The 44,125-nt window shown below is 43.9% G+C and carries 41 protein-coding genes and 1 riboswitch; of the genes, 24 read left to right on the top strand and 17 right to left on the bottom strand.

The window, feature by feature from the left end; translation table 11 throughout:
• Positions 1 to 125: 125 nt before the first annotated feature.
• Positions 126 to 1,226, bottom strand: coding sequence for a permease (locus AB6E08_RS13430; protein WP_029225575.1), 1,101 nt, complete (start codon positions 1,224 to 1,226; stop codon positions 126 to 128).
• A 233-nt stretch (positions 1,227 to 1,459) separates the two neighbouring features.
• On the opposite strand from AB6E08_RS13430, the gene AB6E08_RS13435 reads away from it, so the two are divergent.
• Both AB6E08_RS13435 and sigZ read left to right on the top strand, forming a co-directional pair.
• Positions 1,460 to 1,756 carry a helix-turn-helix transcriptional regulator gene (locus AB6E08_RS13435; protein ID WP_004733042.1) on the top strand — a complete coding sequence of 99 codons (297 nt, stop codon included), beginning with the start codon at positions 1,460 to 1,462 and terminating at the stop codon, positions 1,754 to 1,756.
• Positions 1,740 to 2,354 (top strand): RNA polymerase sigma factor SigZ, encoded by a 615-nt coding sequence (gene sigZ / locus AB6E08_RS13440; RefSeq protein ID WP_017101656.1) that lies wholly within the window; start codon positions 1,740 to 1,742, stop codon positions 2,352 to 2,354. The genes AB6E08_RS13435 and sigZ overlap by 17 nt, the downstream gene beginning before the upstream one ends.
• Positions 2,355 to 2,480: 126 nt before the next feature.
• Here sigZ and AB6E08_RS13445 read toward each other — a convergent pair whose 3' ends face one another.
• Positions 2,481 to 3,095 (bottom strand): YitT family protein, encoded by a 615-nt coding sequence (locus AB6E08_RS13445; protein ID WP_017065874.1) that lies wholly within the window; start codon positions 3,093 to 3,095, stop codon positions 2,481 to 2,483.
• Positions 3,096 to 3,491: 396 nt separating this feature from the next.
• Here AB6E08_RS13445 and AB6E08_RS13450 point away from each other — a divergent pair, with 396 nt between their 5' ends.
• The 6 genes from AB6E08_RS13450 to AB6E08_RS13475 all read left to right on the top strand — a co-directional run bounded on the left by AB6E08_RS13450 (position 3,492) and on the right by AB6E08_RS13475 (position 8,194).
• On the top strand, positions 3,492 to 3,719 hold the full coding sequence (locus AB6E08_RS13450) for a hypothetical protein (protein ID WP_080518039.1): 228 nt from the start codon (positions 3,492 to 3,494) through the stop codon (positions 3,717 to 3,719).
• Positions 3,720 to 3,734: 15 nt separating this feature from the next.
• Positions 3,735 to 4,940 carry an MFS transporter gene (locus tag AB6E08_RS13455; protein ID WP_102250156.1) on the top strand — a complete coding sequence of 402 codons (1,206 nt, stop codon included), beginning with the start codon at positions 3,735 to 3,737 and terminating at the stop codon, positions 4,938 to 4,940.
• 224 nt (positions 4,941 to 5,164) lie between these two features.
• Positions 5,165 to 5,890 carry a sulfite exporter TauE/SafE family protein gene (locus AB6E08_RS13460; protein ID WP_009846277.1) on the top strand — a complete coding sequence of 242 codons (726 nt, stop codon included), beginning with the start codon at positions 5,165 to 5,167 and terminating at the stop codon, positions 5,888 to 5,890.
• Between the two features lie 400 nt (positions 5,891 to 6,290).
• Positions 6,291 to 6,689 (top strand): hypothetical protein, encoded by a 399-nt coding sequence (locus tag AB6E08_RS13465; protein ID WP_372064653.1) that lies wholly within the window; start codon positions 6,291 to 6,293, stop codon positions 6,687 to 6,689.
• 72 nt (positions 6,690 to 6,761) lie between these two features.
• Complete coding sequence (locus AB6E08_RS13470) at positions 6,762 to 7,691, top strand: methyl-accepting chemotaxis protein (RefSeq protein ID WP_372064655.1); 930 nt, start codon at positions 6,762 to 6,764, stop codon at positions 7,689 to 7,691.
• Between the two features lie 2 nt (positions 7,692 to 7,693).
• Positions 7,694 to 8,194, top strand: a complete 501-nt coding sequence (locus AB6E08_RS13475; RefSeq protein WP_372064676.1) for a methyl-accepting chemotaxis protein — start codon at positions 7,694 to 7,696, stop codon at positions 8,192 to 8,194.
• A 178-nt stretch (positions 8,195 to 8,372) separates the two neighbouring features.
• On the opposite strand, the gene AB6E08_RS13480 is transcribed toward AB6E08_RS13475, so the two are convergent.
• A complete protein-coding gene (locus tag AB6E08_RS13480) occupies positions 8,373 to 9,119 on the bottom strand; it encodes a phosphatase PAP2 family protein (protein WP_009846275.1) in 747 nt (248 codons plus the stop codon).
• A gap of 383 nt (positions 9,120 to 9,502) precedes the next feature.
• Positions 9,503 to 9,653, top strand: a riboswitch (FMN riboswitch).
• Positions 9,654 to 10,001: 348 nt separating this feature from the next.
• Here AB6E08_RS13480 and ribB point away from each other — a divergent pair.
• The 6 genes from ribB to AB6E08_RS13510 all read left to right on the top strand — a co-directional run bounded on the left by ribB (position 10,002) and on the right by AB6E08_RS13510 (position 17,153).
• On the top strand, positions 10,002 to 10,658 hold the full coding sequence (ribB, locus tag AB6E08_RS13485; protein ID WP_017097981.1) for a 3,4-dihydroxy-2-butanone-4-phosphate synthase: 657 nt from the start codon (positions 10,002 to 10,004) through the stop codon (positions 10,656 to 10,658).
• A 355-nt stretch (positions 10,659 to 11,013) separates the two neighbouring features.
• Positions 11,014 to 12,549, top strand: a complete 1,536-nt coding sequence (locus AB6E08_RS13490) for an ABC transporter substrate-binding protein (RefSeq protein ID WP_017101657.1) — start codon at positions 11,014 to 11,016, stop codon at positions 12,547 to 12,549.
• A complete protein-coding gene (locus AB6E08_RS13495; protein WP_017101658.1) occupies positions 12,542 to 13,555 on the top strand; it encodes an ABC transporter permease in 1,014 nt (337 codons plus the stop codon). The genes AB6E08_RS13490 and AB6E08_RS13495 overlap by 8 nt, the downstream gene beginning before the upstream one ends.
• Positions 13,552 to 14,430: an ABC transporter permease gene (locus AB6E08_RS13500; RefSeq protein WP_017101659.1), complete on the top strand. Its 879-nt coding sequence runs from the start codon at positions 13,552 to 13,554 to the stop codon at positions 14,428 to 14,430. The genes AB6E08_RS13495 and AB6E08_RS13500 overlap by 4 nt, the downstream gene beginning before the upstream one ends.
• Complete coding sequence (locus AB6E08_RS13505; protein ID WP_017101660.1) at positions 14,427 to 15,887, top strand: ABC transporter ATP-binding protein; 1,461 nt, start codon at positions 14,427 to 14,429, stop codon at positions 15,885 to 15,887. Before AB6E08_RS13500 ends, AB6E08_RS13505 begins: the two co-directional genes overlap by 4 nt.
• A 402-nt stretch (positions 15,888 to 16,289) precedes the next feature.
• Positions 16,290 to 17,153 carry a hypothetical protein gene (locus AB6E08_RS13510; protein ID WP_017101661.1) on the top strand — a complete coding sequence of 288 codons (864 nt, stop codon included), beginning with the start codon at positions 16,290 to 16,292 and terminating at the stop codon, positions 17,151 to 17,153.
• A gap of 146 nt (positions 17,154 to 17,299) precedes the next feature.
• On the opposite strand, the gene AB6E08_RS13515 is transcribed toward AB6E08_RS13510, so the two are convergent.
• Positions 17,300 to 18,196 (bottom strand): LysR family transcriptional regulator, encoded by an 897-nt coding sequence (locus AB6E08_RS13515; protein ID WP_029225576.1) that lies wholly within the window; start codon positions 18,194 to 18,196, stop codon positions 17,300 to 17,302.
• A gap of 154 nt (positions 18,197 to 18,350) precedes the next feature.
• Here AB6E08_RS13515 and AB6E08_RS13520 point away from each other — a divergent pair, with 154 nt between their 5' ends.
• Complete coding sequence (locus AB6E08_RS13520; protein ID WP_017101663.1) at positions 18,351 to 18,989, top strand: NAD(P)-dependent oxidoreductase; 639 nt, start codon at positions 18,351 to 18,353, stop codon at positions 18,987 to 18,989.
• 77 nt (positions 18,990 to 19,066) lie between these two features.
• On the opposite strand, the gene AB6E08_RS13525 is transcribed toward AB6E08_RS13520, so the two are convergent.
• Positions 19,067 to 19,720: a cupin domain-containing protein gene (locus AB6E08_RS13525; protein ID WP_372064659.1), complete on the bottom strand. Its 654-nt coding sequence runs from the start codon at positions 19,718 to 19,720 to the stop codon at positions 19,067 to 19,069.
• Between the two features lie 132 nt (positions 19,721 to 19,852).
• Positions 19,853 to 20,620 carry an SDR family NAD(P)-dependent oxidoreductase gene (locus AB6E08_RS13530; protein WP_102579760.1) on the bottom strand — a complete coding sequence of 256 codons (768 nt, stop codon included), beginning with the start codon at positions 20,618 to 20,620 and terminating at the stop codon, positions 19,853 to 19,855.
• 105 nt (positions 20,621 to 20,725) lie between these two features.
• On the opposite strand from AB6E08_RS13530, the gene AB6E08_RS13535 reads away from it, so the two are divergent.
• Positions 20,726 to 21,064 carry a helix-turn-helix domain-containing protein gene (locus AB6E08_RS13535; protein WP_017100832.1) on the top strand — a complete coding sequence of 113 codons (339 nt, stop codon included), beginning with the start codon at positions 20,726 to 20,728 and terminating at the stop codon, positions 21,062 to 21,064.
• Positions 21,065 to 21,111: 47 nt separating this feature from the next.
• Here AB6E08_RS13535 and AB6E08_RS13540 read toward each other — a convergent pair whose 3' ends face one another.
• Positions 21,112 to 22,017, bottom strand: a complete 906-nt coding sequence (locus tag AB6E08_RS13540) for a LysR family transcriptional regulator (RefSeq protein WP_029225470.1) — start codon at positions 22,015 to 22,017, stop codon at positions 21,112 to 21,114.
• A gap of 210 nt (positions 22,018 to 22,227) precedes the next feature.
• Here AB6E08_RS13540 and AB6E08_RS13545 point away from each other — a divergent pair, with 210 nt between their 5' ends.
• Positions 22,228 to 22,947 (top strand): SDR family oxidoreductase, encoded by a 720-nt coding sequence (locus AB6E08_RS13545; RefSeq protein WP_017100834.1) that lies wholly within the window; start codon positions 22,228 to 22,230, stop codon positions 22,945 to 22,947.
• A gap of 111 nt (positions 22,948 to 23,058) precedes the next feature.
• Here the strand turns inward: AB6E08_RS13545 and AB6E08_RS13550 are convergent, their stop codons facing one another.
• From AB6E08_RS13550 to ompW, 3 genes are all read right to left on the bottom strand, one after another.
• Positions 23,059 to 24,972 (bottom strand): TRAP transporter fused permease subunit, encoded by a 1,914-nt coding sequence (locus AB6E08_RS13550; RefSeq protein ID WP_102250162.1) that lies wholly within the window; start codon positions 24,970 to 24,972, stop codon positions 23,059 to 23,061.
• A gap of 73 nt (positions 24,973 to 25,045) precedes the next feature.
• The gene (locus tag AB6E08_RS13555) at positions 25,046 to 25,978 is read right to left on the bottom strand and encodes a TAXI family TRAP transporter solute-binding subunit (protein ID WP_017102057.1); all 933 of its coding nucleotides are present in this window, start codon (positions 25,976 to 25,978) and stop codon (positions 25,046 to 25,048) included.
• Positions 25,979 to 26,190: 212 nt separating this feature from the next.
• Entirely contained in the window at positions 26,191 to 26,838 is a 648-nt protein-coding gene (ompW, locus tag AB6E08_RS13560; protein ID WP_012601085.1) for an outer membrane protein OmpW, read from the bottom strand.
• Positions 26,839 to 27,238: 400 nt separating this feature from the next.
• Between ompW and glgC the strand changes: the two genes are divergently transcribed.
• From glgC to AB6E08_RS13580, 4 genes are all read left to right on the top strand, one after another.
• A complete protein-coding gene (gene glgC, locus AB6E08_RS13565; protein WP_032555176.1) occupies positions 27,239 to 28,459 on the top strand; it encodes a glucose-1-phosphate adenylyltransferase in 1,221 nt (406 codons plus the stop codon).
• 442 nt (positions 28,460 to 28,901) lie between these two features.
• Positions 28,902 to 29,258 carry a ribosome hibernation-promoting factor, HPF/YfiA family gene (gene hpf / locus AB6E08_RS13570; protein WP_004733000.1) on the top strand — a complete coding sequence of 119 codons (357 nt, stop codon included), beginning with the start codon at positions 28,902 to 28,904 and terminating at the stop codon, positions 29,256 to 29,258.
• Positions 29,259 to 29,535: 277 nt separating this feature from the next.
• The gene (locus AB6E08_RS13575; protein ID WP_004732998.1) at positions 29,536 to 29,691 is read left to right on the top strand and encodes a DUF3012 domain-containing protein; all 156 of its coding nucleotides are present in this window, start codon (positions 29,536 to 29,538) and stop codon (positions 29,689 to 29,691) included.
• A gap of 109 nt (positions 29,692 to 29,800) precedes the next feature.
• Positions 29,801 to 30,580, top strand: a complete 780-nt coding sequence (locus tag AB6E08_RS13580; protein ID WP_372064664.1) for an HAD-IIB family hydrolase — start codon at positions 29,801 to 29,803, stop codon at positions 30,578 to 30,580.
• Between the two features lie 176 nt (positions 30,581 to 30,756).
• Here the strand turns inward: AB6E08_RS13580 and phnE (AB6E08_RS13585) are convergent, their stop codons facing one another.
• From phnE (AB6E08_RS13585) to AB6E08_RS13615, 7 genes are all read right to left on the bottom strand, one after another.
• The gene (gene phnE, locus AB6E08_RS13585) at positions 30,757 to 31,560 is read right to left on the bottom strand and encodes a phosphonate ABC transporter, permease protein PhnE (RefSeq protein WP_060981093.1); all 804 of its coding nucleotides are present in this window, start codon (positions 31,558 to 31,560) and stop codon (positions 30,757 to 30,759) included.
• Complete coding sequence (gene phnE / locus AB6E08_RS13590) at positions 31,560 to 32,384, bottom strand: phosphonate ABC transporter, permease protein PhnE (RefSeq protein WP_372064666.1); 825 nt, start codon at positions 32,382 to 32,384, stop codon at positions 31,560 to 31,562. The genes phnE (AB6E08_RS13585) and phnE (AB6E08_RS13590) overlap by 1 nt, the downstream gene beginning before the upstream one ends.
• On the bottom strand, positions 32,372 to 33,142 hold the full coding sequence (gene phnC / locus AB6E08_RS13595; RefSeq protein WP_004732991.1) for a phosphonate ABC transporter ATP-binding protein: 771 nt from the start codon (positions 33,140 to 33,142) through the stop codon (positions 32,372 to 32,374). Before phnC ends, phnE (AB6E08_RS13590) begins: the two co-directional genes overlap by 13 nt.
• A gap of 127 nt (positions 33,143 to 33,269) precedes the next feature.
• A complete protein-coding gene (gene phnD / locus AB6E08_RS13600; protein WP_004732989.1) occupies positions 33,270 to 34,310 on the bottom strand; it encodes a phosphate/phosphite/phosphonate ABC transporter substrate-binding protein in 1,041 nt (346 codons plus the stop codon).
• A 300-nt stretch (positions 34,311 to 34,610) separates the two neighbouring features.
• A complete protein-coding gene (locus AB6E08_RS13605) occupies positions 34,611 to 35,831 on the bottom strand; it encodes a glycerophosphodiester phosphodiesterase family protein (protein ID WP_009846256.1) in 1,221 nt (406 codons plus the stop codon).
• Positions 35,832 to 36,106: 275 nt separating this feature from the next.
• A complete protein-coding gene (locus tag AB6E08_RS13610) occupies positions 36,107 to 37,459 on the bottom strand; it encodes a sigma-54-dependent transcriptional regulator (RefSeq protein ID WP_372064668.1) in 1,353 nt (450 codons plus the stop codon).
• Positions 37,456 to 39,429, bottom strand: coding sequence for an ATP-binding protein (locus AB6E08_RS13615; RefSeq protein ID WP_372064670.1), 1,974 nt, complete (start codon positions 39,427 to 39,429; stop codon positions 37,456 to 37,458). Before AB6E08_RS13615 ends, AB6E08_RS13610 begins: the two co-directional genes overlap by 4 nt.
• A gap of 419 nt (positions 39,430 to 39,848) precedes the next feature.
• Between AB6E08_RS13615 and AB6E08_RS13620 the strand changes: the two genes are divergently transcribed.
• From AB6E08_RS13620 to AB6E08_RS13630, 3 genes are all read left to right on the top strand, one after another.
• Positions 39,849 to 40,691 carry a GyrI-like domain-containing protein gene (locus AB6E08_RS13620; protein WP_372064672.1) on the top strand — a complete coding sequence of 281 codons (843 nt, stop codon included), beginning with the start codon at positions 39,849 to 39,851 and terminating at the stop codon, positions 40,689 to 40,691.
• 314 nt (positions 40,692 to 41,005) lie between these two features.
• Positions 41,006 to 42,868: an ATP-dependent endonuclease gene (locus AB6E08_RS13625; protein ID WP_371696217.1), complete on the top strand. Its 1,863-nt coding sequence runs from the start codon at positions 41,006 to 41,008 to the stop codon at positions 42,866 to 42,868.
• Between the two features lie 197 nt (positions 42,869 to 43,065).
• Positions 43,066 to 43,854 carry a hypothetical protein gene (locus AB6E08_RS13630; protein ID WP_372064674.1) on the top strand — a complete coding sequence of 263 codons (789 nt, stop codon included), beginning with the start codon at positions 43,066 to 43,068 and terminating at the stop codon, positions 43,852 to 43,854.
• Positions 43,855 to 44,125: the final 271 nt, after the last annotated feature.

The following is a 44,125-nucleotide window of genomic DNA, read 5'->3' on the forward strand; positions in this document are numbered from 1 at the left end:
GACAGCTCGGAAGGATCCTTCAACCGATCACTTTGGCTTTAACTGATCGGCATTACAACTAAGTGAGCTCTTTTTTTATTATCTATATCTTGCTATCAATGGAGTTATCTAGGAATCAGACCCGATTAACCAAAGATGAAGCTGTATAGGAAGCCTGCACCCATCGCCATGCTTAGGATAACGAATAGGAATGCCGCAATCATTTGGTTCTTGAAGATTGATTTAAGCAGGATAACTTCCGTCAAACTTGCACCCGCACTACCAATGATCAATGCCATAACCGAACCTAGCGCCATACCTTTTTGTACTAGAGCAGCACTTAGTGGGATTACTGCTTCAGCACGAATGTACAGTGGAATACCAATTACAGCTGCTACAGGAATTGCATACCACATACCTTCACCAGCGTACTGTGCAATTAGGTCTGTAGGAATGAAGCCGTAGATGAATGAACCAATCGCGATACCCATCATTAGGTAAGGGAAAACTTGTTTGAAGTCTTTCCAAGTTGAGAACCAAATTCTCATCCAACGGCTAGGTTCTTTCTTCTCTACGATTTCAGCTGTTGCGCTTCCATCCGCTGAACAGCATGAAACGGTCACTTGTGGCTCTTCTTTTTTCGAATCACAGCAAGACGTTTCTTTTGCCATTACTGGTGCAGGTTCACCACATGCACTTGTACCACATGAAGACTCTACCTTCGCTGGCGCTGCTTTCTTAGGAGCAGAATCACCACAGCTAGTGCCACAGTTTGAAGCAGAACCTGTCGATTCATACGCTTCAGGTTTTACGTAACGCTCAAAGCCAAGCTTCTCAAGTGCGTAACCTGCCACTACCGATACCGTCATTGCTACAAGGAAGTAGAACACCGCGACTTGCCAACCGAAGGTAATCACAAACAAACCAATGATCACTGGGTTCAATAGCGGGCTACCAAATAGGAACACCATCATTGGACCGAAACCCGCTCTTGCACGCAGCAATCCTTTAAGGAAAGGAATGGTAGAACATGAACAGAAAGGTGTAATTGCACCCAATAGTGCAGCAACCACATACCCCTTACCATTACGTGAGCTCAGGATAGATTGAATCTTTTCTGGTGTAAGGAACTCTTGCAGAATCCCAACAATGTAGCTGATCGCTAAGAAAAGGATAATTAGCTCTACTGCTAAGAAAGCGAACATATCAAGTGCGTCTTTTAGCATTGTTAACATTTCATTGCTCATAATTAACTCCAAACTGGATTGAAGGCCGGGCTCTATGAGAAAAGTAACCAACCCTTAATTTCGAATATTCTCGAATTATAGAAATAAACAGCTCCAGATCAAGCTTTATTTCGATAAGAATCGAAATGATTTTCGAAAACACATTTTTTCAATGACTTACACAGCCACCGTTTTTAAATTTGAATTCGACATACATTTCGACTAACATCGAAATTAAATCTTGAGGAGTTAATATGAACTTAGAAGTCGTTGCGAAAGCACTTAAAGAGTTGGGGCACCCTATTCGTCTAACTATTTATAAGAGTGTCGTTAAAGCTGGCTACCAAGGCATTGCAGTTGGCGGCCTACAAGAAGAGCTAGGCATTCCCGGTTCTACCTTGTCTCACCACATATCCAGCTTGGCGTCTGCGGGCCTAATCAGCCAAAGACGAGAAGGAAGAACTCTATTCTGCGTGGCGGAGTATGAATGCCTAGAAGGTGTGATTGATTTCTTACAAGACGAGTGTTGCGTAAATGAACAGTGCAACTAATGCACCTTTGAACAAGGCAACTTTGAATAAGGCACCTTTGAAGCTCGAGCAAGTCTGGGCCGAGTATCAGCAAGCATTAAAGTCATTCCTGCATTCAAAGGTCAACAATACCGCCGATGTAGACGACTTGCTCCAAGATATCTTGATTAAGACCTATCAGAACTTAGATAAGGTACAAGATGCGAGCAGTGTTAAGGCTTGGCTGTTCCAGTTAGCCAACAACACCATTATCGACTTCTACCGAAAGCATGCACGCCAACAACGCGATAGCCAAATTGATGCTGAAGATCTGTGGTTTACCGATTTAGACCACGACTCTGAATTTAAGCAGAAGCTTTCATTGTGTATCGAACCTTTTATTCAAGCACTGCCAGAAAAAAGTTCATCGCTACTGCTTGCCGTCGACATCAAAGGCCAAAGCCAGAAAGAGATCGCAGAGGCGCAAAATATCAGCTACTCAACCGTTAAGTCTCGTGTTCAGAAAAGCCGCGGGGATCTTAAGAACTTGTTTGAAGAGTGCTGTAACCTGTCACTCGATCAACAAGGCAATGTGATTGATTGCGAGCTTAAGCCAGACAACGATTGCAGTAAGTGCTAATAGCCATCCCTAAAATAGAACAAAGCCAGCAATTGATGCTAGCTTTGTTGTTTTCATAATCTGCAAATCACGCTTTGCTTAAGCGAATCTAATGCTTAAGCGAACCTAGTGCTTGATCGTACCGAACTACGCCGCTTCCGCTTTAACAACTGGTTGATAGCGCCCCGGTTTATGGTTCATCGCCAAAATCAAGTTGGTGACGATTGCGCCCAGTACAGACAACAGAACCAGCGACACATCAACGATAAACAGTGAAAGCACAACAATCGTACAATCTAGTGCCATCTGAACCTTACCCGCTCGAATACCAAAACGTTCTTGTAAGAACAGCGCCAGAATGTTGAAGCCACCTAAGCTCATTTTATGACGGAAGATCACCAACATGCCGGTACCAATCAAGCCACCACCAAGTAAAGCTGCATACAATGCATGAATTTCGGCAATTTGAATCACGTGATACAAGTGATCCACGGCGAACGAAACAATCGAAACCGCGATAAACGTATTGATGGTGAAGCGCCAGCCCATACGAGCAACCGACAAAATATAGAAAGGTAAGTTAAGTGCGAAGAACACTTGGCCAAAGCTCAAATCTGTCACTTTGGTAATGAAGATCGCTAGACCAGCCGTGCCTCCGGTGAGCAAACCGACTTGATTGAAAAAGATAACGCCGAGTGACACTAGCGCGCTACCTAAGATCAGTGCCAGTAAGTTTTCGCGAAGGTTATGATCTTTATCCATGTGAATGACTCTCCCTGAATCTTTTAACATCGCGTTTCAGTCCCGTTGAAACGATTGAAGTACAAATTTACGATGTTTAACAGATAAGTCGAGTAATTGCGCAGTGTTACTGAGTGATTAATTTGTATACTCGTTTTTACAGGCTTTAAAATACTTCACTAAAGCAAGCAGTTATATCTAAAAAATCAAATATCCATCCTAAATTCTCCGCTTCTACCACATAATCAGCCAGCTTCGTGTTTTCCTATTTATTAGCTACGTTTCATTCCAATTCCAGCGATGCTTAAATCTATGCATAAAACGCATAGACTAAATCACAAAAGGTCATTTGATACATACCCTACTCGTCATTATGATGCGCGACTTCTTACAACATTGAGCGCATGTAAACACCTTATGTTTTCACAATCTCTTTTTGCCCAACTCGCCAGAATGACGCTATTCCTTGTTATTAGTTTGGTAATTGTGCATCACAGTCAGCCATTGATTGATCTCTTGGCTCAGCATGCCGTTAGCAGTGGATGCCACCAGCAGTCAGCGCATGAGCATTCCGGGCACGAACACCATAATAAGATGACTGACCAACACATGTCAGCGCAAGACCACTCACATCACCACCATTAATTTAAGAGTATTAGAATGAGCATTTTCCGTTTTCCTTTACTGGTATGGCTTGGGATCGGCACACTTATTATCAGTCTAGGGATCAGACAATCATTCGGCATTTTCATGATGCCAATTTCAGAGCATTTCGGCACCGGCCGCGAGTTTTTCAGCTTCGCCATTGCTCTACAAAACCTGCTGTTCGGTGTGTTCCAGCCTTTTGTGGGCATGGCCGCTGACAAATGGGGAGCAAGACGCATCATTATTGCTGGCGCATGTGCTTACGGTTTGGGTTTACTTCTTACCTCAATGTCTACCGAATCAAGCATGCTTTACGTTTCACTAGGCGCATTAGTTGGCCTTGGATTGAGTGCGACGAGCTATGTGATCGTGTTGGGCGCGGTAGCAAAAGTAGTACCTGCAGAGCACGCAGCGAAGGCATTTGGTTTAACCACAGCAGCAGGTTCATTTGGTATGTTCGCGGTAATTCCGGGCGCGCAATACATGTTGAACGAATTTGATTGGCAAAGTGCGATGCAAGTCTTTGGCGTGCTTTGTTGTTTGATGATCTCATTTGCACTGTTTATGCGAGCACCGAAGTCAGCAACCAATAAACAAGTAGAAGACACCCAGACACTGAAAGAAGCACTGTCTGAAGCATTTTCGAACAAAAGTTATTGGTTGATTCATGCGGGCTTCTTCGTGTGTGGTTTCCACGTGATGTTCATTGCGACGCACTTACCAAGTTACTTAGCCGACAAAAACCTACCAGCAAGCAGCGCAGCAATGGCACTGGCTTATGTAGGTATCTTCAACATCTTCGGGTCTTACTTCTGGGGTGTGATGGGCGATAAGTTCAGCAAACGTCATGTAATGTCGGCACTGTACTTAGTGCGTACTGTAGTTATTGGTGCGTTTGTGACTTTGCCAGTGACTGAGTCAACCGCAGCTATCTTCGGTGCGGCGATTGGTTTCTGTTGGTTGGGTACGGTTCCGCTAACGTCTGGTTTAGTTCGTCAGATCTTCGGTGCTCGTTACCTGTCGACGTTGTACGGCTTGGTATTCTTTACTCACCAAGTGGGTAGCTTCTTAGGCGCTTGGGTTGGTGGTCGTATTTACGATTACTACGGTTCTTACGAGCCAATCTGGTGGTCAACGGTGGTACTGGCATTTGCAGCAGCACTGATCCATTTGCCTATCAATGACAAGCCGATTGAGCGACTGAAATTGGCAATGGCTTAGCGTTTAACGCTGACTCCCCCAACAGCAAAAATCGATAAGCAATCCAATAAGAGAGTGGATATTGAAAGGAGCACATCCTGAGATATTCGCTCTCTTTTTTATTGGCCGTTGTAATCGAAATTATAACTAGCGAAACTTGCATAAACCTCACTGAATAATAAGACTATTCTTTTCGTTTTAATTTATAGTATTCACTTGCTCCTTTAAAACTAATCCGCAGGCTTATGGAATACCTAGATCAGACCGCCCTTATCGCAATGGCACTCATTTTTGCAGGCTCATTTGTGCAAACCGCAATCGGCTTTGGTTTGGCCATTGTGGCTGCCCCACTGCTGTTTTTGGTTTCACCAGACTATGTACCTGCGCCTATCTGTTTAGTTGGCCTGTTCATCTCTTTATTCAACGCCTTTAAACACCGTGCAAACATTTCTATTGGCGGATTAAAAATCGCATTACTAGGACGCATTCCAGGCTCACTAGCAGGCGGTGCCTTGTTGGTGATGGTTTCAACGAGCGTGTTGTCACTTTGGTTAGGTTTATTAGTGGTATTTGCAGTGATTGTCAGCTTGCTTCCGTTTAGGTTAGAGCCGACGCCTGCCAAAATGGGCATCGCGGGATTTTTCTCAGGATTCTTTGGCACCAGTTCAGGTATTGGTGGCCCGCCGATGGCGCTACTGCTACAGCACCAAGATGCCAATCAACTTCGTGGCAACTTGTCTGCCTTTTTTGTCTTTAGTTCAATCATTTCGTTGATTGTTCAGATCCCAATTGGCTTCTTCACTATGCACCATTTGATCATCACCATACCTTTGCTGCCTGCTGCTTGGTTGGGTTACAAAGTGGCGTTAATGACCACGCAAAGCATTCCTAAAGAGAAGATACGTATTGGTTCTTTACTGTTATGTTCTATCAGTGGCTTTACTGCCATTTGGCAAGGCTTAGCTGGTTAGTATAGAGATAACGTAAGTACTGAAGGTTGCTTACGTTTTGTAACTATTTTGATGACAGCTCACTCATCTCGATAAGCAAGCTCATATGACTGACTAGTGACGTTATCCATTATGCTCAAATACCCTAATGCGGCGCCTTATTTAAGCTTTAAAGTCAGTACCACACTGTCGTAAACATCTCTATCTGGCGGTAACGATTCCCTCTCATTCACCATCAATGAACCATCAATGAACCATTACTGCATAAACCATTTTTTCATGAGCTTTTTGTATACAGAGCTGAGACTGTTCAAATCAGGCTGAATGTTCAATTGGTAGCGTAGTCCTATTCATAATACGTCTATATACTGCATATTCATTAAGCAGGAAAATGAACACATTCAGTATTAAGGACTTTCAAATGAAACAACTTGGGTTTAAGCAAGTTCTTTTAGTCGCCGTATCAGCAATAATTGCAATAAGTGTAGGCTCAGCCAACTATTTTTCATATCAGAGCAATAAGGAAGCACTGACTGAGAATATTTATCAGAGCACACAAGACCGTATTCGCATTGAAGGGAATAAGGTTGAGACTTACCTAGAAGCAAAAACACAAGCAGTAGCAAAAGTAGCTGCTGATTATCGTCAACATAATTATCAAGATAGACACGCCGAGCGAATGCGCGTGGGCTCATTAGGTGCTGATGTCGCGAACTTAATGATAGGTTTTGACAATGGCGATGCTTATGCCTCATTCGATTACCCGGGCTGGGATAATCACAAAAGCCCATCAAGCTACGACCCTCGCAGTAAAGCTTAGTACAAAGAAGGTAAGCGTTCAGGAAGCCTTGTATATACAGACCCATATACAGACTCCACAACAGGTACCTTAATGGTGAGCATTGGTAAAGATGTTGGTAACGGTGTGGTATTGGCAGACATTCCACTCGATGTTCTAAGTGACACTGTCTCTGAAATCGACCTCAACGGTGCTATTTCGATGATGATGACCAATGACATGACGGTGCTGGCTAGCACATCCAATGTGGTTAAGGTGGGCACTAAATTAACGGATTACGCTTCTTTGAAAGACGTTGCAAAAAAAGCACAAAATTCAGAAAGCACAATCGTTAATTATAGTATCAACGGCGTTGAAAAAGTGATGTTCAGCCATGCGGTTAGCTATGGTGATAAAGAGTGGTACCTACTTGTTGGATTAGACAAAAGCGTCGTATTCGCAGCGCTAGAAGTCGCTCAGCAGCAAGCAATTATGATCACGATTGTCTACCTATTGATCAGCGTAGTTGCCACGTTATTCATTCTCAATATTCTTTACAAACCCATCCTAGCGTTGAAAGAAACCATTACAGGGCTATCAAATGGTGATGGTGATTTAACTCAGAGACTCGAAGTAAAGAAACACGATGATTTAGGGCAAATCGCATCTGGTGTAAACCAATTCATCGAGCATATACAAGACTTGATGCTAAAGATTGACGCAGCATCGTCTGAACTGAAAGAAAATGTGCAGCAACTTGAACATAAATCAGATGAAAATAACCACATTTTGAATCAGCACGTGCAAGAAACTGAACAAATTGTCACTGCCATTGAAGAAATGAGTTCAACAGCTGACGCCGTTGCCCAAAATGCAGGTGAAACGGCGCAATCAACTAAAGTCGCGTCCGATATCGGGGAGCAATCACTCAATGCTGTCGGTGATGCTCAAATGAAGGTTAATGCACTAGTTTCTGAGATAGAGAACACATCATCGAACCTAGAAAGCATGAGCCAGAAACTAAAGGGATCAGTGATATTTTGACAGTGATTGGTGAAATCGCTGAACAGACCAATCTCCTTGCGTTAAATGCAGCGATTGAAGCCGCACGAGCGGGCGAGCAAGGTCGTGGGTTTGCAGTAGTAGCTGATGAAGTGAGAGCCTTAGCGAGTCGAACACAAGCGAGTACACAACAGATTGAACAAGCGCTGACTCGTTTGCTTTCAGTGAACAAGAATGTTGAAGAGTCTATGAATAAGACGAAAGGGACTTGTGACGAAACATTTAATAACACCGAGAAAGTGGGCAGCAGCTTAAATGAGCTAACGTCACAAGTAACGGGTATCAATGACCTAAGCATTCAAATTGCAACGGCCGCAGAAGAGCAAAGCAGCGTCACTCAGGAAATTAGTCGTAACATGGTGGCTCTGAGTGACATTGTAAATGAACTCAACAAAAATGGAGATCAAGCTTTGGTGCAAACCAACAATATCTCCCAAGTAAACGAACGACTGGCATCAATGGTTGGTATGTTTAAACTGCGTTAATTCATACTAAAACAGTTATTTAAAATGAAACTTGTAGTGTGTAGCGGTTATGATTTCAAATATCGTCTATGGTTTTTCAATAGCAGTCATCGTTTAAAATAGCCGCCTTCTCCGAAGGCGGTTTTTTATTCCTCTCTCTCAAAAGCCCCACTATTGCTCTTCTAGGCAAGTTTATTACTCATTTGCTACCTCTTAGAAACATCGGTAACAAAGGTTCTATTCTTTGCGTCGGAATCAGTGGCACCAATAGGTAGATCAAACCGGCAAAGGCGATAGACGCAGCTAAGTCTTCAGGGCGGTGCATACCAAGCCAAACACGACTATAAGCAACGCCACCAGCCCAAACTAGCAAACCGCCAACTAAGTAAAAACGTTTCGCTTCTAGGAACAAGCCGCCAAAGAACGCCAGACACACGCCAACGAAAATCATGTGCCCAGATGGGAAAGAATAGTCAGTCTCACCCAACCAGTGACGCGTTCGCCACTCACTCACCTTATCTTTCACAGATGCAATCGCTGCGTTCTTTTCTACCAATGGCAGTTCGTAAAACAGCTCTGGCATGTCAACGACTTCTTGCGTCACCAAATACTCAGAATAAGGACGCGGGCTTTCTGTAGAGTGCTTTAAGAAAGTTTTTGCTGCAAAGCTGAGAACCAACAACAAGCCGAGCTGCAGACAAAGGCTGACGAGCTTAGCTTTGGAAAATTTCATCGTGAGCAATACCAAAGACAAAACAGCTAGCGTTACCAAGAATCCTTGATTACCCGCCGAGTAAGTCACAAACGTTATGAAGGCGCCTTGGAAAGGCGAAACCGCAGCCCCAAGGTCAAAATTAGATCCAAAGATCAAAAACGGTACGAGAGAAGACAAACTTAAAACGAGCAGTAATAAGCCTTTGGATTTGTTAGAGAACGGAGATGTCATGACTAAGATCTTTTGGATAAAGTGGATGGATGCTAGCGCAGCTTAGCACTGCCAATATCAATTTTATGTCAAAACGGTCATTAAGCCGTCATGGTCTAACAATGTTCGATTGATGAACCTCTTGAGTATTGATTCAGTGAACGGCCAGGCCAGCACCAATAATGTTCGACATACACTGATGTTCATAGAGCAACAAAGACCACTCAAACCAGCTGAGACAAAGGCATTATCCCACTAAAGACTGCCGGACACGTTCTGCTGATAAAGTGAACACTTACCCGATTATAAGGCTGGAATCTGAAAAACTTTGCTGTCAGTCCTTTAAATCCACTATTGAAAGGATTACCATCTGGTCTGCTTTCAAAGCAAAACAGATTATTAATTTTTATTCTCAGGGCGGGGCGAAATTCCCCACCGGCGGTATGTTTTTAGCAAAATCTAAAGATAAGCCCGCGAGCGCTCGATTCGTCGAGGTCAGCAGATCTGGTGAGATGCCAGAGCCGACGGTCATAGTCCGGATGAGAGAGAATGAAAACACACTCGTTTAAGTTGGAAAGGTGTACCTATTTATTAGGTTCATGCCTCCAACTTAGACGGGTGCATTTCGTTTTGGATAAAACCATAATGAGCTAATACCAATCACAGTAAATAAATGATCAGAGATAGCACAGGAAAAACGCTTGAGAACAAGGCAAAATTTTTCGATAAGTAGTTATTCTACAGTCAAAAATTTTAACGCCGTTATCAAGGGTTTTAACCAGCTAGAATGACCAGTTGTTTACTACGATTGGTACAAGTCGACTTGTAATGAGTCTGCTTTGTTGTGCTCGGTTGAGATCCCTCATACAGCCCTGATTCTGGTGATATTTTAGGAGTTTAACCATGAATCAGTCTTCACTACTTGCCGAATTTGGCGAACCAATCACTCGCGTTGAAAACGCACTGCAAGCTCTACGCGAAGGTCGTGGCGTACTTTTACTTGACGATGAAGATCGCGAGAACGAAGGCGACATCATCTACTCAGTAGAACACCTAACTAATGCGCAAATGGCGCTTATGATCCGAGAATGCAGCGGTATTGTGTGCTTATGCTTAACAGACGAGCAAGCGAACCAACTTGAACTTCCACCTATGGTTGTTGATAACAACAGCGCAAACCAAACTGCGTTTACCGTCACTATCGAAGCAAAAGTCGGCGTAACAACAGGTGTTTCTGCCGCTGACCGTGTAACAACGATCAAGACAGCAGCAAACCCAACGGCTAAGCCTAGTGACCTAGCTCGCCCTGGCCACGTATTCCCACTGCGTGCGCGTAAAGGTGGTGTACTAGCTCGCCGCGGTCACACAGAAGGTACTGTGGATCTAATGCAAATGGCAGGTCTTCAATCGGCAGGTGTACTGTGTGAAGTTACCAACCCAGACGGCACGATGGCAAAAGCGCCAGAGATCGTTGCTTTCGGTAAAATGCACAACATGCCTGTACTGACCATTGAAGATATGGTGATGTACCGCACTGAGTTCGACCTAAAACTGGCTTAATGTTTAATATTTAATGCTTAATGCTTAATGCTTAGTGCTTAGTGCTTAGTATCCCGATATTAACTCAAGCGCATTGACCTAAACAGATCTAGGCTCACCAATGGAGCCAAGCTTATTTTAAACAGGGCATAGTGACTGTCACTCAAACAGCTTTTACAGCTGACTGATACCGTCCAATAAAGCCTGTTAGAATCAGAACCGCATACAAAAATTAGAGCCTCACTGATTTAAGTGGGGCTTTTTTCATACTCACTGTCCGATAAAAAACCGAGCCAATTAGCAACTATTATCATTAACAACACACAACTGTTATGTTATAACATCGCAAATAATTACTCATAACTAGGACAAAAGCATGAAAAAGCTTGCCGCACTGGCGTTACTTTCCATCAGTGCACTACTCATATGGATATTTTTACCATCAAAAGAAACACAACCAACAACGCTAAACATTTCTGGCCCCTTTGAATTTACCGACCAAGATTTATCTAAAAACGGCTATTTATTTACACGGTTACAAGTCGTTGAAGCGCTTACTGCTATCGATAAGTCAGGCAACGTCACCCCTTTATTAGCGAAAGAATGGACAACTAACGCAAACAATTTACGCTGGGAATTCACATTGCGCCCAGACGTTGTGTTCCACGATGGCTCCCCGCTTACCGCGCAAGCTGTTCAAACTTCTCTTTCTCACGCTTTAAAAAAACCTGGCGTATTAAAGCGTGTACCTATCAAAGAGGTATCAGCTTCAGACAACCTTCTAGTGATAGAACTATCTCAACCTTATCGACCATTGCTGGCAGTGTTAGCTCATTACACAGCAGCGATTGCAGCACCAAGTTCGTTTGATCAACAAGGAAATGTTGCACAACTGAGTGGTACAGGTCCTTATAAAATCCAAGAGTTACAAGCTCCTCATAAAGCGCATGTTGTCAAAAATGCTGACTACTGGGGCACAAAAGCCTCGATTGAACATGTTCACTACCTTGCAGGTCATCGCTCTGAAAGCCGTGCTTTGTTAGCACAAACCGGTCAAGCCGATCTGGTTTACACACTCGACCCAGCCAGTATCGACCTGCTTGAGTCAGCAAAGAATGTTGAATTGGTGATGGAGTCCATCCCAAGAACGATCCTAATTAAGTTGAATAATGAACACCCACTTTTGAATCATTCAGATGTGCGTCAAGCTATCAGTCTAGCTTTGGACCGAACGGGTATTTCAAAACAAATTGTCCGCGTTCCAGGCTCTGAAGCCTATCAACTGTTTGCCCCTTCTCTTGGCGCATGGCACATCAATAACCTTGAGCAAACTCAGCGCAATATCGACCAAGCGAAAACATTACTTGCAGGGCAAGGTTGGCAGGAAAATGAGGAAGGTCTCCTTTCGCGAGAAGGCAAAGCATTCGATATTACTTTAACTACCTACTCAGACAGACCAGAGCTGCCTATCGTAGCTACCGCGATTCAAGCTCAGCTTAAAGAAGTCGGCATTCAAGTGAATGTTTCTATCGATAACTCAAGTGCAATTCCATCAAAGCACAAAGACGGCACATTAGAAATGGCGCTCGTGGCGCGTAATTTTGGCACTACGGCGGATCCCCTAGCCTTACTGATGCGAGATTTTGCTAGCCATAAAGGCAGTGACTGGGGACCAATGAACTGGTCTTCTGATGAGTTCAGCAGCTTACTTCAACGTCTATCGGTTGAACCAAACCAAGAACAATATAATCTAATGACTCAAGAAGCTTCATCCATATTAGCGGAAGAAATGCCGCTGATTCCTGTGACTTTCTACACTCAATTAGTCGCGGTGAATGAACGTGTTAACCACTTCTCATTTGACCCATTTGAAATCAACTATCGTATCTCAGAGATGACGATTAATGATTAATATCTTAATCCGAAGAGTACTCCAAGCCGGCTTTGTGGCTTGGAGTATCGGAACACTCACTTTCATTTTAATGCGCTTGTTACCCGGCGACTTTGCTTTTCGAATTGCAGCGGGTCGTTATGGGTACGATTATGTGGATGCAGATGCGGCACAAGCGGTTTACCAAGAGCTAGGGCTTGATCGTTCGGGCTTGCAGCTATACCTCGAATGGCTATGGGATCTTCTTCATTTTGATTTGGGAACATCATTGATCAGCGGTGCACCTGTGATTAATGAAATCAGCCACCAGCTCGGTCACTCGCTTTTATTGGCCGTCGTCGCGACTGTCATTTCTCTTTTCATTGCCATCCCAATCGGTATTTATTGTGGAAAACGGACCGACTCTTTTGCAGACAACTTCTCACTATTAGGTTCTATCATCCTAAGAGCTCAGCCAGTCTTTCTTATTGGTTTGGCCTTGGTGATTATCTTTGCGTTACAGCTGAATTGGCTTCCTGTGGCAGGCTTTGGTCGAGTCGAGTTTATCGTTCTGCCCGCCCTCGCCTTAGCACTATCGCTGGCTGCAATGTCTAGTCGCCTTATAAGAAATGCCACTCATGATGCCATCACAGCACCGCACTTTTTATTCGCTCGTTTAAAAGGACTCAGTGAGGCGCAAGCTTTTCAGCATCACGCTCATAAACACATCGCTTTACCTGTTATTACTTTTGTTGGTGTTCAAGCAACCGGGTTAATTGAAGGGATCATTATGATCGAGTCATTATTCTCTTGGCCGGGTATTGGTCACGCGTTAGCGCATGCGATTTTCCGTAGAGATATACCAATGATTCAAGGTTCTGCTTTGCTAATGGGGCTTCTATTTGTGGTCATCAATACCTTAGTCGATCTTGTTAACTACCAATTGGATCCAAGGCAACGCGCGAATAAAACTTCAGGTTTATTTTCAAAATTCGCGCCTAATAGACCACAAGAAGAATCCGAAAAAAAGAAGGTTAAGATCGTATGAATTTAACAAAGCCGCAATGGTTAGGTCTGATTATCTTAGCCGCCTTATTATGCGTAGTCATGCTAGAACGGACTGTCTATCAAGGTGATATTGCCAAGCAAAATTTAGACCTTGCATTCACAACGCCTTCTGTCGAAGAACCTTTAGGCAGAGACCATTTTGGACGCAGTAATCTAGCGAGATTAAGCCACGCCATTAGCACCTCACTTTCCATGGCATTAATCAGTATTACCACGGCTGCGTTGTTAGGGACGTCAATGGGAGTAATAGCCGGCTGGAAACAAGGATGGTGGGATAAAATCTTTTCATTCAACGTGAACATGATACTCGCCATGCCCGGCTTAATTCTTGTTTTACTTTTTGCGGCAATGGTTCCTGGATCATTCCTTATTCTATATATCGCCATATCGCTCATGCTGTGGGTGGATTTTTTCCGCGTGTCACGCAACCGAACGTTGTCACTCATTCAGTCACCTGCAGTAGAAGCGTCTCGGCTTTATGGGTTCAACCACTGGTATATATTCAAGCGTCACTTATGGCCTGATTGCCGAAATGATTTATTCACCCTGTTCTGTTTTGGTACGGGTAATTCAATACTGGCACTCGCGTCTTTAGGCTTTCTGCATGTTGGGCTCAAGCCGCCAGAAGCTGAGCTCGGCTTAATGATGGTTGAACTATTCCGTTACTACCACCAAGCCCCTTGGGTTTTGATTCAACCGGTACTGACCGTTTTTCTTCTGGTATTAAGCTTTCATTTATTAGCTCAAGGAAAACGTCACACGCAATCCTCAAAAAACCATGCGCATAATGAACCAAGATCTAAACAAGAAAAACTGCAACTAGGTAAACAAGCGGATAAGGGAGTAACAGCATGAACGCAATGTTAAAAATTGAAAACCTGTCGATTCATACTGATACTCAAACCTTAGTCCAGAGCTTAAGTTTAGATTTATATCCTCAGCGTCCGCTCACCATTTTGGGAGAAACAGGCGCGGGGAAAAGCCTAATCGCGGCAGCTATCGCCGGCACATTACCTGATGCCTTAAAACCAGAGGGCGACATTACTTTGTTTGATGAGCTTAACCCTTTAAATCGAGAACGGTTTTGGGGCAAAGAAATAGCTTTGCTACCTCAAGAACCTTGGTTAGCACTCAATCCGCTTCGGACTATAGGATCGCAGATAAGCGAAGTTCATAAGCTGGTTTTAAACGAAGGTCGTTCCCAGAGTGACACACTCACCCATCATGCACTTCAACAAATGGATCTGGGCAAAGATGGAGATAAACACCCATTTGAACTCTCGGGCGGAATGGCGCAACGTGCTGCGTACTTATGTGCGACACAAGCTGGAGGCAAACTGTTAATTGCCGATGAACCCACAAAAGGCTTAGACGAAAGCCGACGTGATCACGTTGGGCAACTTCTCCTTTCTCACTGCCAACAACTTGAAAATGGCAAACCCGGTGGCCTGCTCACCATCACTCACGACATTAAGCTGGCTAAAATGTTAGGTGGTGACATCATTGTAATGAAAGAAGGGGCAATTGTTGAAAGGGGAGACGCTAAAGCCATTTTAGATCAGCCACAAGCGGCCTACACAAAAGCGCTAATACAAGCGCAACCTGAGTATTGGTCTCTTGATCAGCCAACTTCCTCGCAACCTTCAAATAAATCAAATAGTCACGCTAGTCCCTCAGAGGTTGGTATACAAAGCGGGCAGAAGCCATTGCTTGAAGTTGAAAGTTTAGCTATTTACCGCGATCAAAGAACACTCTTTTCAGATCTCACGTTCTCATTATCACAAGGTGAAATACTGGGAGTTTATGGTGACAGCGGATGCGGGAAATCTTCTCTCGCCGATACTTTACTAGGGTTGCATCACGACTTTTCCGGCAATATCGACTGGCTTCAAAAAATCGAAAAAGGACAACGCCTTAAGCTTTACCAAGATCCACCCAGTGCGCATTCTCCTCACACAACACTAAAAACGTTACTTAATGACTTATGTGCGCTTCACAAGCTAAATCGCTCCAAGATACCCGTACTTCTAGATAGATTGAGCCTTGATTCTGCATTGCTTGAGCGTCCTTCAAGCCAAGTATCCGGAGGAGAATTACAGAGGTTCGCCATTTTACGAGCGCTAATGATGAGCCCAAAACTGTTAATTGCAGATGAACCCTCATCACGATTAGACCCTATCACTGCAGCACAAACGCTAAGGTTAATTGTTGAAGTATCGAAAGAAGCTAATTGCGGCCTAATTTTGATCAGCCATGATCAACTGGCTCTGAGTAAGCTATGCAATAAAGTGATCGACTTATCGCGCTATTGATTTATCTAGCTATTGATTTCTGGATCGATCGACTTATTGGGCTATCGACCTAAACGAGCTTCGCGGTTATCTGTCTTCTCAGTGGTACATTCGCCGTAAATCTTTAGTCATACCTTCACTATCTACTCACTGAATGTACATCTCTGTGTAACCCAATCTGACTAACCTTGCATAAGAGGTTAGCCAGATTGTAGCTATTTGTGCTTCAGCCATAGCAAAGTCTAGAAACTATAAAAACCTCTAACCTCTTCTATCGCACTCACTCGAATGGTGAGGTGATGCACCAGTATTGGTCATCCACAAGCGGGCTTAAAACATAAGTCGTTGAAATATAATGTTTATCAATTTTGGCACAAATCGTGAACTACCACTAAGTAGGTATTCAGATATTAGGAGTTGAATATGTTGGTCGTTATTTCAGTGGGTTTATCCCTATTAGTACTTGCAGCGCTGTTTCATTTCTCAAAGAAGAGACAAACAGCGCTATCACACCGGTTTGAAACCTTAGTTCTACTCAGACAGTTATTGTTGCTATCACGCAAACATCGCGCGGCAACGCATTATGCTCTGGCGTATCAATTGACGAGCGACTCAATTCGAAAAGTGAATAAGATTTACGACAACATACTTGAGGTGTCTGAATTGCTTCAATCTCATGTGTCGTTTGACAGCCGTCCGATGTATCGCATTTATCATCTCAAACTCATCGCTATGCACAATGACTGGCAAAACCGTAGCTTAGTACGTAATCAATCGATTCATGGAAAAACGATTCGTCACAGCATGTTCTTGATGGATGAAGTGATGATCATTTGGTTGATTCAGTCTGAACGAGAAGACATGAGCCGTGAGTACCACATGAACTGGCAACAGATCTTGGATTGCATGGAGATCCTTACCAAGTTGAGAATGGCCATCCCTGGGATAGAAAAGGCGGATATGGAGAAGCCTGAGGAGTATGCGAGATTCAAATTCTACGCATCTCAGACACACCGCAAACTCAACCAATTATCGATTATCTGCCCTATCAGCAGTGGGTCACCCATTTGTACACGTGCGATGCATGCACTTACCGAGATCGCATCAAGCACTGAAGCGACCCAACCAGCAGATAGCATGTACGAGTTAACCAGTGATATCTCTACTGTGGTATCGCAAGTCTACGACCAAGTATTATCAGACATTACCAAAAGCTTGTATCAGCCTTTACCTAGCATCAACGATAAGGCGATAAACACCCGATTATCCGTACATCATTACATGTAAAGACTTCGTGAGAGGAGAGCGTGCTGGAACTCTGAATTATTGAGTTCAAATCCGATATCACCTTTGATATCGGATTTTTGTATTTATGAGCTTATATATTTATTTGGTTCTATTTTAGGACGAGACAAGTTATGAGCGATGTAAGCTTAAACGTCTCCAGATTTGATATCGCTAGACCAAGCTTCTGCTGCAAAATCAATGAACTGACGAACAACAGGCAGCTGATAACTGCGAGACAAGTACACCGCCCAAAGCACGCTACTCGGTGAAACAAAATCATCCAAAATTCGTTTCAACTTCCCTTCTGCAATCAACGGATTCGCTAAATCACAAGGTAATCGAACAACCCCTTTGCCATGCTGTGCGGCGCGAGCTAACACCCCAACATCATTGGCCTTAATAGTCCCCGACACCTCAACCGAATAATGTTGGTTATCCTTAACAAAATCCCACTTAGAGACACTCAAATGACGAAAACAATTGTGTTGTCTAAGCGCTTCAACCGTTTCAGGTTCACCGTGTTTGTCTAGGTAGTCTTGTGAGGCACACACCACCGAATCAATTTCCATTAGCTTTCGAGCAATCAAACTATCGTCAGGTTGATCGGTATAGCGCAGCGCAATATCGATTCTATCATCCACCAGCTGAGCAAAATGGTCAGAAGCAAATAGCTCTACCGTGATACTGGGATGAAGCTCTGTGAACTGTTCAACCACACTCAACAGCATATGTTGAGTCAAGCCAATTGGGGCTGCTATTCGAATGGTTCCGGAAAGAGCATCGGTTTGATTAAGTGCAGTGACTTCTAGCTCCGCCGTTTCATGGAGTATTTTTTCGCAACGTTGTAGCGCAATCTCCCCTGCTGTCGTCAAACTGACCTTACGAGTCGTTCTGTGCAGAAGCCTTTGTTTTAACCACCCTTCGATCTCTTGAACATGCCGTGAAACCTGTAAACGGCTCATGTCCAAATGCTCTGCTGCTTGAGTAAAACTGGCGCAATTTGCGACTTCAACAAAGCTACGCATCGCCGTCAACCTGTCCATCACACTCTCCCTTACCGACTTAACCAAGCCTATTAGATAACTGTATAGATACAATCTACATCATTTCACGATATTTATCGCAATCTAGTGAGCTATTAGACTGCAATGGCTGTCGAGAAACAGACTCAATAAATTAGATAATTGGAGAGACATTATGAAAATTGCAGTATTAGGCACATCAGGTTGGATTGGTAGTCACATCGCTCAAGAAGCTCAATCTCGTGGTCACGACGTGGTTGCTGTCGTAAGAGATGCAAGCCGTGTAGAAATCAGCGATGTTGAAGTTCGTTCATTTGATTTACAAGATGAAGCAGCAAGCCTTGCAATCGCACTATCCGGCGTTGATGCAGTAATCACTTCGATTGGCGGACGTGCTTTGGGTAATCACGACATCGTAAAAAGCACAGCGACTAAGCTGCTTGAGACACTGCCAAGCATTGGTATCGAGCGCCTGCTTTGGGTTGGCGGTGCAGGTTCATTAGAAGTGGCGCCAAACGTACCGTTAGTGACCGTTCCTGACTTCCCAGCAGATTACAAAAACGAAGCACTAGCACAGGGTGAAGCTCTTGAAGTGTTCAAGCAATCGAACAGCGAGGTTAACTGGACGTTTGTTAGCCCTGCAGCAGAAATTTTCCCGGGCGATAAGCTATCAACCTACCGCACAGGTGGTGATCAGCTGCTCACCGACGAAGATGGCAACAGCAAAATTTCAGTCAGCGACTACGCGATTGCGATGATTGATGAGCTCGAAGCTGGCAAGTTCCCACGTCAACGTATTGGTGTCGCTTACTAGTCAATTCATATATAAAAACTAAAAAAGCCGCTTGTTCACAACAATGCGGCTTTCTCATCTTTATATTGAGCATTCCTTTAATCCAATGGCAAGTGACCCGTTTTCACTAGGATAACCGTCTCTTCTTCCACATAAGGGAAATGCTCGCTCATATGAGGGCTACGCATCCAAGTGTGTTTTAGATACACGCCATGTTCATCTTTAAAAGTGCCTGACAACACAAAGATCTCTTCACCACCAAAATGACGGTGTGGCTGAAAGCGCTCACCAACGGGCCATTTCACCAAGGCCACATTTTCGTGCTCAAAAACATGTAGCGGCATCACTTGTAAGCCACCGATGCCCGGAAGCCATTCCGTTTCTAGGGTATTGATACGAACTTGAGTTAAGTCTCTCGCATCAAACTGATTAAGCTTCACCAAGATCGTGCAGCCATCTTTGCTTGATGGAGAATGCGCACTGCCCGGGGGATTACGGATATAAGTGCCCGCTGGGAAGTCTCCAGTTTCATCTGAGAACACACCCTCTAATACGAATATCTCTTCGCCTTGCGGATGCGGGTGCTCAGAAAACGAAGATTCAGGATCGTACTTCACAACACTGGTCGTGTGACCTGATTCTTTCTCTTCTCTTTCAAGCGGCTTACGCCATACCCCTTTGGCAGGGCTCGCGATCCAATCTAATGTCTCGGTTTCTATAACCAGTCTCTTTGAAAAGTCCATGTTGAACATAATGGCGACCTTACTCTTGTTATCGTTTTAATTATTCTTGTTATCTTTCTAGCTTTTATTCTACGCGAATACTCATCAAGGAGGCCATCTCGCCGCTATTTCCTGCGCGACAGCCACCTAAAAGAATCCTAATTAATTGCGGCCAGCAATCACACCGCCATCAACATCCCAGATTGCACCCGTTACCCAATCAGCACTGTCTGACAGTAAGAAAGAGATGCTATTGGCGATATCTTTCGGCAAACCGACTCGACCAATCGGGTGGAACACATTGAAACCCTCTAGCGCTTGATCCACTTCTTCCGGTTTAATGAAAGATTCGTAAATCGGCGTTTTAACCACAGCCGGAGACACCGCATTTACACGAATGTTATGTTCAGCCAGTTCCATTGCCATGTGCTGTGTTAATGCGTGCAAGCCAGCTTTAGCCATTGAATAGGCAGAAGATGGCGTCGCTTTGATTGCCTGCTTACCCCACATAGAGCCAACGTTAACCACACTGCCACCGCCGTTCTTGATCATCAATTTACTTATCGCTTGAGTGATGAAGAAGGTTGCTTTATTGAGCTGCATGTATTGCTCGTAATCAGATTCTTGATGCTCGATAAACGCTTTAGGGTTGAAGTAGCCCGCCGCATTAACAAGGTAACCAATACCCTCTTCAAGCGACTCTAGATGCGCAATGAGATTAGCTACACTCGCATCATCATAAAGGTTAGCTTGCCAACCTGAAGCGTGACCTAACGATTGCAATTCTGACACCGCTTTATCTAACTTAGTTGGGTTATTGCCGACAACCAACACATGGATGCTCTGAGCGACTAACTGCTTCGCTGTTTCAAAGCCCATACCACTTGTGCCACCGATTACGACTGCAATACCATTTTTAGTGAAGTTCATTTTGTTATCTCCTAAGTCATGTGAACGTGGTAATCTTAGGCTTTGAACTAACACCATGAATAGTAAGTACAAATCGGTTAGGTAGGTACTTATTGGTACATCTTTATGAAAAATCAGGAAAACTTTTTTTCAAGAAAATCAACACCAGAGCGCTCAGCTCGCATGGTCGAAACCATCTACGGCTGTAAATGGTCGCTAACGGTTTACCAATTACTGGCAAATGGTATTAATCGCCCCGGTGAAATGGTGCGGTCAGTAGAAGGATTATCGACCAAGGTATTGAATGAATGTTTGAAGCGAAATGTAGAATTCGGGATTTTAGATAAGCAAATGTTCAACGAACTGCCACCAAGAGTTGAGTACCAAGTGACACCGTTCGGTGAGAAGTTCTTGTTGATTCTAGACCAGCTGGAAAACCTACAAAACGAAATCGACGAGATGTAAGCCCACGCGAATCTGCTCTATTCCAAATAATGGTCAGCACGCACTATTTAGCTGACTGGCATTTGATCAAAACGGCCTTTCACAAAATCAATGAAGGTTCGAATTCGACTTGGTTGATAGCGGTCTCGATGGTAGATCGCTGAAAAGTCCACTTTAGGTACTATCCACTCATCAAACACTTGCAGCAGTTGCCCGTCGTTGAGTTCTTGCAAGCAATAGATGGTTGGAACACGAATAATCCCATTGCCCGACTTGGCGCCCTGTACCAACACTCGTCCATTCTTACATTGCAGCCTGCCCGTCACATGCACATCGACCATTTTCTTGGTGTCATCCAAAGCTTGAAAACTCCACTTGCGCACTGAGCCAGTTAAGCAATCATGATGGATCAGATCTTTAGGGTGATTTGGCTTCCCTTTGCGAGCGAAATACTCAGGGCTTGCGAGCGTTCCCATCTCTATGTCCAAAAGCTTTCTTGCGATAAAGCCCGCGTCTTCTAGGCTCCCCATACGAAAAGCGATATCAAAGGCGTCTTCAATCAAATCGACTCGGTTACTGCTGAAATCAAGGCTGATGCTGATGTCTGGGTAGAGCTGCATAAACTCATTCACCAAATCCGCGATGATCACTTCACCAAGATAACCACCGACACAGTTTACTTTTATGTCGCCACGTACTTCTTCGACATCGTCCACAGCAGCAATCAGAGCTTGGTCTATGTTATCGAGGGCTTGCTCACATCTCGCGTACAGATCTTGCCCTGCGTGCGTCAGCCTCAAGGTTCGAGTGGTGCGGATAAACAGTGTTACACCCATCTGCTTTTCTAGGCTACTCACTTGGCGTGATACGTGGGAACGAGACACATCCAACTCCTCTGCCGCTTTGGTGAAATTACCTAAACGAGCGATAAGCACGAAGGAGCGAATATCAGACAGGTTAATTTGATTGAGCATAGTCACCAGCTTACTAATGAAGTTATGAGATAGACGCCTTTATTGTTGCACCACAGCAACAGTGTTTCAAGTAAAGCGCTATATATCAACAATGCTATTTTCCTTAATATACTTCCATCGCAACGAAGCAAGGCAACAAGCACTTGATTCGAATGCACTTAAACAACACGTCGTAGCCAACCGACGCAATTAAAGTACAGAGGAAATAAAATGAAAAAACTAATCGTAATTACAGGTGCAAGCTCTGGTATTGGTGAAGCAATCGCTCGTCGTCTAAGCGATGAAGGTCACCCTCTGCTACTTTTAGCTCGTCGTGTTGACCGCCTTGAAGCGCTGAACCTACCAAACTCACTGTCAGTAAAAGTAGACGTAACAGACAAAGCGTCTTTTGATGCAGCAATCGCACAAGGTGAAGCGAAATTTGGCCCTGTAGACGCGCTTGTCAACAACGCTGGTGCAATGCTTCTTGGTCAAATCGATACTCAAGACGCTCAAGAGTGGAAGACAATGTTCGACGTGAACGTGATTGGCCTTCTAAACGGCATGCAATCTGTACTTGCTCCTATGATGGAACGCAATACAGGTACTATCATCAACATCAGCTCAATCGCGGGTAAGAAAACATTCCCAAGCCACGCAGCTTACTGTGGTACTAAGTTCGCTGTTCACGCGATTTCTGAGAACGTTCGTGAAGAAGTTGCGGCTTCAAATGTTCGTGTTACCACTATCGCACCGGGTGCTGTAGAAACTGAGCTTCTGTCTCACACAACATCTCAAGAGATCAAAGACGGTTACGATTCTTGGAAAGAAGACATGGGCGGCGTATTGGCTGCTGACGATATTGCTCGCGCGGTATCGTACGCTTACCAACAACCACAGAATGTATGTATCCGTGAGATTGCTCTAGCACCAACTAAGCAACAACCGTAAGTTTCAGTGATTAACTTACGTAACGTCTTTGTTTAATTGATGTATAGAGAAAGGGACTTTTACTATACATAGTAAAGGTCCCTTTTTTCTTTTGTCCGAACTCGATAAACACTAGGTTTGTTTTGCGATCTCTCGACCACGCCATTGAATCACAATCAGTGCGACAATAATTACAATCCCCAAAGGTCCTAGCCCGAATGGATTGAGTAGCAATAGTGGAATGGCAAGTAATGCTGCTAAGCGCTCAACCATGCTCAGTGAACGAATCAAATACCCTTCAATTGCGATCGCTATCGCGACAATAATAGTCAGCGTCTGGACGATTGACAAAAGCAACGCTGGCATTCCGTCGTCAGGATTCACAAGGCTTGTGTATGCCATCATAATTGGGATGATGAACAGACCACCCGCCAACTTGAACGCTTCTACCGAAGATTTCATTGGGTTAGCATTCGCTACACCAGCCCCAGCAAAAGCAGCCAAGGCTATAGGTGGCGTTACGTTCGAGGTTTGAGACAGCCAAAATACGATAAGGTGAGCAGTTAACAATGGTAAGCCAAAATCGCTTAGCATTGGTACAGCCATAACCGCCAACACAATATACGCCGCTGTTACAGGTAAGCCCATACCCAAAATTAAAGCCACTAAACTGATTAAGCCCAATGCAATAAGCATGTAGCCACCAGAGAAGTCCATCACAAACTGAGTAAACTGCAAACCGATTCCTGTTTGCCCTACCACACCAACAATAATGCCCGCCGCACCACACGCTGCAGAAATCGGCAACGCCATCAGTGCACCATTTTTCATCCCTTCAATGAATTTCTTCAATCCGATTCGACTGTGTTTACGCAGCGCCGCGGTTAGTAGAATTGCACTGCAACCCGCAACACCAACTAGCAACGGTGAGTAAGCCATCATTAAGAGTGCCGTTATCAAGATCAACGGAATCAGGTGGTGAGCGCCATCTTTCATCACCGAAACCACGGCTTCTGTTCTGCTTACAGCTTTGAGGTTCAACTTGCACGCCATTAGATGAACGTAAAGCAAAGTACAGAAAAAGTATAAAATAGCAGGAGCAATCGATGCGATCATGATTTCGCTGTAAGGCACACCAGTAAACTGCGCCATCACGAACGCACCAGCCCCCATAATTGGTGGCATAATTTGCCCACCCGTAGAGGCGGCAGCTTCAATACCTGCGGCTTGCTCTGGTTTATAACCGAGCTTCTTCATCATAGGGATCGTAATTGAGCCTGTGGTCACCGTATTCGCTATCGCAGAACCAGAAATAGAACCCAAACCTGCCGATGCCAATACCGCGGCTTTCGCAGGGCCGCCACGGTATTTACCGGCGATTGAGAATGCGAGATCAATAAAGAATTTACCGGCTCCGGTCACCTCTAGAAATGCACCAAACAACACAAAGATGAATACCGTTGTCGCGGCGATCCCTAACGCAGAACCAAATACACCATTAGCGGAGTAAATCTGGAACTGAATCAGCTCTTGTAGCGTGTAAGCCTTAATAGAAAAACCACTTGGCAGCATGTCACCGAACGCGCTATACGCAAGGAACAACACTGCGATTAACACCATCACCCAACCAACAGTACGTCGGCATCCTTCTAGCAGCAGTACCAACAAAGCACTACCAGCAAACATGTCAGCAAATTGAAGGCCATAAAACAGATGATTGATGTCGTTATAATCGAATATCCATAAACGGTAGCCAGCAAACACCACCACGGCACACAAGATCACATCGATCAGCTTGCCCACAATAAAGAGCTTGTTCTTTCGGTTAGAGAGCAATGGAAAGTGAAGGAAGATCAATACCAATACCCAACACAAGTGGATGGGTCTAAAATAGGTTGCCGAGATCGTTGAACTCACGCCTTGCCATATCTGAAAAGCCGACAGTGCTACTGCAACAACTAAAGTCAAATAACCCATTGTTTTCACGAGTTTTTCATAGGGTAATAGTTGGGGTGACGCATTTTGATTATCAGGGGTAATATCCATATTAATGCCTGCTGGATAAGAACGAATTGATAAAAAGGGCAAGTGAGATTTCACTTGCCCTGAGGTAGAGATGTTACTTGCTTACCGAATCTAGGTACTTCTGAGCACCAGCATGAATCGGTACGCCTTGCAGTCGAGAAGCATTCTCTGGTGTGGTCATTTCAGCCATTTTCACGACTTTACGAATATCACCGATGTTCTCAAAAGCGGCTTTAGTCAGATTGTAAGCCATGTCATCACTCATGTTGGCATTAACCACCAATACGTTCCACACACTAAGTGTCGATACTGGATCAACCTTATTGTAAACACCTGCTGGAATGTCGTAAGCACTGTAGGCTGGATATTGTCTCATGAAGTTAGCACTCTCTTCTTCAGAGATAGAAATCACCTTAACGTCGTGAGTTAACGCAATCTGTGTTACCGCGCCAACACCTTGACCACCAACAATGAAACCCACATCGATTTGACCATTCGCCAAAGCATTAGTGGTTTCTGAGTAATTAAGGTAAACCGCATCAATATCTTTTTTCACATCAATACCCATCGACTCAAGTAGTGCTGCAGATGTTACTGCCGTACCACTAGCAGGGGCCCCAAGGGAAACACGTTTACCTTTGAGTTGCGATAATGAATCAATACCAGAGTTTTTAAGAGTGATGGTATGAACTAGATTTGGATATAGAGCAAACAGCGTTTTCACTGGCATTTTCTTAGGAAATTTACCTTCGCCATTGTAGGCATCCAGAACCACGTTACCCATTGCAATCCCGGCGATCATATCGCCACGTACAACCTTGATGGTGTTCTCGACTGACGCTGCTGTCACTTCTGCTTTTGCATTCACATCCGGTACGTTTTCAGACCAGACTTTAGCTAATGCGCCACCAAATGGGTAATAGATACCACTTTGACCGCCTGTACCGATTGAATAGTTTTCTGCACTTGCCATCGTAGGCAGAATCGCGAGTAAAGCTACTAATAAGTTACGTTTAAGCACAATCATCTCCTTGATTATTAACCGTAATTAGATATACACCTAACTACAGGCTTTATTTTCTGTTCGTTTTTTGAGCCGTTCAAACATTACATGCGATCGAATATTGTGCAATTAAATACTATGCAATTGTGAAGCAAGTGTTAAATTGATCACTTATCAATAAAAAAGCGCCCAAGCTGGCTGGAGCTTGAGCGCTTTTAACAAACTAAAGATGTTGATTAGAAGTTGTAACCACCACCGATCATGAATACCCATGGATCAATATCAACGTCTGTTGAGTACTGTTTCCCACCAGCCTTGTACTTGGCTGTAGTATCGATGTCTGCGTACCAGACGGATGCGTTTAAAAACCAGTCGTCGTTGATCATGTAATCCATGCCAACATTCGCAGCCAGTCCCCACGAATCATCAAGAGACAAGTCACTTAAACCAGCATCTTTAGCTGCACCATTAAGCTCTTCGTCAAAGAATACGGTGTAGTTAATACCAGCACCTACGTAAGGACGGAACTTGCTGTTTGCTTCGCCGAAGTAGTACTGAACCATCAACGTTGGTGGTAAATGTTTTGTCTCGGCGATATCACCTAAACCACCATGGTTTGTAGAAATTGTATGGGAGAACGGCGTCGCTGCAAGAATCTCGAGACTGATGTTGTCTGTAAACATGTAGCCAAATGTCAATCCAAGTTGGGTGTTTGAATCCACACCAAATTTTGAACCCGATGTCTCCAAAACATCTCCACTGCTATCGTTAGGAGACACTATTGCGGCACCAGCACGGATGATGAAATCACCTTCTTTATGAGCAAAAGCACTAGTTGACATAAGAGCCGCAACAACCGCAATACCACATACTGTTTTTTTCATTATAATTTCCTTTTGAGGGCTTAATCGTTATTGGTGAATGAGTAATCATTTCTTATTTTGCGTGCAAGGTAGCATATAATAACCCTACTTTATTGATGGAAATCAATTTGTGAAAACTTGTGAGAACTTATGTAAATTTGCATCGACTTGATCACTTTATCGCTTCATTTTATTGACAGTTTTGTAATGCAACTTTCCCGTGCGTCATTTTGTTAATTTAACCCCTTCACCTTGCCCGGGTCTATTTGGATCAAAATAGAGCAAGCCAACACCTCGTACGCATCAACTTGGTGCAATCTCGCAGAATTCATTCTCATCTCGTTTAATATTCAATGAGTTACATTTGGCTCAACGCTTGCAAGTCTATGTTCATAATCATAAATACATTGAGGTTCTGACCATGCAAGACACTCTTACAATCGTTCTGGCCGGCGGTGTAGGCTCTCGGCTTTCTCCCCTTACCGATAACCGTGCAAAACCTGCGGTACCTTTTGGCGGTAAATATCGAATCATCGATTTCACGCTCGCGAACTGCTTACACTCTGGGCTGCGCCAAATTTTGGTGCTGACTCAGTACAAGTCTCACTCTTTACAAAAACATTTAAGAGATGGTTGGTCGGTGCTCAACCCCGAGCTCGGCGAATACATCACCAATGTCCCCCCACAAATGCGTACAGGTGATAGTTGGTATAGCGGTACTGCCGATGCGATTTATCAAAACTTGTATCTGCTTTCTCGTAGCGAAGCTAAGCATGTAGTGGTGTTATCAGGCGACCATATCTATCGCATGGATTACGCGCCAATGCTCAAGCAACATAAAAAGAACGAGGCCGATCTAACCGTAGCGTGCATGGAGGTTTCGATTGATGAAGCCAAAGAATTTGGTGTGATGGAGATAGATGAATCTCTAGAGATCAATAACTTTACCGAAAAGCCACGTTACCCTGCATGTGTCCCCGGTAGGCCGACTCGAAGCATGGCTTCAATGGGTATTTACGTCTTTGATAAAGAGGTGTTAACACAAGCGCTACTGGCGGATGCCGAAGATCCGAATTCAAGCCATGATTTCGGTAAAGACATTATTCCTAAATTGGTCGGCAACAACAGTGTTTACGCGTATAAGTTTGGCGACGAAGAAGGCCGAGTGACCCAAGATGCGTACTGGAGAGATGTCGGTACTATCGACTCTTACTACCAGTCCAATATGGATCTGTTAAAGCCAGCCTCACCTATAGATTTATACCAACCAGATTGGGCGATTCGCACCTACGAGCCGCAACTGCCACCTGCACGCACCATTGCTTCTGTAGAAGGAAACCAAGGAATATTCATCAACTCGATGATAGCGAATGGCGTAGTGATCGAAGGTGGCTCTGCGCAAAACTCTATCTTCTTCCCGAAAGTGAAAGTCAGTAATGCCGCGATTGTGATTGATAGTATTCTGTTTGAAGATGTTGAGATTGGGAAAAATTGCCACATACAAAACTGCATCATAGATAAGAACGTCAAAGTGCCAGATGGCACCCAAATCGGTATTGATAACCTTGCCGACGCTAAACGCTTTCACATATCGAAACAAGGCGTCATTGTGGTGCCCTCTTCTTACCAATTTGAAGAATAGCTATCGCTAAAACCAGATGGCGCTATAAGGGCAGCCAAGAGTTGCCTTATTCAATAGTCGCATTCACGGAGCTTTGCTTTTTTATATAAACCACACTTTTTATATCAACTGCAGTGATTTAAAAAGAAAGCATTATCGGCATCAAACTAGCAATGATTTACAAAACTTAAACTAGAATAAGTATTTGAGCTGACGTTTGGTTAAGGCGATAAAACCTAGGCTGGCAAGGTAGATTAGAGGAATGCTTCGCGAGTGAGGGATTTTTAAACACGTTTGAAATTCACGAAACATAATATGCGACCAGTTCATCGGACTTTCAAGGGAGTAATGGGAGATTATTTGATAACACTGAAGTGAATCACACATGTGCTATTTCGCAGTTGGTTAAACTCACCGATGTTTGCTACGTTTAAATGACACAGTCATTGGAAAGGTATGATTTATGAAAATAAATGTTCAAACACATCACGTATCAATTAACGACGAGTCACGCAAAGACATCGAAAGTAAATTCGAGAAGATATCGAACCATTTCCCATCACTGATCAGTTGCGACATCATCATTACTAAAGAACACGGTCAACATCAGGTAGAAGTATTCACCAACTACGAAGGTGTACGAGTAACAGCAAAATCTACAGACGATGTTATGTACCCAGCTATCGCTGCAGCACTCAAGAAACTTGAAGCAGGCCTAAGTAACCGTAAGGGACAATTGAAAGCAGACCTACACGAGAAGCCAACGAGCACGAAGCCAGAAATCGCTTCGGACATCATCCAAGAGATGAAACTGGTATAACTCATAAGTAGTTAAAGCGCACTAACGAACAGAAGCGCACAAGAATTTCAAAGCCAGCACATGTTGCTGGCTTTTTCGATTCCCCTTCAATCTCTTTATCAATCTATCACTTCGATTTTTCCTATCGCGACGGCCTAACCTCTTCACTTCCCATCTTAGAACCAAGCCCAACTCTATATCGTTTTTAACAAACTTATGTCACTGACTGCTATAACAATCGCTAGTCGTATTTGGTACAGTTATAAGCAGAAATTTAGAGAATAAAGGAATGTTTATTATGAAAAAAATCGCGCTAATTCTATTTCTAGCGACTCAACTCATGGCTTGTACAGAAGTGGGCAGTGAAGCTTGGTGTACAGATATGAAAGAAAAACCGAAAGGCGACTGGACTGCCAATGAAGCCGGTGATTTTGCTAAACATTGTGTTTTTTAAACACGGTTAAGCGTTAATTAACGACACTTAGTAACACTGAGTGAAAGACGTTTAACCACGAACTGAGCACTCCACGCAACACAATAAACCCGAATAAGTGAGTTTGAGGATGGAACACCAACTAGGTAATGACTGGCAACACATCAACTGGGTATTAACCGACGTCGATGACACGCTCACTTGGCAAGGTTCACTCCCTCCAGAAACCCTGATTGCGTTACAAAAGCTGAGAGACAATGGAATCAAAGTGGTCGCTGTAACGGGAGCCTGTGCTGGTTGGTGTGACCATATTGCGCAGCTTTGGCCTGTCGATGCCGTGCTTGGAGAGAACGGCGCCTTCTTACTAGAGAAGCAAGATGGTGCATTACAACTCTCATCTGAAACACCGCTAGAACAAGTGCGTAAGAACCAAGCAAAGCTAAAACAAGAAGTTGAAGCGATCTTGTTAAGTTACCCCGACCTATCGCTAACTTTGGATCAATCTTACCGCTTGTGTGAGGTCGCGATTGATATCGGCCAAAACCGTAAGCCTGTTGATCCTGAAACTGTTCAAGCCGTACTCGAAAGAATACACGCTTTAGGGGCACACGCGACGGCAAGTTCGATTCATATCAATGCTTGGTATGGCGAGCACTCAAAGAAAAACGCCGTGCACCGTTTCCTGGCTGATAAAGGCTTATCGCTTGAGAAAATCCACAATCAAGCCTGCTATGTCGGCGATTCAATGAACGATCAACAGATGTTCGAATCACTACCACTCACCGTTGGCGTGGCAAACATTAAGCATTATTGGGATAAGTTAGAGCATCATCCAAGTAAGGTGATGTCGCAGCCGGGTGGCTATGGGTTTGCAGAATTTGTGGATGCGCTGCTGGCAGTTAAAAGCTAGACACTTAAAAACGAGTCACGCCCTTCTACTTCTAACAAGGTCTTAGGTCACTCAATAGACATAAAAAAACGACCGCTAGGTAGACCGAAGTACCTAGGGTCGTTTGAGCTTCAAAATGCTAGATAAGCTCTTAACTTTGACACATCACACAAAACACGCTGCATTGCACCATATGTTTATATGAGTTTGTTACGGATGTGGATCACCACTGCTTCTGCAACGATAACCACTGCAAAAATACTCACCAACACCATTGATACTTTTTGCCACTCGAAAAGGTTCTGCGCATCGTTGAGCACTACGCCAATACCACCAGCGCCCACTAACCCCAATACCGCAGATTCACGCACATTGATGTCCCAACGGAACAATACGATGGAATAGAATGCGGGCATCACTTGTGGCCAATACCCTTTAAGCAAGATGCTCATCCAAGAAGCGCCGGTTGCGCGCAGAGCTTCGATAGGCCCCATGTTCACTTCGGCAATCGCTTCCGCTAACAGCTTCCCTACAAAGCCGATACTACGAATGGCAATTGCCATAATGCCTGCGAGAACACCGGGGCCAAATAGTGCGATAAACAACAAAGCCCAAACCAATGAGTTCACAGAACGTGAAGACACCAGAAAGAATTGAGCCACCCAGTTCAGCGCTTTATTAGGTGTGATATTTGGCGCGTTCAATAACGCCAATGGAATCGCAAATACCAAGGTAAACAAGGTACCTAACGTCGCGATGTGCAGTGTCTCAATCATCGCTGCGTGAATCGACTCAGGATAGAACGCGTAATCCATTGGCACCATACGCTCGAACATGTCGGCAAACTGCGCTGGCGCGTCGTATAGAAACTCAGGAATCACTTCAACCGTCTGCCAAGACCAAACAATCGCACACACTAAGCTAAGGTAAACGGCAAATCGAGCCACGCGTTCGTTGGGTGTAAAGCGCTGCCACTCTTTATCGATAGATGCAGTTGTCATTAGAAGATTCTCCTAACAATATTGGAAAGAAATTCACCCACAAGAATCAATGCGATGATGGTGATCAAAATAGCGGCGACGAAGTCGTAATCAAAGCGTTGGAATGCCGAAAATAACGTGCCGCCAAGGCCGCCTGCACCCACAATGCCAACCATGGTTGAGTTACGTAGATTTGAATCCAACTGGTAGCTAGCAAAGCCAATAAAACGAGTAAATACTTGAGGCATTACCGCATACAAAATGACGCTGATAAAACTGGCACCGGTTGCTTTAATCGCTTCAACCGGTTTAAAAGAGATCTCTTCAATGGCTTCAGCGAAAAGCTTGGCAATAAAACCAATCGATGCGAATACCAAAGTCAGGATCCCAGCAAGGGCACCGAAGCCCACCGCTTTCACAAATAGGATTGCGATAATCACCGGGTGAAAAGAGCGACATAGTGCGATGAAACAACGTATTGGCGTCGATACGATTGAAGGCATCATGTTTCGTGCGGCCAGTAAGCCAAGAAACAGTGAAATGATGATCCCGAAGAAGCTTGAGATAATCGCAATCTGTAAGCTTTCCGCTAAACCGCTCAATAAAAGGTTAGTACGCGAAAAATCAGGCGGAAACATTCTTGATAGTAACCGCTCACTTTCACCAAAACCGATGACCAAACGATCAAAGGTCAGCCCTAACGTCGAGAAACTGTAAAACAGGTAGCCAATGATTGCAGCGATAATTGCACGGTTAATCCATGAGGTTTTGAACGGATTTTCATGCTTCGCTGGCGATGTGCTTGATGAAACGCTTGGCGACGAGCTTGGGTTTAATCCAGCCATGACTCACCCCCATAAATGATTTTTAGGTCTTCTTCTGAAATACCTTCAGGGCTGCCATCGTAATGCACCTTGCCATTACACATGCCGATGATGCGCTTGGCATAACGCTTGGCTAAGTTCACATCGTGGATATTCACCAACACTGGGATGTTTTTCTGTTCTGCGAATGTTTCCATCAACTCCATGATCTCAACCGCGGTTTTCGGGTCGAGTGATGACGTTGGTTCATCCGCCAATAAGATATATGGGTCTTGCATGACTGCGCGAGCGATACCGACACGCTGTCTTTGGCCGCCCGATAAACTGTCGGCACGTTGGTTAGCAAAGTCTTGCAGGCCAACAAATTCAAGTAACTCGAACGCTTTTGCTAGGTCTTGCGCAGAGTAGTTGCGACGCCATGCATTCCAAGCGGTCATGTAACCCAAACGGCCACTCAACACGTTCTCGATAACCGTTAAACGTTCCACGAGGTTATATTCTTGAAACACCATGCCGATGTGTCGACGTTGTTTACGTAGCGCTTGGCCTTTTAATTGAGTTAGGTCTGCGCCATCAAAAATGATTTCGCCTTGGCTTGGATCGTTGAGTCGGTTGATGCAGCGCAGAAGCGTACTTTTACCGGTACCAGATGGACCAATGATCGCGATGATGCCTGGCTCATCAATATCAATATTAATGCCTTTAAGGATTGGCTTGCCTGCCACATATTCGTGGAAAAGGTTGTTTATCTTTATTCCTTCATAGCTTGCTACGGCCATACTGCATTTCCTTGTGCGAATTTTAGAATGATCTATGCCCTACCCGCGAGGGCATAGATATTTAGTTGAAGTAGGTGTTTTTAAAGAACTAAGCCTTTCGAAAACTTAGTCTTCTAATAAAAAAGAATTAGCCGTTGTTTGCTTGCTTTGCTAACTCAGCGGCTTTTTTCTTTGCGCGTTTAGCCGCATCTTTTTCAGCCAATTTCTTCAAGCCAGTTTTGGTGTAAGCCGTACCTGTCGCATGAGCGATATCACGAATCACATCCCACTCTTCTTTGTAGCTGATTGGCGAGAAACGATCGGCACCTTTAAACGATGCGCTCATTTCTGGTGTAAAGCGGTAGCTAAAGAAAGCCTCGTTGATCTTCTCAACTAGCTCTGGTTTTAGGTTGTAAGCATAGCCAAATGCAGACGTTGGGAAGCGTGGGCTACGGTAGATGATCTTCAGTTCAGAATCGTCAACACGACCTGCTGCTACCATACGATCGTACACGTCCGATGCCACAGGTGCTGCGTCATAATCTCCATTGAAGACGCCTAGAATCGATTGGTCATGCTTACCTGAGTAAAGCACTTTGTAATCTTCATCTGGCACTAGGCCTTTCGCTGGGAATAACGCACGAGGAGCGAGGTTGCCAGAGTTGGAAGATGCAGAAGTGTGTGCAACCTTTTTACCTTTCAGATCAGACATTTTGTTAATGCCGCTGTCTTTACGCACAATCGTGATTAAGTTGTAGCCCTGGAAGCCAGACTCATCGCCCTTCACAGCGATTGGAACGTAACCCGCGAGGTTAACTGCGTAGCCTGTTGGGCCCGTAGAAAAACCAGCAACATGCAGTCGACCAGAACGCATCGCTTCTACTTGTGCAGAGTTCGAGTGCACCGTGTAGTAAATCACTCGCTTACCTGTAATTTTACTTAGGTGAGCTTGGAAGTCGGCGAATGCATCTTTGTATAACGCAGGGTCTTCTACTGGCGTGTAAGTAAACACAAGCGTACTAGGGTCATTCCACTCATCTGGATTCTTCGGTGAATCGGCGACCAAATCTTGGTTTTCATCACAGTATCGATCGTCTAACACACCACGGCTAGAGCAGTCGCTTGCCATAGCCATTGAAGGAAGTAGTAATGAGCTAGCGATTAACAGTCCTTTAACACTGATTTTCATATTCAAACCTTACTTTTACTTATTGTTGAAAGTCACCTTCGCTATTGCAGCCTTTGTGCCACCTTTCAACTTCTTTAATTTCAATAACTTAAAACAAACCCTAAATTGGAAAATTACTTTTGTGTCATTACTGTCCAACCAAGAAGTGTCTATTTGGGTCATTTATGTCCCGTCAATTTCGGTGGTAAAAAAAGAGCCCGAAGGCCCTTTAGTTCACTGCTTTTTCTCTTATTATTCTTTGGCTACGCGCTCTCTATACAAACGCTATAATTAGCGATGTAGAGCGAAGCTCACAACAGCCTAAGCGTCGCTGTCCATACAGTTAGCGTAGTAAGTTACCGTTGCAGGCCAATCACTGAATACGCCCATCACACCAACATCTTGCGCCAGTACATCAAGCATTTTCATCATGTCGCCATCATTGTTGATGCCATCTTTCACGCTTTGGTAATACCAACCGCCACCTTGCGCTAGCGGGCCTGAACGTTCCAGTGTCCATGCGATAATCTCAAGCTCAGCATCTTTTGCCAGTTTCGCGTAATTAGACGCAACCAATTCGTTGTTCTCACCTAGCTCAACCAAAGCAAACAGAGGTGGCGCGATGATATTCACACCCGCATCGTGCAGTTCTTTCATGTTCTCCACAGACGCAACAAAGTCCGCTTGCTCATAGACACGATCGTCAAGGTAAACGGCTTGCTTACCGAACTTAGGTGTCTCATTGACCCAATACTTAACATCATCCAAGTTGAATGACTGCAAGTAAGTCTCTGAAGGCTCAAAGCCCGCCTCTTTCAGTTCATCCACCAGCTTCTGCGCGTACATCTCTTGGCTAAAACCATTGAAAGGCATTTCTACCGCCGCCGATTTTAGCTCAGGAGTCACCTTCACGCCGTGCTCTTTAAACAATGCCGCACTTTCTGCGTGTGTCATCAGTGTGCCACTTTGGCTGTAAAGATCGGTTCTCCAACCGGGTGTGCCATTCATGTACTCTTCGACCGTGGTTGCTTTTGGATTCGCACCATCCATTTTCCCTTTCAGGGTCTTAAACTCCGCTAGCGTGAAATCAGAGGTACGACACTCAACCTGAGCATCTTCGCCTGTCGCTGGGTTAGCCGGCGTGAACGGTGTTGAACACTTCTTCGCGAGATCGGGATGCGCCAAAACATCGGTTGTGGTGTGCAGATCACTTTGCGAGTGACGACATACCAACGCCTTGTCTTTAGTGAAAGTCACATCACATTCCACGACACCCGCGCCCATTTGAATCGCCGCTAAGTAGGATTCCTTGGTGTGTTCAGGAAACTGCATCGCAGCTCCGCGATGTCCAATAGAAAAATCACTACGATGAAAAGGTCCTTCACTGCAACTCAACAGCTTGGTTTTCAAAGGGCTCTCATCCATATTGTTCACTAAAAAGAGGGGACGAGGACCTAAGTCGGCTGATTCTGCTGCGGCCCATGCCGTCATCGAGCTCACACCTAGTATCAGAGCAATCGAACCTTTCAGTATTTGCTTCATGTTTGTATCTCCTTGCAACAAGCAATTATTTTTCTAACTTCCTTTATTCGATCATTCGGTGTTGGATAGCTGTCATATATAGATAGCTGTCATATGTTTTTTGACTCAACATCGAATAACCTCATGTGGGCTGACGCCACAATGTAGGGATTGCACGCTTTGTGCCAGATGTTAAAGCCCTTTTATTACAATCACTTGAAACGGTTAGCCATTCGACTAAAAGTTAAATGGGTCATTGTTGTCTTCTGCTTTTACTAAGCGAATGAATGAACCAACTAGGCCTTGAAACTCTCTTTATCCAATTGATGTTTCTTCATTTTTCGATAAAGCGTTTTGCGTGGTAGGTTCAGCTTGCTAGAGACCTCATTGATATTGCCTGCGCTCTCAATCAACGCTTCAGTCAGTACATTCCTTTCGTACTGCTCCATCTGCTTTTCAAAAGCGAAATCTTCTCCGGACGCTTCACAAATTGGCGATTGAAGATCGAAACCATCGCCGACGATACCCAACACAAATCGATCAGCGACATTACGCAGCTCACGCACGTTACCCGGCCATTCGTGTCGACATAGCTGCTGTATCTGTTCGGGGTAAATCGTTGATGGGCGTGTCTTGTACTTGTGGCTCGCTTGGATCACAAAATGGCGGAATAACACCTGAATGTCTTCTTTGCGTTGACGCAATGCGGGAAGGTTTAAGCTAGCAATATTGAGGCGATAGAAGAGATCGGCTCTGAACTCCCCCGTTTCACTCAAGCTCGCAAGATCAGCTTTGCTGGCGGCTACCACCACAATATCGACCGGGATTAACTCGTTACCACCAACGCGCTCAATCATTCTTTCTTGAATGACGCGCAACAGTTTAATTTGCACCGCAATTGGCATGCTTTCGATTTCATCAAGGAACAGAGTTCCGCCATTGGCTTGTTCTATTTTTCCAATGCGCTTCTTGTTGGCACTGGTAAACGAACCCGCTTCATGACCAAACAACTCACTTTCGATAATGCTTTCAGTCATGCCGCCACAGTTGATCGCGATAAAGGGCTTCGCCTTACGACGGCTAAATTGATGCAAGGCGCGAGCAATCACCTCTTTGCCCGTTCCTGTTTCGCCGTTGATGATGGTATCAACACCAGTATGAGACAGTGCGAGCACTTGCTTGCGTATCGTATCCATCGCTTTTGATTGGCCAATAACCACCGTTTCAATCGGTAACTCAGCTTCCTCATCACCGTCTGTAGCTGCTGGGCAATTGTGCTGAGACTGTGCCAACGCTAAATCGAGCTTCTCTACCAACTCACTCGCATTCAGTGGCTTTTCTAAAAAGTCGAACGCCCCTAGCTTCATTGCCTCTATCGCCATGGGAATATCGCCATGGCCACTCATCAACAATACAGGAACGTTAGCGGCTCTATGTTGAATTGAACTCAGTAACGTAAGCCCATCCACCTGTGGCATTCGTACATCACACAATACAACCGACTGGCTGTTTGCTTTGAGCGATTTAAGGCCAAGGTTAGGGTCGGTAAAAGTGGTAACGCTAAACCCTTCTAGCTCCAACATCTCGCTCACGGCTTCAACAACATCGATTTCATCATCGATAAGAACTATGTGTTTTTCTGCAGTCATGAGGCTATGCCTTTTGGTAGAGTGACGATAAAAGTGGTGCCTTGGTGTTCAACCGATTCCACGTGAATCGAGCCGCCAAAGTCTTTTATGATGTTGTATGCGATAGACAAACCGAGTCCAAGCCCCTTGCCTGTAACCTTACGCGTATAAAATGGGTCGAACAGGTGTGGAATGTCCTCTTTAGGTATGCCTAATCCGTTGTCCATAACCAAAATCTGAATGGTATTCGAATGCTCTTGAGTGAAGATTCTGAGCTCTGGTTGCTCTCTTTGCTCAACGGCATCCAGAGCATTGCTGATCAAATTCACCAGTACCTGTTCTAAGCGAATGCTGTTAGCTCGAACCAGTTGGCTACTTTGGGACGAATACTGAATCGACACAGCGCTCTGTCTGGTTTCAAACAGGTCAATCGCATCACCAATCACCTTCTCTAGTTCCACATTATCGATCTTTCCGTCGCTCTTACGTGAGAAGGCTTTCAAGTGACGGGTGATTGCCGCCACTTTATCTAGCAGGGTTTCTATCTTTTTCAGGTTATCTTCTGCCCTGTCTGGCCTTTGCTTACCTAACCAAAGCTGAGCGCTTCGGACGTGACTGTTTACTGCCGTCAGAGGTTGATTGATCTCGTGCGTGATCCCGACACTCAATTGCCCTAGCGCGGCTAATTTTCCGGCTTGGATTAACTCGTCTTGAGTAACTCGTAGTTTGGCTTCGGCTAAGGTGCGCTCTTCAACCTCTGCCTCTAATTTTCGATTGGTTTGCTTAACAATTTTGGCCGTGGTCTGGAATACCTTTAGGTACTTGGCCATTTGTGTCACTTCGTCTTTACCTCGAATGGACACTTCGGTATCTAAGTGGCCGGTAGAAATCGCAAACATGTTGTCTTTGAGCTGTAAAAGCCTTTCTAAAATACTCTTACGTACGTAGAACCATGAGATAGCTGCGGCAGTTAACACACTAAAAAGAGAGAGAAAAAGTGACAAACGTTGGTTTGATTGCAAAGAGTGTTGCGCCTGCTGAATCGATTGGTCAATATTGCCATTCACCTTGCTGGTGTTGCTTTCGATCTGCACGGTTAACTGATTCAAATGCTCACGGCTGTTTTGCAGGAAGTATTGCTCTTGATAGAGATGATCGAGCGCTTTGTTTTTCATCCCATACAAGCTGCTATCACTTGAGGCAAGGTTATAAATCACCGTGAGTTGATGATCTAATTTAGGAAAATCACTTCTTAAATCACCACTGACCCAGAACTTCCACCACTCTTCCCCGACTTGCTCTAGACGGTAGCTGGTGTAATCGAGCTCATTAAAGCTTGAGTCGTTATACAGCTTTTCGACCAAGCCTAATTGGTAATAAAGCAGAGATTTCAACTGAGTATATTGGATTTGATCTTTGGCTGGGTCAGGCAAACTATCGAGTGAGTCACTGGCTTGCTGCAATAGAGGATAAAAGCCTTCTAGCAAATTACGAAGTTCTTGATTGAGTTGTTCTGACTCAATCTCACTTTGATATAACAGGCTCAGACTATTATTAACTTGGGCGATAAGATCTTTAAAATAGGCGTGATAATCAGGAAACTGAACCATAACGCTATTCATCACTGAAATGGCCTCTTCAATTTTAAGCATCGCCTGTTTACGCTCTAAATTGGATTCAGCATCACTGAGTTGAGATGAGGTCGTGATAATCACACGCACCATGTCATTGAGGCGTGCAGCGTTATCTAAGGCGGGGATTTCACTCTCTTTTAATTCGACAAGGCGTTGGTTTAAATCGTCAAAGGTAAAGCTCGATACAACTGACAGAAAGATGGTGGTCATCGATAACATAGCCAATGCCAACACCAAACGCAGCTCGATGCCCTTCCAACCAAACCACTTACGACGCGGGATTTTGATCGAAAACGGGCGTTCAAAACTGTCTTTATTTTCTATCACCTCGGAGACATGACTACTCACTCGCTCCACCTTCTCTCATCATAAAATCAACAGGATCCGTCAATGATTCAATCAGTTAGGTGGTTTACCTATTTAATCTTACATCTAATAGCTTTAGTAAAACTATTAAATGAAGAGTAATCATTAACATTTTACATAAGATATCATAACAATTATTTTATAAAGCTTACGTGGTCTATTTTGCGATAATAGAAAGTGACCGCACCGACAGAAACGTGATTACTTTATCAATCCCTGTCGGAGGACATTTTAGTTTGAGCACTTCCAATAACGTCTGATCATTTATCATAGAGATTGATCGTATTGGGCTCATCATTTGCAAAACGGTCTTGAATCTAAACTTTCAGACAAATTAGCAATAATGGAAAATCATTGAGTCTCGCAGTGTAGGACACTACCTATGTCGAAATAGGATGGATGTATAAATAATGCAGAACAATCATGTCAGGTTGGAGAAGGTAGTGAGGTATTTAGAATCTCACCTTGATCAGCCTCTGGTAATAGAAGAGCTATTATCAAAGTTTTACTTCTCTAAATACCATTTTCATCACCTGTTCCGCGCCTATTATGGCGAGGGGGTATATGCGATGCGTAAGCGCCTGCTTATAGAGAGGGCTGCTCGAAGTATTATTTATGGGGTTGAGAGCATGACTGAAATTGCTTTTTCTTGTGGCTATGAAAACCAAGCTTCTTTTAATAAGGCGATACGAAAGCAGTTCTCTTGTACACCATCGTATATTCGTCATCAAAAAACAGTTCCTGCCTTAAAAAGGCAACAACTCACTAGTTTTGAGGACATAAAGATGAATATAAACGTTGTCGATCGCAAGTCTACGGAAGTCCTGTATTCCAGAGGTAGTGGCAAATACAGTGATGCTGCTGCAACCGCATGGGGGCAACTGATGCCATTTGTTTATTCTAATCGCTTGATTCAACCCAAGACAATAATGATAGGAATAAGCCATGACGACCCAAATATTACCCTTGTAGATAATATACGCTACGACGCATGTGCAACGATCGTTACTGAAATGGAATTACCTGAAGGTATCGATCGCAAGACAATCTTAGGTGGCAAATATGCCAAGGCCTTGCACAAAGGTACTTACGAGAAACTCTCTGAAGCTTACAGCTATTTACTCTTAAAATGGCTACCAGACAGTGGGTTTGAACTGCGAGACCAACCATGCTTTGAGGTGTACCTGAATCGAGACCCAAGACGAACTAAACCTGAGAATTTGAAAACCGAAATCTATATTCCGATCAAGTAACTAAGAGAGCTTCCCTTGAGTCAGTCAATCACATGATTCATGTCAATCACGGCTGGCTCACTATTGCCCCGAAATAATTTAGCAGTCGATTCCCGATCCCTTTCCCACGTCAGTTCTTGACCTACATTTTCTAATAGCAGATTATGAGCCTAATTGAGCATTTGCAACTATACAGACATGATCTGTAATTTGTGAGTGCTAGGGACAATAAGCCCATTGAACAGTCTTTTGCTGTCATGGTTCCCATATATTTTAAATATTATAAAAACAATGTCTTCTGAGAAAGGCACTGTTATATACCTTAAAGGAATAATATGTCTTTCCCTATATTGTTAAACACTACAATTCAGAGCCACAATGGAAATTTTAATCGTGAAATTACCATTCGAAATGGACTGACAGTACTGATAGGACCTAATGGAAGTGGTAAAACACACCTGCTTAGAGCCATAAAAAATGCGCTACCACAGCATGTTCAAGGTAAGAAGGTTAGATTTATTTCTGCAGGAAGAATGGGAACGCTTGAACATAGTCGATCGGATTATGACGGCCACAGAGGTGGTCGGATATCATATGAAAGTGCTAATTTTGGTAACAAAAGTGACGTAGATAGGCGTCATAAAATTGAAACGTTAAATGGTGACTTCCAAACGTTATCGGAGAGAGCTGATATTTTGGTTAAAGTGCAAGAGCGCCTTAAAAAGTTATTCAAAAGAGATCTTATTATTGAATGGGATGCGGGTACTTTAAAGGTTGTTTTTGCAAGATTGGATAAGGAAGGTGCGCCATACTCTTCAGGTCGAGAGGCTTCAGGGTTACTTCATTTAGTTGGCTTATTATCAGCGCTTTATGATGACGATGTAGGCGCTTTGATGCTAGATGAACCTGAAGTCTCCCTGCATCCGCAGTTACAAGCATTTTTACTTAATGAGATTGCTTCAGCTGCTGGCCACTATTCTGAAGGAGGCTTTAAGAAGATAATAGTTATGGCAACTCATTCAACAGAAATGTTGAATATATTAAAATGTGACGACCTTTTATCTCTAGTCTTTTGCCATGACTTAGATACAGCACCTGTTCAAATCTCTCCAGAATCTGGCGAACTTCAGAACAAGAAAATACAGGCATTAATTGCCCGCCTAGGACAAGAACATAAACTTTCTCTATTTTGTAAAAAGCCACTATTAGTTGAGGGGCCTTCAGACGCCCTCATCTGTAGTTTTTTGTCTCAAAAGTTAGGGGTTCACTTGGAAGCATCTGGCTCTCAGTTATTGCCAGTGATTGGCACAGGTCAAATGCCTATAGTGTCAAAATTTATAAGACTAATGGGAAAGACTCCAGTAGTTTTAGCAGATGCTGATGCTTTTGCTGATGGCCTTGAATTAACTAACTATTATCTCAACGGATGTATAATCGCAGATCAAAAAGCCGCTGAGTCTGGGGCTGCTTCTGCAGCTTCGCTTGCCAGTGCTGCTTTTAATGATTTCTGTCAATTGGCAAATAACAAATGGGAAGAGATCAAGGATATAGCTACTCCTCACCCATATTGGGTAAATAAAGGGGAAGGCGAAGAGACTAAAGCAAAACGAAGATCTGTATTCTGTGCTTTATTTAGTCATGATGAAAGTACGTTATCTGATTTAAACGCTGACAGATCTTGGGTCACAATTAGAAACCGCTTGGAAGCTGTCTTGGGGCTATTAGAACTAGCGGGTTGTTTTATCCTAAGAAGAGGGGCAATTGAATCATATTATCAGTCGTCTGATACCTTCACTTCTGAGGGAAAACCCAGCGCTGCTGTGGATGAAATCGAACACTTGGATAGCTTGGATCCTTCAATGTTAGAAGTCGTTCTACCTGAAGTAACTAAGTGTATTAAGTTTGCGTCTCAAGGTGAAAAAATCAATGAAGCCGAATCATTGAGAGATGTGCTGCTATCAATAGCAGCACCTGCTATAGCTAAGCTAAATGCAGGCTCTAACACTCAAGAAATGAAGATACTTTGCAAAACAATCCTAAGAGAAAAATCCGAACTTTTTGATTTAACGGTAGAGGGCGAACAACTTTCAATTGCATTGAAAAGCAATATTTTAAATGTTCGGGGATTTCCTATTACCATTGAAAAAGGCGAGGATGTAGTAAGTAAGATTGAACGTATCTTGAAGCCAAAAGCTTAATAAGAAACTCAAGGCTTCGACATACTTTTTCTAATATGACAGAAACGTTTTAGAGCAAGAGACGTGTTATGTCGCCATGCTTTGGGACAAAAGCGACTTAAAGATATTTTGATTGATAGCAAGAGTGTACCTTGAGCATTAGTTTAAAATACACCATGTCGTGAGGGAAGTTTGTAGAGGCTAGTAAGGTTAATTTTATGTCGATTACATTTGTGACTATTGACGGGATTGTGCGCCCAATTTCAGGGAATAGAAAAATAAAAAGAAACGCTACAACATTGTTAAGTGTTAAGCAGCCGAAAGGGTTCAAATCTAATTCTAAACAATACAGTTCAGATAAGGCCTTTACGGTTCCAAATGCAAAGTGTCCAAATTGTGGTGATAATGTTTTTTACTATGAGCACCCAAATGGGGCAAAAGTATATTTTGATGAGCTAGGACCACCATGGCCGAAACACCCTTGTATAATTGAACGTCGTACTTCCACTAAGCGCAAGGTTTCGAAAAATAAGCCAGCTTCGGCTAATTGGATGAGTAGTTATTGGAAGCCGCTAATCTTAGAGAAAAAAGTAAAACTCGCTAATGGCGAGGGTGTTCGGGTACAAGCAAAGACTAGTGAATATTCTGTTAGATTTCTTTTAAAAAATCAGTTGTTGAAGCAAAAATTTTGCAGTGGGGATGATATAGATCAGCTTATTATGCTGGCAAGAAAGACCGAAGACAAAATTCGACCTAAGGTAGAAATTGCGCTTACAAGCGGGCTTCAGTCGTGGACAATGCTAGGGGAACTGGTGACTCAAGTAAATGAGCCCAAAGTTTCCCAAACTACGACCGTGCAAGATAAAAAAACTTTTGACCCGTTAGGCAAGTCAAAGATCCCATTTTCTCTTAACATTGAAGACAAACGTGTTCATGTGTCACTTTTATATGATGGACAGGATATTCAATTTATCCGTAGTTCTAAAAAAGCGGCCAACAAATGGTGATCTGCTCCAGTGAGACTAGACACTAAGCTAAGCGACTTTTTCCATACTTCTAGTTATTGGTGATTTACTAATTTAGTAAAGTCACTGAAACAGAATTGTCCAGAACCGATACAGTCAGCACTTTCAAACTGCACTTTCAAACACGAAAGTGCCCCATTGTGATTCAGAGTAAATACTCACTTAAAACATGTTAATGTGAATTTGCACTACAACAAGGGCTCTTCTCCGCTTAGATGAGTCTATAAATTAACAATAAAATCAATAAAGCATT

The sequence above is a fragment of the Vibrio sp. 10N.247.310.24 genome (assembly GCF_041467175.1).
GTDB lineage: Bacteria > Pseudomonadota > Gammaproteobacteria > Enterobacterales > Vibrionaceae > Vibrio > Vibrio tasmaniensis_A.

Excerpts from the sequence above, each read along its gene's own strand:
- AB6E08_RS13620 (WP_372064672.1), top strand. The coding sequence starts at position 39,849 with ATGCAGAACAATCATGTCAGGTTGGAGAAGGTAGTGAGGTATTTAGAA.
- hpf (WP_004733000.1), top strand. The coding sequence starts at position 28,902 with ATGAAAATAAATGTTCAAACACATCACGTATCAATTAACGACGAGTCA.
- AB6E08_RS13610 (WP_372064668.1), bottom strand. The coding sequence starts at position 37,459 with ATGACTGCAGAAAAACACATAGTTCTTATCGATGATGAAATCGATGTT.
- AB6E08_RS13515 (WP_029225576.1), bottom strand. The coding sequence starts at position 18,196 with ATGGACAGGTTGACGGCGATGCGTAGCTTTGTTGAAGTCGCAAATTGC.
- sigZ (WP_017101656.1), top strand. The coding sequence starts at position 1,740 with ATGAACAGTGCAACTAATGCACCTTTGAACAAGGCAACTTTGAATAAG.
- phnC (WP_004732991.1), bottom strand. The coding sequence starts at position 33,142 with ATGGCCGTAGCAAGCTATGAAGGAATAAAGATAAACAACCTTTTCCAC.
- AB6E08_RS13525 (WP_372064659.1), bottom strand. The coding sequence starts at position 19,720 with ATGTTCAACATGGACTTTTCAAAGAGACTGGTTATAGAAACCGAGACA.
- AB6E08_RS13630 (WP_372064674.1), top strand. The coding sequence starts at position 43,066 with ATGTCGATTACATTTGTGACTATTGACGGGATTGTGCGCCCAATTTCA.
- AB6E08_RS13530 (WP_102579760.1), bottom strand. The coding sequence starts at position 20,620 with ATGAACTTCACTAAAAATGGTATTGCAGTCGTAATCGGTGGCACAAGT.
- AB6E08_RS13480 (WP_009846275.1), bottom strand. The coding sequence starts at position 9,119 with ATGACATCTCCGTTCTCTAACAAATCCAAAGGCTTATTACTGCTCGTT.
- AB6E08_RS13625 (WP_371696217.1), top strand. The coding sequence starts at position 41,006 with ATGTCTTTCCCTATATTGTTAAACACTACAATTCAGAGCCACAATGGA.
- phnE (WP_372064666.1), bottom strand. The coding sequence starts at position 32,384 with ATGGCTGGATTAAACCCAAGCTCGTCGCCAAGCGTTTCATCAAGCACA.
- AB6E08_RS13520 (WP_017101663.1), top strand. The coding sequence starts at position 18,351 with ATGAAAATTGCAGTATTAGGCACATCAGGTTGGATTGGTAGTCACATC.
- ribB (WP_017097981.1), top strand. The coding sequence starts at position 10,002 with ATGAATCAGTCTTCACTACTTGCCGAATTTGGCGAACCAATCACTCGC.
- AB6E08_RS13495 (WP_017101658.1), top strand. The coding sequence starts at position 12,542 with ATGATTAATATCTTAATCCGAAGAGTACTCCAAGCCGGCTTTGTGGCT.
- AB6E08_RS13540 (WP_029225470.1), bottom strand. The coding sequence starts at position 22,017 with ATGCTCAATCAAATTAACCTGTCTGATATTCGCTCCTTCGTGCTTATC.
- glgC (WP_032555176.1), top strand. The coding sequence starts at position 27,239 with ATGCAAGACACTCTTACAATCGTTCTGGCCGGCGGTGTAGGCTCTCGG.
- phnD (WP_004732989.1), bottom strand. The coding sequence starts at position 34,310 with ATGAAAATCAGTGTTAAAGGACTGTTAATCGCTAGCTCATTACTACTT.
- AB6E08_RS13430 (WP_029225575.1), bottom strand. The coding sequence starts at position 1,226 with ATGAGCAATGAAATGTTAACAATGCTAAAAGACGCACTTGATATGTTC.
- phnE (WP_060981093.1), bottom strand. The coding sequence starts at position 31,560 with ATGACAACTGCATCTATCGATAAAGAGTGGCAGCGCTTTACACCCAAC.
- AB6E08_RS13580 (WP_372064664.1), top strand. The coding sequence starts at position 29,801 with ATGGAACACCAACTAGGTAATGACTGGCAACACATCAACTGGGTATTA.
- AB6E08_RS13500 (WP_017101659.1), top strand. The coding sequence starts at position 13,552 with ATGAATTTAACAAAGCCGCAATGGTTAGGTCTGATTATCTTAGCCGCC.
- AB6E08_RS13465 (WP_372064653.1), top strand. The coding sequence starts at position 6,291 with ATGAAACAACTTGGGTTTAAGCAAGTTCTTTTAGTCGCCGTATCAGCA.
- AB6E08_RS13545 (WP_017100834.1), top strand. The coding sequence starts at position 22,228 with ATGAAAAAACTAATCGTAATTACAGGTGCAAGCTCTGGTATTGGTGAA.
- AB6E08_RS13455 (WP_102250156.1), top strand. The coding sequence starts at position 3,735 with ATGAGCATTTTCCGTTTTCCTTTACTGGTATGGCTTGGGATCGGCACA.
- AB6E08_RS13605 (WP_009846256.1), bottom strand. The coding sequence starts at position 35,831 with ATGAAGCAAATACTGAAAGGTTCGATTGCTCTGATACTAGGTGTGAGC.
- AB6E08_RS13460 (WP_009846277.1), top strand. The coding sequence starts at position 5,165 with ATGGAATACCTAGATCAGACCGCCCTTATCGCAATGGCACTCATTTTT.
- AB6E08_RS13555 (WP_017102057.1), bottom strand. The coding sequence starts at position 25,978 with ATGATTGTGCTTAAACGTAACTTATTAGTAGCTTTACTCGCGATTCTG.
- AB6E08_RS13435 (WP_004733042.1), top strand. The coding sequence starts at position 1,460 with ATGAACTTAGAAGTCGTTGCGAAAGCACTTAAAGAGTTGGGGCACCCT.
- AB6E08_RS13505 (WP_017101660.1), top strand. The coding sequence starts at position 14,427 with ATGAACGCAATGTTAAAAATTGAAAACCTGTCGATTCATACTGATACT.
- AB6E08_RS13490 (WP_017101657.1), top strand. The coding sequence starts at position 11,014 with ATGAAAAAGCTTGCCGCACTGGCGTTACTTTCCATCAGTGCACTACTC.
- AB6E08_RS13550 (WP_102250162.1), bottom strand. The coding sequence starts at position 24,972 with ATGGATATTACCCCTGATAATCAAAATGCGTCACCCCAACTATTACCC.
- AB6E08_RS13575 (WP_004732998.1), top strand. The coding sequence starts at position 29,536 with ATGAAAAAAATCGCGCTAATTCTATTTCTAGCGACTCAACTCATGGCT.
- AB6E08_RS13470 (WP_372064655.1), top strand. The coding sequence starts at position 6,762 with ATGGTGAGCATTGGTAAAGATGTTGGTAACGGTGTGGTATTGGCAGAC.
- ompW (WP_012601085.1), bottom strand. The coding sequence starts at position 26,838 with ATGAAAAAAACAGTATGTGGTATTGCGGTTGTTGCGGCTCTTATGTCA.
- AB6E08_RS13445 (WP_017065874.1), bottom strand. The coding sequence starts at position 3,095 with ATGGATAAAGATCATAACCTTCGCGAAAACTTACTGGCACTGATCTTA.
- AB6E08_RS13510 (WP_017101661.1), top strand. The coding sequence starts at position 16,290 with ATGTTGGTCGTTATTTCAGTGGGTTTATCCCTATTAGTACTTGCAGCG.
- AB6E08_RS13450 (WP_080518039.1), top strand. The coding sequence starts at position 3,492 with ATGTTTTCACAATCTCTTTTTGCCCAACTCGCCAGAATGACGCTATTC.
- AB6E08_RS13535 (WP_017100832.1), top strand. The coding sequence starts at position 20,726 with ATGAAAAATCAGGAAAACTTTTTTTCAAGAAAATCAACACCAGAGCGC.